At 67.9% G+C, this 55,206-nt stretch carries 53 protein-coding genes and 1 pseudogene; 30 read left to right on the top strand and 24 right to left on the bottom strand.

All coding sequences use genetic code 11. From position 1 onward, the window contains the following. Positions 1–181: 181 nt before the first annotated feature. Entirely contained in the window at positions 182–1,426 is a 1,245-nt protein-coding gene (locus BN948_RS10410; protein WP_009519378.1) for a HAMP domain-containing sensor histidine kinase, read from the bottom strand. Beyond that, complete coding sequence (locus BN948_RS10405; protein WP_009519379.1) at positions 1,423–2,142, bottom strand: response regulator transcription factor; 720 nt, start codon at positions 2,140–2,142, stop codon at positions 1,423–1,425. Before BN948_RS10405 ends, BN948_RS10410 begins: the two co-directional genes overlap by 4 nt. A 136-nt stretch (positions 2,143–2,278) precedes the next feature. Here BN948_RS10405 and BN948_RS10400 point away from each other — a divergent pair, with 136 nt between their 5' ends. Beyond that, the gene (locus tag BN948_RS10400) at positions 2,279–3,808 is read left to right on the top strand and encodes a class I adenylate-forming enzyme family protein (protein WP_009519380.1); all 1,530 of its coding nucleotides are present in this window, start codon (positions 2,279–2,281) and stop codon (positions 3,806–3,808) included. Here BN948_RS10400 and BN948_RS10395 read toward each other — a convergent pair. Next, positions 3,768–5,159 (bottom strand): AmpG family muropeptide MFS transporter, encoded by a 1,392-nt coding sequence (locus BN948_RS10395; protein ID WP_009519381.1) that lies wholly within the window; start codon positions 5,157–5,159, stop codon positions 3,768–3,770. The two genes, BN948_RS10400 and BN948_RS10395, sit on opposite strands and share 41 nt — an antisense overlap. Before the next feature lie 58 nt (positions 5,160–5,217). Here BN948_RS10395 and BN948_RS10390 point away from each other — a divergent pair, with 58 nt between their 5' ends. Further along, positions 5,218–6,075 carry a M48 family metallopeptidase gene (locus BN948_RS10390; protein WP_009519382.1) on the top strand — a complete coding sequence of 286 codons (858 nt, stop codon included), beginning with the start codon at positions 5,218–5,220 and terminating at the stop codon, positions 6,073–6,075. 3 nt (positions 6,076–6,078) lie between these two features. On the opposite strand, the gene BN948_RS10385 is transcribed toward BN948_RS10390, so the two are convergent. After that, positions 6,079–6,720, bottom strand: coding sequence for an MBL fold metallo-hydrolase (locus tag BN948_RS10385; RefSeq protein WP_009519383.1), 642 nt, complete (start codon positions 6,718–6,720; stop codon positions 6,079–6,081). A 4-nt stretch (positions 6,721–6,724) separates the two neighbouring features. Next, entirely contained in the window at positions 6,725–7,519 is a 795-nt protein-coding gene (locus BN948_RS10380) for an exodeoxyribonuclease III (RefSeq protein ID WP_009519385.1), read from the bottom strand. 13 nt (positions 7,520–7,532) lie between these two features. Between BN948_RS10380 and pyrE the strand changes: the two genes are divergently transcribed. Both pyrE and BN948_RS10370 read left to right on the top strand, forming a co-directional pair. Further along, on the top strand, positions 7,533–8,231 hold the full coding sequence (gene pyrE, locus BN948_RS10375; RefSeq protein WP_009519386.1) for an orotate phosphoribosyltransferase: 699 nt from the start codon (positions 7,533–7,535) through the stop codon (positions 8,229–8,231). A gap of 26 nt (positions 8,232–8,257) precedes the next feature. Beyond that, complete coding sequence (locus BN948_RS10370) at positions 8,258–8,947, top strand: DUF4124 domain-containing protein (RefSeq protein WP_009519387.1); 690 nt, start codon at positions 8,258–8,260, stop codon at positions 8,945–8,947. Between the two features lie 12 nt (positions 8,948–8,959). Here the strand turns inward: BN948_RS10370 and gatB are convergent, their stop codons facing one another. From gatB to gatC, 3 genes are read right to left on the bottom strand one after another with little or no spacing between them, the layout of a single operon-like run. Further along, entirely contained in the window at positions 8,960–10,444 is a 1,485-nt protein-coding gene (gatB, locus tag BN948_RS10365; RefSeq protein ID WP_009519389.1) for an Asp-tRNA(Asn)/Glu-tRNA(Gln) amidotransferase subunit GatB, read from the bottom strand. A gap of 1 nt (position 10,445) precedes the next feature. Next, positions 10,446–11,960, bottom strand: coding sequence for an Asp-tRNA(Asn)/Glu-tRNA(Gln) amidotransferase subunit GatA (gene gatA, locus BN948_RS10360; protein WP_009519390.1), 1,515 nt, complete (start codon positions 11,958–11,960; stop codon positions 10,446–10,448). Then, a complete protein-coding gene (gatC, locus tag BN948_RS10355; protein WP_009519391.1) occupies positions 11,957–12,256 on the bottom strand; it encodes an Asp-tRNA(Asn)/Glu-tRNA(Gln) amidotransferase subunit GatC in 300 nt (99 codons plus the stop codon). The genes gatA and gatC overlap by 4 nt, the downstream gene beginning before the upstream one ends. A 269-nt stretch (positions 12,257–12,525) precedes the next feature. Between gatC and BN948_RS10350 the strand changes: the two genes are divergently transcribed. From BN948_RS10350 to mrdA, 4 genes are all read left to right on the top strand, one after another. After that, on the top strand, positions 12,526–13,569 hold the full coding sequence (locus tag BN948_RS10350) for a rod shape-determining protein (protein ID WP_009519392.1): 1,044 nt from the start codon (positions 12,526–12,528) through the stop codon (positions 13,567–13,569). 27 nt (positions 13,570–13,596) lie between these two features. Continuing rightward, the gene (mreC, locus tag BN948_RS10345) at positions 13,597–14,532 is read left to right on the top strand and encodes a rod shape-determining protein MreC (protein WP_009519393.1); all 936 of its coding nucleotides are present in this window, start codon (positions 13,597–13,599) and stop codon (positions 14,530–14,532) included. After that, positions 14,529–15,059, top strand: a complete 531-nt coding sequence (mreD, locus tag BN948_RS10340) for a rod shape-determining protein MreD (RefSeq protein ID WP_009519394.1) — start codon at positions 14,529–14,531, stop codon at positions 15,057–15,059. The genes mreC and mreD overlap by 4 nt, the downstream gene beginning before the upstream one ends. 107 nt (positions 15,060–15,166) lie before the next feature. Then, positions 15,167–17,134 carry a penicillin-binding protein 2 gene (gene mrdA / locus BN948_RS10335; RefSeq protein ID WP_009519395.1) on the top strand — a complete coding sequence of 656 codons (1,968 nt, stop codon included), beginning with the start codon at positions 15,167–15,169 and terminating at the stop codon, positions 17,132–17,134. Positions 17,135–17,222: 88 nt separating this feature from the next. Here mrdA and BN948_RS10330 read toward each other — a convergent pair whose 3' ends face one another. Continuing rightward, the gene (locus BN948_RS10330) at positions 17,223–17,981 is read right to left on the bottom strand and encodes a sulfite exporter TauE/SafE family protein (protein WP_009519396.1); all 759 of its coding nucleotides are present in this window, start codon (positions 17,979–17,981) and stop codon (positions 17,223–17,225) included. A gap of 269 nt (positions 17,982–18,250) precedes the next feature. Here BN948_RS10330 and BN948_RS10325 point away from each other — a divergent pair, with 269 nt between their 5' ends. Further along, a complete protein-coding gene (locus BN948_RS10325) occupies positions 18,251–19,513 on the top strand; it encodes an ammonium transporter (protein WP_009519397.1) in 1,263 nt (420 codons plus the stop codon). Positions 19,514–19,535: 22 nt separating this feature from the next. Beyond that, positions 19,536–19,868 carry a hypothetical protein gene (locus tag BN948_RS10320; RefSeq protein WP_009519398.1) on the top strand — a complete coding sequence of 111 codons (333 nt, stop codon included), beginning with the start codon at positions 19,536–19,538 and terminating at the stop codon, positions 19,866–19,868. Positions 19,869–19,883: 15 nt separating this feature from the next. Here BN948_RS10320 and BN948_RS10315 read toward each other — a convergent pair whose 3' ends face one another. Both BN948_RS10315 and BN948_RS10310 read right to left on the bottom strand, forming a co-directional pair. After that, positions 19,884–21,542: a GMC family oxidoreductase gene (locus BN948_RS10315; protein WP_009519399.1), complete on the bottom strand. Its 1,659-nt coding sequence runs from the start codon at positions 21,540–21,542 to the stop codon at positions 19,884–19,886. 126 nt (positions 21,543–21,668) lie between these two features. Then, the gene (locus BN948_RS10310) at positions 21,669–23,186 is read right to left on the bottom strand and encodes a CoA-acylating methylmalonate-semialdehyde dehydrogenase (RefSeq protein WP_009519400.1); all 1,518 of its coding nucleotides are present in this window, start codon (positions 23,184–23,186) and stop codon (positions 21,669–21,671) included. A gap of 120 nt (positions 23,187–23,306) precedes the next feature. On the opposite strand from BN948_RS10310, the gene BN948_RS10305 reads away from it, so the two are divergent. The 11 genes from BN948_RS10305 (at position 23,307) to BN948_RS10255 (ending at position 33,856) form a co-directional block, all read left to right on the top strand. Continuing rightward, complete coding sequence (locus tag BN948_RS10305) at positions 23,307–24,257, top strand: LysR family transcriptional regulator (RefSeq protein WP_035621575.1); 951 nt, start codon at positions 23,307–23,309, stop codon at positions 24,255–24,257. A 167-nt stretch (positions 24,258–24,424) separates the two neighbouring features. Further along, positions 24,425–25,441 (top strand): sulfate ABC transporter substrate-binding protein, encoded by a 1,017-nt coding sequence (locus tag BN948_RS10300; protein WP_009519402.1) that lies wholly within the window; start codon positions 24,425–24,427, stop codon positions 25,439–25,441. A 68-nt stretch (positions 25,442–25,509) separates the two neighbouring features. After that, positions 25,510–25,803, top strand: coding sequence for a DUF1330 domain-containing protein (locus tag BN948_RS10295; RefSeq protein WP_009519403.1), 294 nt, complete (start codon positions 25,510–25,512; stop codon positions 25,801–25,803). Positions 25,804–25,937: 134 nt separating this feature from the next. Next, positions 25,938–26,933 (top strand): sulfate ABC transporter substrate-binding protein, encoded by a 996-nt coding sequence (locus BN948_RS10290; protein ID WP_009519404.1) that lies wholly within the window; start codon positions 25,938–25,940, stop codon positions 26,931–26,933. Between the two features lie 3 nt (positions 26,934–26,936). After that, positions 26,937–27,812, top strand: coding sequence for a sulfate ABC transporter permease subunit CysT (cysT, locus tag BN948_RS10285; protein WP_009519405.1), 876 nt, complete (start codon positions 26,937–26,939; stop codon positions 27,810–27,812). Next, entirely contained in the window at positions 27,809–28,699 is an 891-nt protein-coding gene (gene cysW, locus BN948_RS10280; protein WP_009519406.1) for a sulfate ABC transporter permease subunit CysW, read from the top strand. The genes cysT and cysW overlap by 4 nt, the downstream gene beginning before the upstream one ends. Next, positions 28,696–29,700, top strand: coding sequence for a sulfate/molybdate ABC transporter ATP-binding protein (locus tag BN948_RS10275; RefSeq protein ID WP_009519407.1), 1,005 nt, complete (start codon positions 28,696–28,698; stop codon positions 29,698–29,700). Before cysW ends, BN948_RS10275 begins: the two co-directional genes overlap by 4 nt. 81 nt (positions 29,701–29,781) lie before the next feature. Continuing rightward, positions 29,782–30,441 carry an exopolysaccharide biosynthesis protein gene (locus tag BN948_RS10270; protein ID WP_009519408.1) on the top strand — a complete coding sequence of 220 codons (660 nt, stop codon included), beginning with the start codon at positions 29,782–29,784 and terminating at the stop codon, positions 30,439–30,441. 51 nt (positions 30,442–30,492) lie between these two features. Further along, positions 30,493–31,959 carry a UbiA family prenyltransferase gene (locus BN948_RS10265; protein ID WP_009519409.1) on the top strand — a complete coding sequence of 489 codons (1,467 nt, stop codon included), beginning with the start codon at positions 30,493–30,495 and terminating at the stop codon, positions 31,957–31,959. Then, positions 31,956–32,318 (top strand): DMT family transporter, encoded by a 363-nt coding sequence (locus BN948_RS10260; RefSeq protein ID WP_009519410.1) that lies wholly within the window; start codon positions 31,956–31,958, stop codon positions 32,316–32,318. Before BN948_RS10265 ends, BN948_RS10260 begins: the two co-directional genes overlap by 4 nt. Beyond that, positions 32,315–33,856: an ArnT family glycosyltransferase gene (locus tag BN948_RS10255; protein WP_009519411.1), complete on the top strand. Its 1,542-nt coding sequence runs from the start codon at positions 32,315–32,317 to the stop codon at positions 33,854–33,856. Before BN948_RS10260 ends, BN948_RS10255 begins: the two co-directional genes overlap by 4 nt. On the opposite strand, the gene BN948_RS10250 is transcribed toward BN948_RS10255, so the two are convergent. The 4 genes from BN948_RS10250 to alr all read right to left on the bottom strand — a co-directional run bounded on the left by BN948_RS10250 (position 33,831) and on the right by alr (position 37,035). Beyond that, a complete protein-coding gene (locus tag BN948_RS10250; protein ID WP_009519412.1) occupies positions 33,831–34,463 on the bottom strand; it encodes a DJ-1/PfpI family protein in 633 nt (210 codons plus the stop codon). The genes BN948_RS10255 and BN948_RS10250 overlap by 26 nt on opposite strands. A gap of 92 nt (positions 34,464–34,555) precedes the next feature. Further along, entirely contained in the window at positions 34,556–34,993 is a 438-nt protein-coding gene (locus BN948_RS10245; RefSeq protein ID WP_009519420.1) for a VOC family protein, read from the bottom strand. Positions 34,994–35,076: 83 nt separating this feature from the next. Beyond that, a complete protein-coding gene (locus BN948_RS10240; RefSeq protein WP_009519421.1) occupies positions 35,077–35,898 on the bottom strand; it encodes an AraC family transcriptional regulator in 822 nt (273 codons plus the stop codon). 24 nt (positions 35,899–35,922) lie between these two features. After that, positions 35,923–37,035 (bottom strand): alanine racemase, encoded by a 1,113-nt coding sequence (alr, locus tag BN948_RS10235; protein WP_009519422.1) that lies wholly within the window; start codon positions 37,033–37,035, stop codon positions 35,923–35,925. 189 nt (positions 37,036–37,224) lie between these two features. Here alr and lplT point away from each other — a divergent pair, with 189 nt between their 5' ends. Continuing rightward, positions 37,225–38,496, top strand: a complete 1,272-nt coding sequence (gene lplT / locus BN948_RS10230; RefSeq protein ID WP_009519423.1) for a lysophospholipid transporter LplT — start codon at positions 37,225–37,227, stop codon at positions 38,494–38,496. 9 nt (positions 38,497–38,505) lie between these two features. On the opposite strand, the gene BN948_RS10225 is transcribed toward lplT, so the two are convergent. Then, a complete protein-coding gene (locus BN948_RS10225; RefSeq protein ID WP_009519424.1) occupies positions 38,506–39,786 on the bottom strand; it encodes a PleD family two-component system response regulator in 1,281 nt (426 codons plus the stop codon). A gap of 173 nt (positions 39,787–39,959) precedes the next feature. Here BN948_RS10225 and BN948_RS10220 point away from each other — a divergent pair, with 173 nt between their 5' ends. Continuing rightward, positions 39,960–40,445 (top strand): glutathione peroxidase, encoded by a 486-nt coding sequence (locus tag BN948_RS10220; protein WP_009519425.1) that lies wholly within the window; start codon positions 39,960–39,962, stop codon positions 40,443–40,445. 59 nt (positions 40,446–40,504) lie between these two features. On the opposite strand, the gene BN948_RS10215 is transcribed toward BN948_RS10220, so the two are convergent. After that, a complete protein-coding gene (locus tag BN948_RS10215; RefSeq protein ID WP_009519426.1) occupies positions 40,505–41,287 on the bottom strand; it encodes a hypothetical protein in 783 nt (260 codons plus the stop codon). Between the two features lie 239 nt (positions 41,288–41,526). Here BN948_RS10215 and BN948_RS10210 point away from each other — a divergent pair, with 239 nt between their 5' ends. Then, positions 41,527–41,949 (top strand): CesT family type III secretion system chaperone, encoded by a 423-nt coding sequence (locus BN948_RS10210; RefSeq protein ID WP_009519427.1) that lies wholly within the window; start codon positions 41,527–41,529, stop codon positions 41,947–41,949. Positions 41,950–41,965: 16 nt separating this feature from the next. Here the strand turns inward: BN948_RS10210 and BN948_RS10205 are convergent, their stop codons facing one another. The 7 genes from BN948_RS10205 to BN948_RS10175 form a co-directional block, all read right to left on the bottom strand. After that, entirely contained in the window at positions 41,966–42,706 is a 741-nt protein-coding gene (locus BN948_RS10205; RefSeq protein WP_009519428.1) for an LrgB family protein, read from the bottom strand. After that, complete coding sequence (locus BN948_RS10200) at positions 42,703–43,065, bottom strand: CidA/LrgA family protein (RefSeq protein ID WP_009519429.1); 363 nt, start codon at positions 43,063–43,065, stop codon at positions 42,703–42,705. Before BN948_RS10200 ends, BN948_RS10205 begins: the two co-directional genes overlap by 4 nt. Before the next feature lie 6 nt (positions 43,066–43,071). After that, on the bottom strand, positions 43,072–44,304 hold the full coding sequence (glcF, locus tag BN948_RS10195; RefSeq protein WP_009519430.1) for a glycolate oxidase subunit GlcF: 1,233 nt from the start codon (positions 44,302–44,304) through the stop codon (positions 43,072–43,074). Position 44,305: 1 nt separating this feature from the next. Further along, positions 44,306–45,463, bottom strand: a complete 1,158-nt coding sequence (glcE, locus tag BN948_RS10190; RefSeq protein ID WP_009519431.1) for a glycolate oxidase subunit GlcE — start codon at positions 45,461–45,463, stop codon at positions 44,306–44,308. Between the two features lie 81 nt (positions 45,464–45,544). Further along, positions 45,545–45,787, bottom strand: a complete 243-nt coding sequence (locus BN948_RS10185; protein WP_009519432.1) for a hypothetical protein — start codon at positions 45,785–45,787, stop codon at positions 45,545–45,547. A 161-nt stretch (positions 45,788–45,948) separates the two neighbouring features. Beyond that, positions 45,949–47,358, bottom strand: a complete 1,410-nt coding sequence (locus BN948_RS10180) for an ammonium transporter (protein WP_009519433.1) — start codon at positions 47,356–47,358, stop codon at positions 45,949–45,951. A gap of 36 nt (positions 47,359–47,394) precedes the next feature. Continuing rightward, on the bottom strand, positions 47,395–47,733 hold the full coding sequence (locus BN948_RS10175) for a P-II family nitrogen regulator (RefSeq protein ID WP_035621567.1): 339 nt from the start codon (positions 47,731–47,733) through the stop codon (positions 47,395–47,397). 277 nt (positions 47,734–48,010) lie between these two features. Here BN948_RS10175 and BN948_RS10170 point away from each other — a divergent pair. From BN948_RS10170 to BN948_RS25635, 6 genes and pseudogenes are all read left to right on the top strand, one after another. Continuing rightward, a pseudogene (locus BN948_RS10170) lies at positions 48,011–48,262 on the top strand (magnesium chelatase domain-containing protein); the annotation flags it as partial. Between the two features lie 386 nt (positions 48,263–48,648). Further along, complete coding sequence (locus BN948_RS10160) at positions 48,649–49,809, top strand: tyrosine-type recombinase/integrase (protein WP_035621560.1); 1,161 nt, start codon at positions 48,649–48,651, stop codon at positions 49,807–49,809. Next, the gene (locus tag BN948_RS10155; protein ID WP_035621558.1) at positions 49,809–51,491 is read left to right on the top strand and encodes a phage integrase SAM-like domain-containing protein; all 1,683 of its coding nucleotides are present in this window, start codon (positions 49,809–49,811) and stop codon (positions 51,489–51,491) included. Before BN948_RS10160 ends, BN948_RS10155 begins: the two co-directional genes overlap by 1 nt. Positions 51,492–52,153: 662 nt before the next feature. Next, on the top strand, positions 52,154–53,398 hold the full coding sequence (locus BN948_RS26140; protein WP_202901763.1) for a site-specific integrase: 1,245 nt from the start codon (positions 52,154–52,156) through the stop codon (positions 53,396–53,398). Beyond that, positions 53,395–53,793 (top strand): hypothetical protein, encoded by a 399-nt coding sequence (locus BN948_RS10145; protein WP_009519436.1) that lies wholly within the window; start codon positions 53,395–53,397, stop codon positions 53,791–53,793. Before BN948_RS26140 ends, BN948_RS10145 begins: the two co-directional genes overlap by 4 nt. Positions 53,794–54,369: 576 nt before the next feature. Then, on the top strand, positions 54,370–55,167 hold the full coding sequence (locus BN948_RS25635; protein WP_051756091.1) for an HAD domain-containing protein: 798 nt from the start codon (positions 54,370–54,372) through the stop codon (positions 55,165–55,167). Positions 55,168–55,206 lie beyond the last annotated feature (39 nt).

Below are 55,206 nucleotides of genomic sequence, written 5' to 3'. Positions count from 1 at the left end.
GTCCTCGAGAGGACGTCGTTGGGAGACCTGATCAATTCGGGTGTCTCGGGCCTGGTTCAGCTATGCACCATGTGCATATGGTTGGCTCTGAAACGGTGTCGTGACAGCAACCCGGTGATTGTGTCGGGCCTCGCTGCCGGCCGACATCCCCAATCTGGGGGAAGTTCGGCCGCCTTGGCCCTCAGCCCGGCAGCGTGACCACGAACCGCGCACCCCCACCTGGACGATCTTCGCAGCGCACCGTGCCCTGGTGGCGCTCCACGATCGTGCGCACCAGCGACAGGCCCAGCCCGACGCCGCCCTCGCGCTCGCTGGCGCCCGGCAACCGGTAGAACGGCTCGAAGATGCGCTCGCGCAGTTCGGCTGGCACACCCGGGCCGTGGTCGTCCACCGACACCACGACCCGGCGTGCGTGACCGCTGCCCTGCACGGACAGGCTCAGCCGCACCTCGGCGTCGGCCTTGCCCGTCCCGCGCCCATAGCGGCGCGCGTTCTCCAGCAGGTTGCGCAGCACCCGGCGCAGCAGCCTGGCGTGACCGTGCACCACCACCGCGCCGGCTTGCGGCGCCACCTCCAGTTCGGCCTCGGCGCGCGCGCACTCCTCGGCGGCCAGGCCCAGCAGGTCCACTTCTTCCTCCGGGCCCAGCGCGGCCGGGTCGGACGGGTCGCTCAGGTCGAGCCGGCTGGCCAGCAGGATCTCGTCGATGAGCTGGTCGAGTTCGTCGATATTGCGCGCAATCTCGGTGCGTTGCGCCTGGTGCGCCGGGTCGTTGCCCACCAAGGCCAGCCCCATGCGGATGCGCGCCAGAGGCGAGCGCAACTCATGCGAGGCATTGGCCAGCAGCCGCTTGTGCGACTGCAGCAACGTCTGCACCCGCTCGGCCGCGACGTTGAAGCGCTCGGCCAGGAAGGCCACCTCGTCCTGCCCGTGCACCGACAGGCGGGTCGACAGATCGCCGGCGCCCCAGCGCTCCACGCCCTTCTGCAACGTCTCCAGTCGCTTGGTGAGGCGGCGCACGATGGGGTAGGCCCCCAGTGCCACCGCCAGCGCCACCAGGCCCAGCAACCACGCGAAACCGGCGGGCGTGAGCAGCCAGGCCGGCGCACGGCTGCCCGGGTTGGTGGGCGCCCCACGGTTGGAGAACGGCAGCATCACGTAGAGCTTGCTGCTGTCCTTCATGATCACCTCGAAGCGCCAGCCTTCGCCGGGAATGCGCTCGGCCCGCGCGGGCGCGTCGCCCAGCACGTCGCCGGCCGTGTTCTCCACGATGATGGTGCGCATCACGCGCGCTTCGCGTTCCTCGCGGTCCCGCTCCAGGGCCTGCTGCCACAACCAGCCCACCACCAGGGTGAGCACGGTCACGGCGGCCACCACCGCGAGCCAGATGCGCAGGTACAGGCGCTGACCAAAAAGTGACAGACTCATTCCTGCTGTTTCGCGAACACGTAGCCCACGCCGCGCACCGTGAGGATGCGCTTGGGATTCTTGCTGTCCGCCTCGATGGCGCCGCGAATGCGCCCGATGTGCACGTCGATCGAGCGGTCGAAGGCCTCCAGCTCGCGGCCGCGCACGGCCTCCATGATCTGGTCGCGCGTGAGCACGCGGCCCGCGCGCTCGGCCATGGCCACGAGCAGGTCGAACTGGTACGAGGTGAGTTCGGCCGGGTGGTCGGCCACGGTGACGGTGCGCGCGTCGCGGTCGATCTCCAGCGAGCCGAAGCGCATGACCGGCGTGGCGCGGCTGCCGCCATTGCCACCACCCTCGGCCCGGCGGCGCAGCACGGCGCGCACGCGGGCCAGCAGCTCGCGCGGCTCGAAGGGTTTGGGCAGGTAATCGTCGGCGCCGAGTTCCAGGCCGATGATGCGGTCCATCGGGTCTCCCTTGGCGGTGAGCATGAGCACCGGCACGCGGGCCTGCGACGTGCTGAGCGAGCGAATGCGGCGGCACACCTCGAGGCCGTCGATGCCCGGCAGCATCAGGTCCAGGATGACCAGTTCGGGCTGCACCAGCGGCAGTTGTTCCAGACCGCTTTCGCCGTCGCCGGCATGGGTCACCTCGAAGCCCGACTGCCCCAGATACTCCTGCACCATCTGGGCCAGGCGAGCGTCGTCCTCGATCATCAGCAGGTGGGCGGTCGTCATGCGATTCAGTGTAGCGGCGGGGCCGAGGCGGCCGATGCTGCACCCCAGGGATGAACCGGTCTTGCGCCCCACGTAAAGTAAGGTAAATGATGGTGCCCTTCATGTCCGCTGCCCGCTGACCTTCGCCGACTCCGCCATGCCCCTGTCCATGCCGACGCCCGCCGCTGACACCCTGGGCGCACTGCTTGCCCAGCACGCCCAGGTCCACCCCCGCCACACCGCCCTGCGCTGGGACGGCGAGGACCCACGCTGGCGGTCACTGGACTACGCCACGCTGGCTCTGCGCGCCCGGGCCCTGGCGCAGACCCTGCCTGTGGAGCGCGGGCTGCGCGTGGCCTGGCTGGGCTTCAACCACCCCGCGCAGATCGCACTGTTGTTCGCGCTGGCGCACCGTGGCGCCATGCTGGTGCCCTTGAACCACCGACTGGCCCCCGCCGAGTGGGCCAGCGTGCTCAACGACAGCGCGCCGGTGCTGTTGGTGCACGACGAGGCCTTCGCCGAGCCGGCGCGCGCGTTGGCTGCCGCGCACGGGATCGCGGCCCTGCCCGTGGACGCGCTGGACACTGGCGACGAGCTGCCCACCGAGCCTCCGGAAGGTTTCGCAGACAACTCGGGCGGCCCTGACGACCCGGTGCTGCTGGTCTATACCTCAGGCACCACCGGCCAGCCCAAGGGCGCCGTGCACACCCAGGCCAACCTGCTGGCCAACATGGCCATCGCCGCGCAGGTGCAGGAGATCACCGAGCAGGACACGGTGCTCACGGTGTTGCCGCTGTTCCATGTGGGTGGGCTGTGCATCCAGACCCTGCCGGCGCTCTCGCGCGGCGCCACGGTGTTGTTGCACCGCCGTTTCGACCCGGCCGCTGTGTTCGACGCCCTGGCCGAGTCGCGCCCCACGCTCACGCTGCAGGTGCCCGCTACCCTGCAGGCCCTGCTGCAGCACCCGCGCTGGGCGCGGGCCGACCTGAGCTGCCTGCGCGCGATCTGGGCCGGCTCCAGCCTGCTGCCGGCCGATCTGCTACGTGCCTGCCATGCGCGCGGCATCCCGGTGTGCAACGTTTATGGCAGCACGGAAACCGGGCCGTTCTCCATTGCCCTGGGCCCGGCCGAGGCCATGGAGCACGTGGGCTCTTGCGGCTGGCCCGCGCCGGGCGTCGAGGTTCGCCTCGCCGGCCCCGACGGCGAGCCTGTGGCGCGTGGCCGCGTGGGCGAGATCTGCGTGCGCGGCCCCAACGTGGTGGGCCTGTACTGGCCGGACATCGCCGCGCTCGACGCCGAGGGCTTCTTCCACAGCGGCGACCTGGCGCGTCAGGACAGCGACGGCAGCCACGTGGTGGTGGGCCGCGCCAAGGACATGATCATCTCCGGCGGCGAGAACATTTACCCAGCCGAGATCGAGCAACTGCTGGCCGAGCACCCCTGGGTGGCCGAGTGCGCGGTGGTGGGTCGCCCCGACGAGCGCTGGGGCGAGGCCTGCGTGGCCGTGGTGGTGCTGCGCGACAACGCTCCCGAGGACTGGCAGGGAGGCGTGTCCGCCGCCCTGGAGGGCCGCCTGGCGCGCTACAAGTGGCCGCGCCACTGGCACCGCGTGGACGCCCTGCCGCGCACCGCGCTGGGCAAGGTGGTCAAGCCGGCGATCCGGGCCTGGCTGGTGAGCCAGCGCTAGTGGCTGGCACGGCGGAGGACGGCACGGGCAGCCAGCGCGTGGCCAGCCAGATCAGCAACAACACCGGCACGCCCAGCAGGGCGGTGCCGACGAAGAACGGCGTGTAGCCGTAGCTGTCGACGAAGGCGCCCGAATAGCCCGCTACCCACTTGGGCGCCAGCAGCATCATCGAGCTGAACAGCGCGTACTGCGTGGCCGAGTAGCTCACGTTCGTGAGCCCGGAGAGAAAGGCGATAAACGCCGCCGACGCCACGCCCGCGCTCAGGTTGTCGGCCGAGATGACCATCATCAGCGCCGGCAGGCTGGCCGTGTGGCCCGCCAGCCAGGCGAACAGCAGGTTGCTGCCGGCCGAGAGCACCGCGCCCAGCATCAGCACGCGCATCACGCCCAGGCGCATGGACAGCGCGCCGCCGATGAAGGCGCCGAGCAGCGTCATGATCACGCCGTAGACCTTGCTGACCGCGGCCACCTGGTCCTTGGTGTAGCCCATGTCCACGTAGAACGGATTGGCCATGATGCCCATCACCACGTCGCTGATGCGGTAGACGCCGATGAGCGCCAGCACCAGCACCGCGTGCTTGCCGTAGCGGCGCAGGAAATCGGCGAAAGGCTCCACCAGCGCGGTGCGCAGCCATTCCTGGAAGTTGCGGGCGGGCGGCAGTTCCACGCGCGCGGGCTCGCGCGAGAACAGCACCGTGAGCACGCCCACCGCCATGCTCGCGGCCATTGCGAGGTAGGCCGTGCTCCAGGCGGCCTGCTGGTAGCCACCGCCCACCACCTCGGCGCGCGCGGCCAGCCACAGCACGCCCGCACCGGCCCAGATCATGGCCAGGCGATAGCCCGTCTGGTAGGTGGCGGCCAGCGCACCCTGGCGCTGCGTATCGGCCGATTCGATGCGGAAGGCGTCCAGCGCGATGTCCTGCGTGGCCGAGGCGAAAGCCACCACCAGGGCGCACCAGACCACCGCGTCCAGCCCGGCGCGCGGATCGACCAGCGCCATGCCCACCAGCCCGGCCACGATGCCCAGCTGCGACAGCAGCAGCCAACTGCGCCGGCGGCCCATGGCGCGCGTGAGCAGCGGAATCGGCAACCGGTCCACCAGCGGCGCCCAGCACCACTTGAAGCCGTAGGCCAGGCCCACCCAACTGAGGTAGCCGATGGTGGTGCGGTCGATGCCGGCTTCGCGCAGGCGAAAGCTCAGCGTGCCCAGCACCAGCAACAGCGGCAGGCCGGCCGAGAAACCCAGCGCGAACATGCGCAGGCTGGCCGGCTCGAGGTAGACGCGCAGCGTCTGCGCCCACGACAGGCGTTGATCGGCGGCGGGCGTGGGCTTGGTGGCGTCGGGCGGCATGCGATGGAAGGTGGAACGCCGTCACGCAAGGGCGCGCGGCTTTGCCTATTATTCGTCCATGTGCTTCCTCTGCGACCTCAAAACCCGTGACCCCGCCCCGACACGCCCCGAGCACGTGTGGTCGGCGCGCCGTGCTTTCGTGCTCGCTGCGGGAGCAGCAGCCGCCGTTCCCGCGCTCGCGCAAGTCGACGTGGGGTCGGGATCGGCGCTGCGCAACCTCGTGCCGGCCGAAGAGCTGGAAAAGGCGGCCAACCAGCAATACGACCAGATGATGGCCGAGGCCAAGGCCAAGGGTGCGTTGGTGGCCAGCGGCGACCCGCAGGTCCAGCGCCTGCGCAACATGGCGCGCCGCCTGATCCCGCACGCCACGCCCTGGAACAAGCGCGCCACGGGCTGGCAGTGGGAGGTCAACCTCATCCGCAGCGAGCAGATCAACGCCTTCTGCATGCCGGGCGGCAAGATCGCCTTCTACACCGGCATCCTCGAGAAGCTCAAGCTCAGCGACGACGAGGCCGCGATGATCATGGGCCACGAGATGGCACACGCCCTGCGCGAACACGCGCGTGCCCGCGTGGCCAAGACCAACGCCACGAGCATGGGCCTGTCGATCGCGGCGCAGCTCCTGGGCCTGGGCCAGCTGGGCGACGTGGCGGCCAACCTGGGCACGCAACTCCTGAGCCTGAAGTACAGCCGCGACGACGAGACCGAGGCCGACCTGGTGGGCCTGGAACTCGCGGCGCGTTCGGCCTACCAGCCGCGCGCGGCGGTCACGCTGTGGCAGAAGATGGCCGCGGCCGGCGGCGGCGCGGCGCCGGGGTTTCTGTCCACCCACCCGACGGGGCCGGATCGCATTCGGCAGTTGGAGGCCAATGTGCCGAAGGTACAGGGGTTGTACGAGCAGGCGCGCAAGGGTTGAGGCTCAGGCCCGCTCGCCCACGAACGGATTCGTCCGCCGCTCCAGTCCAATACTTCCCTCGGGTCCGTGCCCGGGGATGAACACCGTCTCGTCCCCCATCGGCCACAGCCGCTCGCGAATGCTCGCCAGCAATTCGGCGTGGTTACCGCCCGGAAAATCCGTGCGGCCGATGCTGCCCACGAACAACACATCGCCCACGAAGGCCCTCTGCGCCTCCTTCGAATGAAACACGACGTGCCCCGGCGTGTGGCCTGGGCAGTGGCGCACCGCGAGCTCGCAATGGCCGATGCGCACCGTGTCGCCGTCGTGCAGCCAGCGAGTCGGCGTGAAGGTCTCGGCGGGTGGGAAGCCGAACATCGCGCCTTGCTGGGGCAGGGCGTCGATCCAGAACTTGTCGCCTTCATGCGGGCCGGTGATAGGCAGCGACAGCCGCCGCGCGAGTTCGGCCGTGGCGCCGGCGTGGTCGATGTGCGCATGCGTGAGCCAGATGGCCTTGAGGCTCACCCCCAATGCCTTCACCTCGCCAAGCAGGCGCTCCAGGTCGCCACCCGGGTCGATGACCGCGGCCTCCATCGTCTCGTCGCACCAGACGATGGAGCAGTTCTGGGCGAAAGCGGTGACAGGAACGGTGCGGTAGCGCAGCATCGTCTCAGAGCTTGAAGTCATAGCCGATCGTGATCGGCGCGTGATCGGAGAAGCGCTGCTCCTTGAAGATCGATTCGGTGCGCGCCAGCGCGGCGATGGCCGGCGTGGCCAGGTGGTAGTCGAGCCGCCACCCCACGTTGTTCGCGTACGCCTGACCCCGGTTGCTCCACCACGTGTAGCAGGCGTCGGTGGTGTCGGGCTGGAGCTTGCGGTAGACGTCGATCAACCCGACGTCCTCGCCGAACAGGCGGGTCATCCACGCGCGCTCCTCGGGCAGGAAGCCGCTGTTCTTCTGGTTGCTGCGCCAGTTCTTCAGGTCGTTCTGGGTGTGCGCGATGTTCACGTCGCCGCAGAGGATGAATTCGCGCTGGGACTTGAGCGTCAGCAGGTGCGGGAAGAAGACCTCCAGGAACCGGTACTTGGACTCCTGCCGCTCCGGCCCCGACGAGCCACTGGGGAAGTACACGCTGATGATGGACAGCTTGCGCTTGGGCGTGTCGAAGCGCAGCTCTGTGTAGCGGCCCTCGTCGTCGAACTCGTGCGTGCCGAAGCCCGTGACGACCGCGCTGGGCTCGTGGCGCGAGAACACGGCTGTACCCGCGTAGCCCTTTTTTTGCGCGAAATGGAAGTGCCCGCGCATCCCGGCCAGTTCTTCGAAGCGACCGGCCACGTCGGCCGCCTGGGCCTTCACTTCCTGCATGCAAATACAATCCGGCGCACTTTTCGCCAGCCAGGCCTCGAGGCCTTTGGTGGTCGCCGAGCGGATGCCGTTGAGGTTGAGGCTGGTCAGATTGAACACGAGGAAATCCCCTATGGTGATGGCAGGCGCGGCGAGCGAGCCGCTGGCCCAGGCATTCGTGAAGTTCTGCGTCGAGGCCGGCGCGCTGAAGTTCGGCGAGTTCAAGACCAAGGCCGGTCGCCTCTCCCCCTACTTCTTCAACGCGGGCCTGTTCGATGACGGCACCAAGCTCGGCCGGCTGGCGGAATTCTATGCACGCGCGCTGCTCGAGAGCGGCACCGCCTTCGACATGATCTTCGGCCCGGCCTACAAGGGCATTCCGCTGGGCGCGGCCGTGGCCATCGAACTCGCCCGACTGGGCCGCAACGTGCCCTTCGCCTACAACCGCAAGGAAGCCAAGGACCACGGCGAGGGCGGCACCTTGGTGGGGGCGCCGCTCAAGGGGCGGGTGCTGATCGTCGACGACGTGATGAGCGCAGGCACCGCCGCGCGCGAGTCAATCGCGCTGATCCGCGCAGCCGGTGCCACGCCAAGCGCCGTGGCCATTGCGCTGGACCGGCAGGAAAAGGCCACCGAAGTCGGCCCGGACGGCACGATCCGCGACGTGGATCACAGTGCGGTGCAGTACGTGCAGCAGCAGCTGGGTCTGCAGGTCTGCTCGATTGCGAGGCTCGATGATTTGCTGCAGTATCTGTCCGCCCAGGCCGGCAACGACGTCGCGGCGCACCGCGAGCGCGTGCTGGCCTACCGCTCGCGCTACGGCGTGAACTGAGCCGCACGAAATCCGTCCCATCCGCCATGAAGCATCCACCACCGCCGATCCACACGCCTCGCCACCTCGGGCTGGCCTGCGCTGCGGTGCTGATGCTGGCACCGGCGCTGAACGCCCAGGCACAGGCCCAGAAAGGTGGCGGCAACGCCCAGTCCATCTACACCTGCACCGACAGCAAGGGCCGACGCATCACCTCCGACCGCCCCATCGTCGACTGCCTCGACCGCGAGCAGCAGCGCCTGGGCCGCACCGGCACCGTGCGGGAGGTGATTCCGCCCAGCTACACCCGCGAAGAGCGCGAGAAGGTGGAGGCCAAGCGGCGCGCCGAGCAGGAAGAGCAGGCCCGAATCCAGGAAGAACGCCGGCGCGAGCGCGCGCTGCTGATCCGCTACCCGAACCAGGCGGTGCACGACAAGGAGCGCCAGGACGCGCTGGCGCAGATCGACGACGTGATTGCGGCGGTGCACAAACGCGAGGCGGCGCTGGTCGAGCAGCGCAAAGGCATCGCGCAGGAACTGGAGTTCTATCAGGGCGACCTCACCAAGGCCCCGCTGTGGTTGCGCCGCAAGGTCGAGGACAACGACAAGCAGATGGACGTGCAGAAGCGCTTTCTGGCCGACCAGACCCAGGAGAAGCAGCGCGTGAACGCGCGCTTCGACGAAGAACTGGCCAAGCTCAAGCAGCTCTGGGCCAACACGGCCGCCCAGAGTCGCTGAGCCACCCCGGGCTCAACCCAGTTTCTTGCGCAGCAGGTCGTTCACCTGTTGCGGGTTGGCCTTGCCCTTGCTGGCCTTCATGGCCTGGCCCACCAGGGCGTTGAAGGCCTTGTCCTTACCGGCGCGGAACTGGGCCACCATGTCGGCGTTGGCGGCCATCACCTCGTCGATGATTTTCTCGATGGCGCCGCTGTCGCTGACCTGCTTCAGGCCCTTGGCCTCGATGACGGTGTCGACCTGGACGCGCGCATCCATCACCTGCCCGTCCAGGCCTTCGCCGCTCCACAGTGCGTCCATCACCTGCCTGGCGGCGTTGTTGGACACCGTGCCATCGGCGATGCGCGTGAGCAGCGCGGCCAGTTGCCCCGCATTCACCGGCACTTCGGCAACGTCGCGCTCCTCGTTGTTGAGCCGGCGCGAGACCTCGCCCATCACCCAGTTGCTGGCCATCTTGGCCTGGCCACTGGCCTGGGCTGTGGCCTCGAAGTAAGCCGCCATGGCCGGGCTCTGCGTGAGCGTGGTGGCGTCGTACTCGGGAAGGCTGTACTGCTGCACGAAGCGCTCGGCCATGGCGCGCGGCAGCTCGGGCATGGCCGCCTTCACCTCTTCCACCCACTCACGCGCCACCACCAGCGGCGGCAGGTCCGGGTCGGGGAAGTAGCGGTAGTCGGCCGCGTCTTCCTTGGTGCGCATGGCACGCGTCTCGCCGGTGTCGGGGTCGAACAGCACCGTGGCCTGCTGGATGGCGTGACCATCCTCGATCTGCTCGATCTGCCAGCGCACCTCGTAGTCGATGGCCTGCTGCATGAACTTGAAGGAGTTCAGGTTCTTGATCTCGCGCCGCGTGCCGAGCGGCGCGCCCGGCTTGCGCACCGAGACGTTGGCGTCGCAGCGGAAGGAGCCTTCCTGCATGTTTCCGTCGCAGATGCCGATCCAGGTGACGATCTTGTGCAGCTCCTTGGCGTAGGCCACGGCCTCGGCGCTGGAGCGGATGTCGGGTTCGGTCACGATCTCCAGCAACGGCGTGCCCGCGCGGTTGAGGTCGATGCCGCTCTGGCCGATGAAGTCCTCGTGCAGGCTCTTGCCCGCGTCTTCTTCGAGGTGCGCGCGCACGAGGCGCACGGTCTTCTTTTCGTCGCCAAGGAAGAAACTCACCGAGCCGCCCTGCACCACCGGGATCTCGTACTGGCTGATCTGGTAGCCCTTGGGCAGGTCGGGGTAGAAGTAGTTCTTGCGCGCGAAGACGCTCTTCTCGGCGATGTGCGCGCCCACGGCCAGGCCCAGGCGGATGGCGCAGGCCACGGCCTCGCGGTTCATCACGGGCAGGGTGCCGGGCAGCGCGAGGTCCACCGCGCAAGCCTGGGTGTTGGGCTCGGCACCAAAAGCGGTGGCCGCGCGGCTGAAGATCTTGGATTGGGTAGCGAGCTGGGTGTGCGTCTCGAAGCCGATGACGACTTCGTAGCCTTGCACCAGCAGAGAGGCGGTTGGCTTGCTCATGTCAGAACCCCGCGGGAGCACGGGTGTGCCAGTCGGTGGCCTGCTGGAAGGCGTGCGCGGCCTGCAGCAGTTCGGCTTCTTTCAGGTAGTTGCCCATCAGCTGCAGGCCCACGGGCAGGCCCTGGCCCGCGCCAGACCCGCCAAAGCCGGCCGGCACGCTCATGCCGGGCAGACCGGCCAGGCTGCCCGGCAGCGTGAAGATGTCGGCCAGGTAGTTGGCGACCGGGTCGTCGGCCTTCTCGCCAATGGCCCAGGCCACCGTGGGCGCGGCCGGACCGGCGATCAGGTCGCACTGCGCGAAGGCCTGCTGGAAGTCCTGCGCGATCAGGCGACGGATCTGCTGGGCCTTGAGGTAGTAGGCGTCGTAGTAGCCGTGGCTCAGCACGTAGGTCCCGATCATGATGCGCCGCTGCACCTCTGGGCCGAAGGCCTCGCTGCGCGACTTTTTGTACATATCCAGCAGATCGTCGTATTTGGCGGCACGATGACCGAATTTCACGCCATCGAAGCGACTCAGGTTCGAACTCGCCTCGGCCGGGGCAATGATGTAGTAGACGGGGATGGCGAGTTCCGTGCGCGGCAGCGACACCTCCACCAGCGTGGCGCCCAGCTTCTCGTATTCCGTCAGCGCGGCGCGCACGGGCGCCAGCACGTCGGCGGCCACGCCCTCGCCGAAGAACTCCTTCGGCAGGCCGATGCGCAGGCCCTTGAGCGGCTGCGCGGCGGTGGCGCCCTCGCGGCCCTCACCCCAGGTCTTGCCCAGCAGCCGCCCGTAGTCCTCGGCCGGGTGGTCCAGGCTGGTGGAGTCGCGGTCGATGTCCGGCCCGGCCATGGCGGTGAGCAAGGTGGCGCAGTCGGCCGCGCTGCGGGCCATGGCGCCGGCCTGGTCCAGGCTGGAGGCGAAGGCGACCATGCCATAGCGCGAGCATCGGCCGTAGGTGGGTTTGATGCCGGTGACACCGCAGAAGCTCGCGGGCTGGCGGATGGAGCCGCCGGTGTCGGTGCCGGTGGCGGCGGGCAGCAGGCGCGCGGCCACGGCCACGGCCGTGCCGCCCGATGACCCGCCGGGCACGCGCGTGGTGTCCCAGGGGTTGTGGGCCGGCCCGTAGGCCGAGTTCTGGTTGCTGCCGCCCATGGCGAACTCGTCGCAGTTGAGCTTGCCCAGGCTCACGGCACCGGCCTGCGCCAGCTTCGTCACCACGGTGGCGTCGAACGGGCTCTGATAGCCTTCGAGCATCTTCGAACCCGCAGTGCTGGGGAAATCGCGCGTGACGAAGATGTCCTTGTGCGCGATGGGCACGCCCAGCAGCGGTGTGCGCTCGCCAGCGGCGAGACGCTCATCGGCCGCGCGGGCCTGGGCCAGCGAGGCTTCCTCGTTGAACGACAGATAAGCCCCCAGCGCCTGGTGCTGCTTCGCACGCGCCAGCAGGTGCTGCGTGGCCTCGGCGCTGCTGGTCTTCTTGTCGGCGATGGCCTGCGCGAGCTCGGCCACACCCATCTCGTGGAGCGCCTTCATTCGATCACCTTCGGCACGAGGAACAAACCGCGCTCCACGGCCGGGGCGCTCTTCTGGTTGGCCTCGCGGGCGTTCGGCTCGCTCACCACGTCGGGGCGCAGGCGCAGGGCAACGTCCTCCATCACGGCCGTGGGGTGGGCCAGTGGCTCCACGCCGGTGGTGTCCACCGCGTTCATGCGCTCGACGATGTCGAAGAAACCATTGAGCTGCGCGAGCATCCGCTCGCTGTGCTCGGCGTCGAGTTCGAGGCGCGCCAGGTTGGCGATGCGCCCGATGTCTTGAAGGGTCAGGGACATGGTGCTGGGGTGAAAGGGCTCGCGCCACGGGTGCGGCGCGGGCCTGCAACCGGATGCAAAACGGCGCGTTTGCGGGGCAAACCGCCCTGTTTTCGTGCGGTTGTACACAGGGGTTCGGGTATTATCCAGCGTTCGGCGAAAGCGCCCTTTTGGCCCGGTTTTCGTCACCGAATCAATCACTTAGCCCCCGATGCCCGGCCCGATCTTCGGCCCCACCCCCGGCTGCACGCGCTCGCGTGAGCGCACGCATTCCACAGGATTCACCCACCATGTTTGAAGCGTTCCGTCGGAGTTTCTCGACCGACCTGGCCATCGACCTCGGCACCGCCAACACCCTCATCTACGTCCGCAACAAGGGCATCGTGCTCGACGAGCCCTCGGTCGTGTCCATCCGCCACGAAGGCGGTCCGCAGGGCAAGAAGACCATCCAGGCCGTGGGCCGCGAAGCCAAGGCCATGCTCGGCAAGGTGCCCGGCAACATCGAGGCCATCCGCCCGATGAAGGATGGCGTGATCGCCGACTTCACCGTCACCGAGCAGATGCTCAAGCAGTTCATCAAGATGGTGCACCCGCGCTCGATGTTCAAGCCGAGCCCGCGCATCATCATCTGCGTGCCCTGCGGCTCCACCCAGGTGGAGCGCCGCGCCATCCGCGAATCGGCCCTGGGCGCCGGCGCCAGCGAGGTCTACCTGATCGAGGAACCCATGGCCGCGGCCATCGGCGCCGGCCTGCCGGTGTCGGATGCGTCGGGCTCCATGGTGGTCGACATCGGCGGCGGCACCACCGAGGTGGGCGTCATCAGCCTGGGCGGCATGGTCTACAAGGGCAGCGTGCGCGTCGGCGGCGACAAGTTCGACGACGCCATCATTGCCTACATCCGCCGCAACTACGGCATGCTGATCGGCGAGCCCACGGCCGAGGCGATCAAGAAGGAAATCGGCTCCGCCTTCCCGGGTTCGGAAGTGCGCGAGATGGAGGTCAAGGGCCGCAACCTTTCCGAGGGCGTGCCGCGCAGCTTCACCATCAGCTCCAACGAGGTGCTGGAAGCGCTCACCGAGCCGCTCAACCAGATCGTCAGCGCGGTGAAGAACGCGCTGGAGCAGACCCCGCCCGAACTGGGCGCCGACATCGCCGAGCGCGGCATGATGCTCACCGGTGGCGGCGCGCTGCTGCGCGACCTCGACCGCCTGCTGGCCGAAGAAACCGGCCTGCCCGTGCTGGTGGCCGAAGAGCCCCTCACCTGCGTGGTGCGCGGCTGCGGCATGGCCCTGGAGCGCATGGAGCGCCTGGGCACGATCTTCACCAGCGAATAAGGGCCGCGTTCCGCGCGGCGAGCCACCATGCCACTGGGCACGCTGGACCGCACCCCACCGCCGTTCTTCAAGCAGGGCCCCTCGGCCCTGTCCAAGCTCGTGGTGTTCAGCGCCATCGCGCTGTTCCTCATGGTGGCCGACCTGCGCTTTCGGGTGACGCAACCCGTGCGCGCAGCGCTGGCCACGGTGCTGTACCCGGTGCAATGGGCCGTGCTGCAACCGGTGTTGCTGGTGGGCGCCGCCGGCGGTTACGTCAGCTCGCTGCACACCGCACAACAGAACGAAGCCGACGCCGCGCGGCGCCTGGCCGACCAGGCGGTGCGCAGCCTGCAGGTGGAGCAACTGCTCGACGAGAACCAGCGCCTGCGCCAGCTGCTGTCGATGCGCGAGCGCACCACCTCGCAGGCCATCGGCGCCCAGGTCGTCTACGACGCCGCCGACCCGTACTCCCGTCGCGTGGTCATCGACCGCGGCCAGACACACGGTGTGCAGGCCGGCGCGCCGGTGATCGACGAATCGGGCGTACTGGGCCAGGTCACGCGCGTGTACCCGCTGATCGCCGAGGTCAGCCTGCTGGTGGACCGCGACCAGGCCATTCCCGTGCTTGACGTGCGCTCCGGCGTGCGCAGCGTGGCCTATGGCGAACCCGCCAGCGACGGCGACGGCCTGGCGCTGCGCTACACCCTGGCCGAGACCGACATCCGCGAAGGCGACCTGCTCACCACCAGCGGCGTGGACGCGGTCTATCCGCCGGGCCTGCCGGTGGCGCGGGTGACGGTGGTGGAACGCCAGAGCGGCTCGTCCTTCATGCGCATTCGCGCCGAACCCCTGGCCCGCATGGACGGCGCGCTGCACGTGCTGGTGCTGGAGCCCGCAGGCGCCCCGCCGCCCGAACCACCCACCGCCGCACCTGCGCCCGCGCCCGCAGCGGGCAAGGTCGGAGGCAAGGGGAGAACGCCATGATCATGCGCCCCGGCCAGCAGCTGCTGCTGCCCGCCAACACCGTCTTCATCTGGTTCAGCCTGCTTGTCGCGCTGGCGCTGAACATGCTGATGAACATGGGCCTGTTCGGCCGCGCCGCCTGGGTGCCCGACCTGCTCGCCCTCACGCTGGTGTTCTGGTGCGTGCATCAGCCGCTGCGCATCGGTGTGGGCACGGCCTTCTTCTTCGGCCTGGCCATGGACGTGCACCAGGGCTCCCTGCTCGGCCAGCACGCGCTGGCCTACACCGTCATGGCCTTCGGCGCCGTGGCCATGCACCGGCGCCTGCTGTGGTTCCCGGTGCTGCAGCAGTCGCTTCAGGTGCTGCCGTTGTTCGTGGTGGCGCATCTGCTGGGCATGGTGGTGCGCCTGCTCGGCGGCGGCAGCTTCCCGGGCTGGCCCTACTTCCTTTCGCCATTGATCGAGGCCATGCTGTGGCCCGTGGTGACGGTGATGCTGCTGGCCCCGCAGCGCCGCGCCCCCGATCCGGACGACAACCGACCGATATAGATGGACACCCCCGCCGCGCTCTGCGCGACCCCCTCAAGGGGGCGGCACCCACGGCCCGGCAAAGCCGGTTCCGTGGTGCCCCTGGGTTTGACCCGTGGAATCGAGCCATGACTGAGTTGCGAAACGTCGACGCGGACATCTGGCAGTTTCGCAAGCGCGTCATCGTGATGGCGCTGGCGGTGCTGTTCGCCTTCGGGCTCATCGTCTCACGCATGGTCTGGCTGCAGGTGCACAAGCACGAGGAGTACATGGCCCAGGCCGAGAGCAACCGCACGGCGGTGCTGCCGGTGGTGCCCAACCGCGGCCAGATCGTCGACCGCGACGGCCGCGTGCTGGCCAGCAACTACTCGGCCTACACACTGGAACTCACGCCCTCGCTGATCGAGGACCTGGACGACACCATCAGCGGCCTGCGCGAGCTGGTCGACATCGGCCCACGCGACGAACGCCGCTTTCGCAAACTGCTCGAGGAGTCGCACCGCTTCGACTCGCTGCCCATCCGCACCCGCCTGAGCGACGAGGAGGTGGCCCGCTTCACCGCTCAGCGCTTCCGCTTTCCCGGCGTCGAGGTGCGCGCGCGCCTGCTGCGCCACTACCCCAACGGCGAAACGGCCAGCCACGTGATCGGCTACATCGGCCGCATCAATCAGCGCGAAAAGGAGCTCATCGCCGACTGGCCCGAGGAAGAGCAGGCCAATTACCGCGGCACCGAGTACATCGGCAAGCTGGGGGCCGAGCAGCAGCATGAGCAGTTGCTGCACGGCGCCACCGGCTTCGAGCGCGTGGAAACCTCGGCCGGCGGACGCGCGGTGCGCTCGCTCGCGGCCACGCCGCCCACGCCGGGCGACACCGTCGTGCTCACCATCGACGTCAAGCTGCAGCACCTGGTGGAGGCGCTGTATGGCGATCGGCGCGGCGCGCTGGTGGCCATCGACCCGCGCAACGGCGAGGTGCTGGCCTTCGTCTCCAAGCCCACCTTCGACCCCAACCTCTTCGTCGAGGGCATTGACGTGGAGAACTGGCGCGCCCTCAACGAGTCGCTCGACAAGCCGCTGCTCAACCGCGCCCTGCGCGGCACCTACCCACCGGGATCCACCTACAAGCCCTTCATGGCCATGGCCGCGCTGGAAACCGGCGCGCGCAAGGCCGAAACGGTCATCAACGACCCCGGCTACTGGATGCTGGGCAACCACCGCTTCCGCAGCCACGGCGACGGCGGGCTGGGCGCGGTGGACCTGCGCCGCAGCATCATCAAGTCGAGCAACGTCTACTACTACTCGCTGGCCAACGAGATGGGCGTGGACGCCATTCACGACTTCATGAAGCCCCTGGGCATCGGCCAGATCACCGGCATCGACCTCAAGGGCGAGGTGCGTGGCGTGCTGCCCAGCCAGGAGTGGAAGCGCAACACCTACAAGCGGCCCGACCAGCAGCGCTGGTACGCCGGCGAAACCATCTCGCTGGGCATCGGCCAGGGCTACAACAACTTCACCATGCTGCAGATGGCCAACGCCATGGCCACGCTGGCCAATGGCGGCGTCAAGCACGCGCCGCACCTGTCGCTGGCGCGGCGCAACCCGCTCACGGGGCAGGTCGACCCCCTGCCCGCGCCCCCCACCGAGAACCTGAACTTCAAGCCCGAGCACGTGCGCGCCGTGCTCAGCGCCATGCAGGCCGTCACCACCGAGGGCACCTCGGCGCGCGTGTTCTCGGGCGCCGGCTACACCAGCGGCGGCAAGACGGGCACGGCGCAGGCCGTCACCATCGGCCAGCGCGAGCGCTACGACGCCCGCAAGCTGGAAGAGCACCAGCGCGACCACTCGCTCTACCTGGCCTTCGCCCCGGCCGACGCGCCGCGCGTGGCCCTGGCGGTGATCGTGGAAAACGCCGGTTTTGGCGCCGCCGCGGCCGCCCCCATCGCGCGCCGGGTGTTCGACTACCTCCTGCTGGGCCAGTACCCCAGTGAGCAGGACATCGCGTCCGTGCAGTCGGGCGGCGGCGGCCCGCCGCAGGGCACGCCGCGCCAGGTCAGCGAAGTGCCGTGGCCACCCGCGCCCCTGGTGGCACCGCAGTAAGCCGGCCCGATCCGCCGCCGGGCCGCCCCAAGGCGGATCAGCCCCCTCGGGGGGGCAGCGACCCGCGCAGCGGCGGAGCGTGGGGGCTTCATTTCAGCCAGGCGTCGTACGTGGTCTTCAGTATGAGGGCCCCGACCACCACGATGAACACCCAGCGCACGAAGCCGCTGCCGTGCTTGAGCGCCAGACGCGTGCCGGCCAGGCTGCCCACCACGTTGGCCAGCGCCATCACCAGCGCATAGTGCCACCACACGTGGCCCTTGAGCGCGAACAGCAGCAGCGCCGCCAGGTTGGAGGCCGTATTCAGCAGCTTGGCGCTGGCGCTGGCGTGCAGGAAGTCGAAGCCCAGCCAGCGCACGAACAGGAAGACGAAGAAGCTGCCCGTGCCCGGGCCGAAGAAGCCGTCATAGAAGCCGATGACCGCACCCATCAGGCTGGCCGCCGCCGTCAGCCGCCGACCGGCGAAGGCCGGGTCGTGCGCGTGGCCCAGGTCCTTGCGCATCAACGTATAGGCCAGCACGGCGCCCAGCACGAAGGGCAACGCGCGGCGCAGGAAGTCGGGCGAGATCACCGTGACCGTCCAGGCCCCCGCCATCGCCCCGATGAAGGCCGCGCCCGCCGCCGGCAGCAACGAACGCCAGGGCATGTCCACCCGCCGCGCGTACTGCACCGTGGCCGCCGCCGTGCCCAGCACGGCCGCCCCCTTGTTGATGCCGAACAGCGTGGCCGGGTGGGTATTGGGGAAGACCGCGAACATCGCGGGCACGAGGATCAGCCCGCCCCCGCCCACGATCGAGTCCACGAAACCGGCCAGCAGCGAGGCCAGCGAGACAAGCAGCAAGTCCATAACGGCCGCGATTGTCGCCGCGCCCCAAAAAAGAAAGAGCCGACCTTTTGGGTCGGCTCTGTCGGGGGTGCCGGTGCGGCGTGTCCGGCGATGCCGGTACGGGATTGTCTCCTCGGTCTCCAACGTCCTGAATACCCTACCGAGCACCAGGCAATACAGGGACTGTAGCGGCTTGCACCGCCTGGGTGCATCCGGGGTTTCCCTTGCACCGGGCCGGTCCTGGCACAGGAAATGCACCACGCCGCGCACAACCACGTTGGGGGATTCGTATGCCAGACATCAGCGGCCCCGCCCTGGCGGCGCTGGACAGCCTTTCCGCCGCCGACACCGCCTGGGTGATGGTGAGCACCGCCCTGGTGCTGCTCATGACCCTGCCGGGCATTGGCCTGTTCTACGGCGGCATGGTGCGCCGCTTCAACGTCATCAACACCATGGCCAGCGTGATGGGCATCGCCGCCCTGGTCAGCGTCCTCTGGTTTGCGATCGCTTACTCACTGGCCTTCACACCTGGAGGCTCGTTCGGGGGATTCATCGGGGGGCTCTCGCGTGCCGGCTTCGCGGGGCTCGACCACCTGGGCCAAAGCGGTCAGGTGGCCGTGAGCCACATCGCGCCGCACTTGCCCGAGTCGGTGTTCGCCATGTTCCAGCTCAGTTTTGCGGTCATCACCTGCGCCCTGGTGGTGGGCGCCCTGGTGGAGCGCATGAAGTTCGGCGCCCTGCTCGCCTTCGCCGGCCTGTGGCTGCTGCTGGTCTACGCGCCCATTGCGCACTGGGTGTGGGAGCCCGGCGGCTGGCTGGCGCAACTCGGTGCGCTCGATTTCGCGGGCGGCGCGGTGGTGCACATCAACGCCGGCGCCGCCGCCCTGGTCTGCGCCTACGCGCTGGGCCCACGCCAGGGGTACGGGCGCGAGCCCTTCCTGCCCTTCAACCTGGGCCTCACCATGGCCGGCACCGGCCTGCTGTGGGTGGGCTGGTTCGGCTTCAACGGCGGCTCCGCCCTGGCGGCCGATGGCCGCGCGGGGCTGGCCATCGCGGTCACGCACATCGCCGCCGCCGCCGGCGCGCTGGCCTGGATGGCGGCCGAGTGGTGGGCCCGCAAGCGCGCGACGCTGCTGGGGCTGTGCTCGGGCGTGGTGGCGGGCCTGGTGGCCATCACTCCGGCCGCCGGCTTCGTGGGCCCGCGCTCGGCCCTGCTCATCGGTGTGGTGGCTGGCTTCGCCTGCTACTGGGGTGCCACCGGCCTCAAACGCCTGCTGCGCGCCGACGACTCGCTCGATGTCTTCGGCGTGCACGGCGTGGGCGGCCTGGTGGGCGCTTTGCTCACCGGCGTGCTGGCCGACCCGGCGATCTCGGGGCTGGAGGGCAGCCTGCTCACCCAGCTGATTGCCTGTGTGGCAGTCCTGGCCTACAGCCTGGTGATGACCACGGTGGTGCTCTTCATCGTCTCGCGCTTCGCGGGCTTGCGGGTGCGCGCGGACGACGAGCGCCAGGGGCTGGACGCGTCCCTGCACAACGAGCGCCTGGGCGGCTGAGCGGCTGGGAGCGGGCAGGAGCATGAGCAACACCAGTGAGCTGTTCGCCATCGCGGCGCACCTGCACGTGCTGCTGCGGCGCAGGACCGGGCGCGTCACCGACACCGAGTGGCTCGCGACCAACGTGGAGTACGCGCGCGCCATCGTGCGCTTCACGCGCGAAAAGGCCGCCGCCGACGGGCACGTGGACCTGCTGCCCTGGGCAGACAAGCTGGAAGCGGCCATCGTCAACATGGGGGCCGCGCCGCGCAAGACCATGCTGGACGTGGCGGCCGAGGCGCTGCGTGCGGCAGCGCCTCCCGCGTCGGCACCGCCCCCGAGCGAGGAACACAAGTACGTCGGCGGTCTGCGCTGAGGCTGGACGAGGGCCTCAGGCGTGCGCGCGGATCCAGCGCGCCGCCTTCTCCGCGATCATCAACGTGGGGCTGTTGGTGTTGCCACTGGTGATGGTGGGCATGACGCCCGCGTCCACCACGCGCAGGCCTTTCACGCCGATCACGCGCAGGTGGCTGTCCACCACGGCCATGTCGTCGTCCGCGCGACCCATCTTCGTGGTGCCCACGGGGTGGAAGATGGTGCTGGCGATGTCACCGGCCAGGCGGGCAAGCTCCTCGTCGCTCTGGTACTGCGGGCCGGGCTTGAACTCCTCGGGCTTGAAGGGCGCCAGCGCAGGCTGCGCCACGATGCGACGCGTCACGCGCAGGCTGTCGGCGGCCACGCGGCGGTCTTCATCGGTGGCCAGGTACAGCGGCGCGATGGCGGGCGCGGCCTCGGGGTCGGCGCCGGTGATGCGCACGTGGCCGCGGCTGGTGGGGTTGAGGTTGCACACGCTCGCGGTGAAGGCGGGGAAGGCGTGCAAGGGTTCGCCGAAGGCGTCCAGGCTCAGCGGTTGCACGTGGTACTCCAGGTTCGCGTGCGGCTGGTCGGGCGAGCTGCGCGTGAAGGCGCCGAGCTGGCTGGGCGACATGCTCATGGGCCCGCTGCGCGACAGCGCGTACTCCAGGCCGATGCGGGCCTTGCCCCACAAGGAACTGGCCAGCACGTTGAGCGTGGGCGCACCCTGCACCTTGTAGACGGCGCGGATCTGCAGGTGGTCCTGCAGGTTCTCGCCCACACCCTTCAGTTCGTGTTGCACGTCGATGCCGTGTTGGCGCAGCAGCCCGGCGGGGCCCACGCCCGAGCGCTGCAGAATCGCGGGCGAGCCGATGCTGCCCGCACTGAGCACCACCTCCCCCGTGGCGTTCACGGTGAGGCGCTCACCGCCGCGGCGCAGCTCGGCGCCGGTGCAGCGCGGCGCGCCGCTGGCATCGCGTTCGAACCGCAGGCGCTCGGTCAGCGTCTCGGTCCACACCGTGAGGTTGGGTCGTCGCTGCACCGGGCGCAGAAAGGCCTTGGACGCGTTCCAGCGCCAGCCCGCCTTCTGGTTCACCTCGAAATAGCCCACGCCCTCGTTGTCGCCGGTGTTGAAGTCGGGCGTGGCAGGTACACCGGCCTGCTGCGCAGCGGCCGCGAAAGCATCGAGGATGTCCCAGCGCAGGCGCTGCTTCTCCACGCGCCATTCGCCGGTGCTGCCACGGCGGCCGTTGCCGTGCAGCGCGGCGAACGCCGGGTCGTGCGCGGCGTCCAGGCGGTAGTGGTCCTCGTGCGCGGTGAAGTCGGGCAGGCAGGCGTCCCAACGCCAGGCGTCGTCGCCGGTGGCCTCGGCCCAGTGCTCGTAGTCGCGCCGCTGGCCGCGCATGTAGATCATGCCGTTGATGCTGGAGCAGCCGCCCAGGGTCTTGCCGCGCGGGTAGCGCAGGCGCCTGCCATTGAGGCCGGGGTCGGGCTCGGTCTGGTAGAGCCAGTCGGTGCGCGGGTTGCCGATGCAGTAGAGGTAGCCCACCGGGATGTGGATCCAGTGGTAGTCGTCCTTGCGGCCGGCCTCCACCAGCAGCACGCGCTTCGTCGGGTCGGCGCTCAGGCGGTTGGCCAGCAGGCAACCGGCCGTGCCGGCACCGATGACGATGAAGTCGAAGGTGGTGTCGCTCATGCCTTGTCTCGCGATCCTTGTTGTGCTACCGGAGAGGACGCCGAGGCGGCCGAGGATCCGGCTTTGCCGGTCCTCAGGCTGCGTCCCCCCTCCGGGGGGAAGCGCCGAAGGCGCGCAGGGGGGAGCCTATTTCGCCGTCGGCATGACGAACTCCGCTCCCTTGCCGATGCTTTCGGGCCAGCGCTGCATGATGCTCTTCTGCTTCGTGTAGAAGCGCACGCCCTCCTCGCCATACGCGTGCATGTCGCCGAACAGGCTTTTCTTCCAGCCGCCGAAGCCCTGCCAGGCCATGGGCACGGGAATGGGCACGTTGATGCCCACCATGCCCACCTGGATGCGCCGCGCGAACTCGCGCGCCACGTTGCCGTCGCGCGTGAAGCAGGAGACGCCGTTGCCGAACTCGTGGTCGTTGATGATCTGCACCGCCTGCGCGAAGTCGGGCACGCGCACGCAGCTCAGCACGGGGCCGAAGATCTCTTCCTTGTAGATCTTCATGTCGGTGCTGACGTGGTCGAACAGGGTGCCGCCCATCCAGAAGCCCTTGTCGCAGCCCTTGCCGGTCGATGCGCCATCGAAGCCGCGGCCGTCCACCAGCAGCTTCGCGCCTTCCTTCGCGCCCGCGTCGATGTAGCCGCTGATGCGCTGGTGCGCGGCGGCCGTGACGATGGGGCCCATCTCGGCCGCGAGGTTCATGCCGTCCAGCACCTTGAGCGTCTTCGTGCGTTCGATCAGCTTGGGCATGATCTTCTCGGCCACGTCGCCCACCAGCACGGCCACGCTGATGGCCATGCAACGCTCGCCCGCGCTGCCGTAGGCGCTGCCGATGAGCGCGTCCACCGCCTGGTCGAGGTCGGCGTCGGGCATCACCACCATGTGGTTCTTGGCGCCGCCCAGGGCCTGCACGCGCTTGCCGTGGTGCGCACCGGTTTCGTAGATGTAGTTGGCGATGGGCGTGGAGCCGACGAAGCTGATGGCCTTCACGTCGGGGTGCACCAGCAGCGCATCCACTGCCTCCTTGTCGCCCTGCACCACGTTGAACACGCCATCGGGCAGGCCGGCCCGCTTGAGGAGCTCGCCCATGAACAGCGAGGCCGAGGGGTCGATGGGGCTGGGCTTGAGCACGAAGCAGTTGCCCGCGGCGATGGCCACCGGGAACATCCACATGGGCACCATCACCGGGAAGTTGAAGGGCGTGATGCCCGCCACCACACCCAGCGGCTGGCGCAGGGTCCAGTTATCCATGCCGGTGGACACCTGGTCGGTGAAGTCGCCCTTGAGCAACTGCGGAATGCCGCAAGCGAACTCGATGATGTCGATGCCGCGCGCGACCTCGCCCTGCGCGTCGGTGAACACCTTGCCGTGCTCGCTGGTGATCAGCTTCGCCAGATCGTCCTTGTGCTGGTTCACGAGTTCGAGGAACTTGAACATCACCCGCGCGCGGCGGATCGGCGGCGTGTCGGCCCACGCAGGGAAAGCGGCTTGCGCGGCGGCCACGGCGGCGTCCACGTCGGCCGCGTTGGCCAGCGCCACGCGGCCGGTGACGCCGCCGGTGGCGGGGTTGGTCACGTCCTGCACACGCGCGGACGAGCCGGCCGCGACGCGGCCGCCGATGAAGTGGGCGATGGAAGTGGGGTTCGTGGTCATGGCGGCGGTCCCTGCGGTCAAAAGCCAATCGAGAGGCGGTCCGCCACTCTAGGCAGTGGGCCCCGTTCTGCCTAGGCTACAGACTTGAACGCATTGTTTGCCATGGTGAACAATGTAGCCATGAGTCTGGAAAAAGTCGAACATCTCTGGTCGCACCTGCATTGGCTCACCGTGCTGGCGCAGCACGGCAGCTACACGGCGGCGGCGCAGCGCCTGGGCGTGAGCAAGGCCGCCATGAGCCAGCACATCAGCGAACTTGAACGCGCGGCCGGCGTGCCTTTGGTGCAGCGCACCACGCGCAGCGTGCGCCTGACCGAGGCCGGCCAGCGCCTGGTCGATGGCCTGCGCGAGCCCTTCGAGCGCATCGCGCAAGGCTTCGCCAGCGTGCGCGATCTGGCCGAGGTGCCCGCGGGCCTGGTACGTGTGACGGCACCCGTGGCCTTCGCACGGCAGCAACTCGTGCCGCGCATCGCCGAGTTCCTGCGCGAGCACCCCGGCATCCGCATCGAGCTCGACCTGTCCGACCGCCTGAGCTCGCTGGCCACCGAAGGCTTCGACCTCGCCATCCGCCACACCGCCGCGCCGCCCGACACGCACGTGGCCTGGACGCTGTGCCGCACGCGCTCGGTGCTGGTGGCCAGCCGCGCCTACTTGCGCCGCTGGGGCACCCCAGCCGCGCCGCAGGACCTGACGGGCCACGACTGCCTGCACTACCCGCGCGCGCAGGACACGCCGGCCTGGCACTTCCTGCCCGCCGAAGGGCGCCGCAAGACCAGCGCCCCACGCATCACTGTGGCGGTGGCCGGGCCGTTCGGCGCCAACAACAGCGAGGCCCTGCGCGAGGCGGCCCTCGCCGGCCTGGGCATTGCGCTGTTGCCGGACTTCAGTGCGCAGGCCGCGCTGCGCGCCGGCAAGCTGGTGGAGGTGCTGCCGGACTGGCAAGCGGTTGGCACCTTCAGCGACCACCTCTACGCCATCCGGCCGTACGCCAGCCATGTGCCGCGCGCGGTGTCGGTGTTCGTGGCGTGGTTGCGCGAGGCGCTGGCGGAGGGTTTTCCGCTGCGGCCATGAGTTTTCATATAGCAACCGAGGCGGCGTCCATAGATGTTTTCGTCATAAACAACCAAAAACGTATTCGTTCCTTGTTCGCCGGCTTCTCGTGAACATCGCGGCCTTGTCGCTGACCCTTGTCGCTGACACCAGCGCCGCCCTTCACCCGACCGCACAAGGAACCAACCATGAACACCCGCCGCCACCTGCTGACCTCCCTGGGCGCCGCCGCCCTCACCCTCACGCTGGGCGCCGCCCAGGCCCAGGCGCCCGCGCCCGTGACCCTGCTCAACGTCAGCTACGACCCCACGCGCGAGCTCTACGTCGAGTACAACGCCGCCTTTGCCAAACACTGGAAGGCCAAGACCGGTCAGGACGTGACCATCAAGCAGTCGCACGGCGGCTCGGGCCGCCAGGCGCGTTCCATCATCGACGGCCTGGACGCCGACGTGGCCACCCTGGCCCTGGCCGGCGACACCGACGCCCTGCACACCAACGGCCAGTGGGTGCCCAAGGACTGGCAGAAGCGCCTGCCGCAGAACAGCTCGCCCTACACCTCCACCATCGTGCTGGTGGTTCGCGCCGGGAACCCCAGGAACATCAAGGACTGGGACGACCTGATCCGCCCCGACGTCAAGGTCATCACGCCCAACCCCAAGACCTCGGGCGGCGCGCGCTGGAACTACCTGGCCGCCTGGGAGTTCGCCAAGCGCAAGTACGGCGGCGACGAGAAAGCCAAGGAATTCGTGGCCAAGCTTTACGCCAACGTGCCCGTGCTGGACACCGGCGCGCGCGGCTCATCCGTCACCTTCGCGCAGCGCAACCAGGGCGACGTGTTCATCAGCTGGGAAAACGAGGCCTACCTGCTGGAGAAGGAGTTCGGCAACAAGGTGGACTTCGTCTACCCCTCCCTGTCCATCCTGGCCGAGCCGGCCGTGACCGTGGTCGACAAGAACGTGGACAAGAAAGGCACGCGCGCCGTGGCCCAGGCCTACCTGGAGTTCCTCTACACCGAGGAGGCGCAGGACATCATCGGCAAGCACTTCTATCGTCCTCGCTCCGAGAAGGCCCAGGCCAAGTACGCCAAGCAGTTGCCCAAGCTCAACCTGTTCACCATCGACGCCGCGTTCGGCGGCTGGGACCAGGCGGCCAAGGTGCACTTCGCCGACGGCGGCAGCTTCGACCAGATCTACACCCGCAAGTAGGTCTTCGCAGGGGAGCGACAATCCTCGCGCCGTTGAAGGCCCACATCAACCAACGAGGAGATCCCCCCATGCCCAAGGCTTACTGGATGGCCACCTACCGATCGATCAGCGACCCTGCCGCTCTGGCGGCCTATGCCCAACTGGCGGGGCCGGCCCTGCAGGCGTTTGGCGCGCGCTTTCTGGCGCGCGGCATGCCCGCGCAGGTGTACGAGGCGGCCGTGCAGCAGCGCGCCGTGCTGATCGAGTTCGACAGCGTGGACCAAGCCATTGCGGCACACGACAGCCCCGCCTATCAGGAGGCGCTGCAGGCCCTGGGCGACGGCGCCGAGCGCGACATCCGCATCATCGAAGCCATCGCCTGAGCGTCGACCGGCGGCCGGTGGCCGCCGTTTCTTATGCCGTCCCGGCATGAAGAAACAAGAAAACTGTCGTTTGCTTTTGTGAAGGGCACTTCCAGAATGCCCGTCCTGCCCCTGGACACCAAGAGTTTTCGACCATGAACACCGCACTGCGCACCACCGTCGCCGCCCTCGGGCTGGCCCTCAGCACCCTGGCCTCGGCCCAGAGCACCACACTGCTCAACGTCTCGTATGACGTGGCGCGCGAGTTCTACAAGGACATCAACACCGCCTTCGTGGAGCAGCAGAAGAAGGCCGGCAAGACCGTGGTGGTGAACCAGTCGCACGCGGGCTCCAGCGCCCAGGCGCGCGCCGTGGCCGACGGCCTGGAGGCCGACGTGGTCACCATGAACACCACCACCGACGTCGACTTCCTCGCCGACAAGGGCGTGGTCGCCAAGGACTGGCGCCAGAAATTCCCGAACAATGCCGCGCCCACCACGTCCACCATGCTGTTCCTGGTGCGCAACGGCAACCCCAAGAACATCAAGGACTGGGACGACCTGATCAAGCCCGGCGTGCAGGTGGTGGTGGTCAACCCCAAGACCGGCGGCAACGGCCGCTACGCCTACCTGGCGGCCTGGGGCCAGGTGCGCGCCAAGGGCGGCACCGACGCACAGGCCGCCGAGTTCGTGAAGAAGCTCTACGCCAACGTGCCGGTGCTGGCGCGCGGCGGGCGTGACGCCACCGGCACTTTCCTGCAGCGCAACGTGGGCGACGTGCTGATCACCTTCGAATCCGAGGTGGTGTCGGTGGACCGCGAGTTCGGCACCGGCAAGGTCGACGCCATCCACCCGAGCGCGAGCATCGTGGCCGAGAACCCGGTGGCCATCGTCGAGCGCACGGTGAACAAGAAGGGCACGGCCGCCGACGCCAAGGCCTACCTCGATTTCCTCTACACCGAACAGGGCCAGGAGATCGCGGCGAAGCACAACATCCGCCCGCGTTCCGAGGCGGTGCTCAAGAAGCACGCCGACGTGTTCAAACCCGTCAAGCTGTTCACCGTCGAGCAGTACTTCGGCTCCTTCGCCGAGGCGCAGAAGACCCACTTCAACGACGGCGGCAAGTTCGACCAGCTCTACACGGTCCGCTGAGCCATGACCGCCGCCTCGCTGCCCCTCGCGGCAGCACCCGGCGCGCGGCGCCCCGCGCGCCGGGTGCTGCCGGGCTTCAACATCACCCTGGGCTACACGTTGCTCTACCTGAGCCTGATCGTGCTGATCCCGTTGTCGGCACTGGTCTTCAAGACGCTGTCGCTGACCTGGCCGCAGTTCTGGGAGGCCGTGGCCTCGCCGCGTGTGCTGGCCTCTTACCGCCTGACCTTTGGCGCCTCGCTGATCGCGGCGCTGGTGAACGTGGTGTTCGGCTTGCTGGTGGCCTGGGTGCTGGTGCGCTACAGCTTTCCGGGCAAGAAGATCGTCGATGCGTTGGTGGACCTGCCCTTCGCGCTGCCAACGGCCGTGGCCGGCATCTCGCTCACCGCGCTTCTGGCCGACAACGGCTGGGTCGGCCAGTACTTCGCGCCGCTGGGCATCCAGCTCGCCTTCAACCCCAACGGCGTGGTCATCGCGCTCATCTTCATTGGCCTGCCCTTCGTGGTGCGCACGGTGCAGCCGGTGCTGGAAGACACCGAGAAGGAACTGGAAGAAGCCGCCAGCAGCCTGGGTGCCACGCGCTGGCAGATCTTCTGGCGCGTGATCTTCCCGAGCATCGCGCCGGCGCTGCTCACGGGTTTCGCCATGGCCTTCGCTCGCGCCGTGGGTGAGTACGGCTCGGTGATCTTCATCGCCGGCAATATGCCCATGGTGTCGGAGATCACGCCGCTGATCATCATCTCCAAGCTGGAGCAGTACGACTACGCGGGCGCCACCGCCGTGGCCACCGTCATGCTGCTCATCTCCTTCATCCTGCTGCTGGTCATCAACGGCCTGCAGGCCTGGCAGCGCCAGCGCAGCGGCGGAGCCATGGCATGAGCGTTGTACGAACCGAGGCGCCCTGGGTGCGCCGCACGCTCATCGCCATCGCCCTGGTCTTCATGGCGCTGTTCCTGGTGTTGCCGCTGGCCGCGGTGTTCACCGAGGCGCTGCGCAAGGGCTGGGAAGCCTACTGGGAGGCGCTGAAGGAGCCCGATGCCTGGGCCGCCATCCGCCTGACGCTGATCACCGCCGCCGTGGCCGTGCCGCTGAACCTGGTGTTCGGCGTGGCCGCGGCCTGGGCGGTGGCCAAGTTCGAATTCCGTGGCAAGGCCTTCCTCACCACGCTGATCGACCTGCCGTTCTCGGTGTCACCGGTGGTGGCGGGCCTGATCTACGTGCTGGTGTTCGGCGCGCAGGGCTGGCTGGGCCCCTGGCTGGCCGAGCACGACATCAAGATCGTCTTCGCCGTGCCCGGCATCATCCTGGCCACCGTCTTCGTCACCTTCCCTTTCATCGCGCGTGAACTCATTCCGCTGATGCAGGCGCAGGGCAACGAGGAGGAGCAGGCCGCGCAGGTGCTGGGCGCGACCGGCTGGCAGACCTTCTGGCACGTGACGCTGCCCAACATCAAGTGGGGCCTGATCTACGGCGTGATCCTGTGCAACGCGCGCGCCATGGGCGAGTTCGGCGCGGTCTCGGTGGTCTCGGGCCACATCCGCGGCCAGACCAACACCATGCCGCTGCACGTGGAGGTCCTCTACAACGAGTACCAGTCGGTCGCGGCCTTCGCCGTGGCTTCGCTGCTGGCGCTGCTGGCACTCGTCACCCTCGTCATCAAGACGGTCGCCGAATGGCGCATGGAGCGCGAACTCAAGGCCCTGGCCGAACTGCCGCCCGAGCGGCCGCGCCATGACACCGCCGTCGCCGCAGGAGCAAAAGCATGAGCATCAACGTCCAGAACATCTCCAAGCACTTCGGCACCTTCCACGCGCTGGACAACATCCAGCTCGACATCGAAAGCGGCGAACTGCTGGCCCTGCTGGGCCCCTCGGGCTGCGGCAAGACCACGCTGCTGCGCATCATCGCGGGCCTGGAAACGGCCGACGCCGGCCAGATCGTGATCAGCGGCGAGGACAGCACGCACGTGCACGTGCGCGAGCGCAACGTGGGCTTCGTGTTCCAGCACTACGCGCTGTTCCGCCACATGACGGTGGCCGACAACGTGGCCTTCGGCCTGCGCGTGAAGCCGCGCGGCGAACGTCCGAGCGAGAAGCAGATCCAGGCCAAGGTGCACGAGCTGCTCAAGCTGGTGCAGCTCGACTGGCTGGCCGAGCGCTACCCCGCGCAACTCTCGGGCGGCCAGCGCCAGCGCATTGCCCTGGCGCGCGCGCTGGCGGTGGAGCCCAAGGTGCTGCTGCTCGACGAGCCCTTCGGCGCGCTCGACGCGCAGGTGCGCAAGGAGTTGCGCCGCTGGCTGCGCCGCCTGCACGACGAGCTGCACGTCACCAGCATCTTCGTCACGCACGACCAGGAAGAGGCCCTGGAAGTGGCCGACCGCGTGGTGCTGATGAACCACGGCAAGATCGAACAGGTGGGTTCGCCGCGCGAGGTGTGGGAACACCCGGCCACACCCTTCGTGGCGCGCTTCCTGGGCGGTGTGCCACTCGTGGGCGACGGCACGCGCCCGCTGCGCCCCCACGAGCTGGAGGTGCAGCGCCTGCTGCCCGGCGCCGACACCACGGGCGCCGTGGTGGCCACGCTGCGCCGCGCGCTGGTGCTCGACCCGGTGGTGCGGCTCGAACTGGAGTGCACCTCGGGCGGACACGACCTGATCGAGGCCCGCCTGGGCACGGCGCAGTTCCAGTCCCTGGGACTGCGCGAGGGGGACACGGTGCTGGTCTCGCCGCGTGCCACCCTGGTCGCCGCGGACCCGGCCCTGGCCTGAGTCCGTACGCCCGGCTGGCGCGGCGCGGGAACCCCGCTGTCGTCAAACGGTCATCCAGGGGCACCAGCATCACCGCGCCCCATGGACCACAGCCTCGCCCGACGTCTGCGCCGCGCCGCCATCCGCCAGGAACGGCTGTGGCGCGCGCACGGCCTGGGCGGCTCGCACGATCCGGATGAAACCGCGCCGCTGCGGCTCACCCTGACCGAGTTGTTGAACCTTCACGGCGAGGCCTCGCTGCCGGTGCTGGTGATGGTGCTTTCGCTGTTTACCCTCATCCCGGTGGGCGGGGCGGGCTGGTTCGTCAGCTTCTTCATCGTGGCGCTCGGCTGGTACTGGGCACGCGGCCACGAGCGCGTGGCCCTGCCCGGTGCCCTGGGCGGCTTCACCCTGAACGAACTCTGGTCGCGCCGCAGCCTGCATGGCCTGGCCTGGCTCTACGCCCTGGCCGACCGCTGGCTGAGCCCGCGCTGGCAGGCCTGGCGGCACGATCGCACGCGCGGCTGGTGGGGCCTGTGGATTGCGGTGATGGCCTTCATCATCTTCCTGCCCCTGCCCTTCGGCAACGTGTTGCCCAGCGCCAGCCTGGTGCTGCTGGGCCTGGGTTGGTTGTTCCGCGACGGCCTGGCCCTGGCCGTGTCCACCGTGACGGGCGCCGCCGCGATCGCCTACACCGTGGCCTTCGGCCAGCTCGCGATCGACCTGGTGCAGCGCGGCTGGGCCTGGCTGTTCTCCACCTGATGCTGTCACGGGCGGCCCCTAGAATCGCCCGAGACCCGCAGCACAGGCCCGATGAACAACCCGCCCCTGGACGACTGTCCGCTCTACGTGGACCTCGACGGCTCGCTCACGCCGAGCGACACCCTGCACGAGTCCGTCGTGCTATTCGCGCGCCGCCACCCCATGAACCTGCTGCGCATGGTGGGCTGGCTGCCGCGCGGCAAGGCCGGCTTCAAGCGCGCGCTGGCCGACGCCGTGCTGCCGGAGCCCGAGCAGTTGCCCTGGCGCGCCGACTTCATCGGCTTCCTGCGCAGCGAACACGCCCGCGGCCGCACGCTGGTGCTGGCCACCGCAGCCGACGCGCGCATCGCGCGGCGCGTGGCCGACCACCTGGGCGTGTTCAGCGCCGTGCTGGCCACCGAGGACGGTGGCCCCAACCTGAGCCGCGCCAACAAGCGCGAGGCCATCGCCGCGCACGCGCGCGCCCTCGGCCACGAGCGCTGGGCCTACGCCGGCAACAGCGCGGACGACCTGGACGTGTGGGCCGGCAGCGCACAGGCTGTGGCGGTGAACGCACCAGCCGGCGTGCTGCGGCGCCTGCAGGCCACCCACGCGCCCGCGCAGGTGTTCGAGCACCAGCCACTGACCCTCAAGACCGTGCTGCGCGCGATTCGCCTCAAGCAGTGGTCCAAGAACGGCCTGCTGTTCGTTCCACTGCTGGCCGCGCACACCACCATCCCCTCGCTGTGGTTCACGCTGTTCGTGGCCTTCGTCGCCTTCGGGCTCTGCGCCTCGGCCACCTACCTCGTCAACGACCTGCTGGACCTGCCCAACGACCGCGCGCACCGCCTCAAGCGCCTGCGGCCGCTGGCGGCGGGCACCATGGGCATCGCGTCCGCCGTGGCCATCGGCATGGGCATGATCCTCACCGCCTTCGCGCTGGCCGTCTGGGTAGGCGGCGCATTCACTGCCGCGCTGCTGCTCTACACCGCGCTCACGCTGGGCTACTCGCTGCGCTGGAAGCGCATCCCGCTGTTCGACGTACTGCTGCTGGCCACGCTGTACACGCTGCGCATTGGTGCTGGCGCGTTGGCGGGGCACGTCGACCTGTCCAACTGGCTGCTGGCCATCTCCATCTTCCTGTTCCTGAGCCTGGCGCTGGTGAAGCGCTGCGCCGAGCTGGAAGAAGCGGTGGAAGCCCACCACGCGCCCGCGCCCGGCCGCGGTTACCAGCCGCGCGACCTGGCCACCCTGCGCACCATGGGCATGACCAGCGGCTTCATGTCGGTGCTGGTGCTCACGCTCTACATCGACTCGCCCAACAGCCGCGCGCTCTACGGCCAACCCGACTGGCTGTGGGCCGCCGCGCCGGTGCTGTTGCTGTGGGTGATGCGCATCTGGTTCAAGACCGGCCGGCGCGAGCTCTACGGCGAAGACCCACTGGCCTTCGCATTGAAGGACCCCTTCAGTTGGGCCACGCTGCTCATCATGGGCGGCATCGGCGTGGCCGCCACCATCGGCTGGCAACCCCATCTATGAAAACCCTTGCCCTGCTGCTCGCGCTGGTTTGCGTGCTCATGTCCTCGGCGGCCCAGCTCGCCATGAAGCGCGGCCTGGGCCCCGGCGGCGCCGATGTGGCCGGCACCTACGCGCACGCCTTCACCAGCCCCATGGTCTGGCTGGGCCTGATGCTCTACGGCGCCAGCGCGGTGCTGTGGCTGTGGGTGCTGTCGCGGCTGGACGTGTCCCTGGCCTACCCGCTGGTGAGCCTGGGCTTTGTCGTCACCATGCTGCTGGGCGTGCTGTGGTTGGGCGAGCCGTTCTCGTGGCTGCGCGTGGCGGGCTGCACCTTGATCGTGGTCGGCGTGAGCCTGCTGGCCCTGGAAACCCGCCTGTGAAAGCCGACAGCAACTCCCTCGCGGCCGCACGCCGCGTCTTCTGGCTGGCCTTTGGCCTGACGCTGCTGCTCAAGCTGTTCCTGGCCGCGGTGTTCCCCTTCACCGGCGACGAGGCCTTTTTCTACCAATGGGGCGCGCACCCGGCCTTGCACTACTCGGACCACCCGCCACTGGTGGGTTGGCTGATCGCGCTGCTGCGCACCATCGGCGGCGACGTGCCCCTGGTGCTGCGCAGCGTCACGCTGCTGGTGACCAGCGCCATCGCCCTGCTGGTGGTGGACCTGCTGCGCCGCCTGCTGCCCGAAGAACGCGAGGCCCAGGCCTGGCTCGCCGGGGCGGTGTACCTGGCGCTGCCGTGGAGCTGGCTGTTCGTGCTGGTGACCACCGACACGCCGCTGATCCTGTTCATGGCGCTGTCGTTCTGGGCCTATGTTCGAGCGGACACCAGCGAACGCGGCACGGGCTGGTACCTGTTCAGCGGCGCCTTGCTGGGCGCGGCCTTCTTCGGCAAATATTTCGCGGCGCTGCTGGGCTTCGCCTACGCGGCCCACGCCTGGGGCTGGCGACGCGAGCGATGGTGGGCGCCGCTGCTGGTCTTCGTGGCCGCCTTGCCGGCCATCGCCGCCAACCTCTACCTGAACGCCACGCACGGCTGGAGCCACGTGATGTTCAACGTCTTCAACCGCAACGAGGCATCGGAATGGTCCATCGAGACCTTCCTCACCTACGTGGGCATGGCGCTGTACCTGGTGACGCCGTGGTGGCTGTGGCGCGCCGCGCGCTCGCGGGTGCCCGAAGGCGTGCGCGCGACCACGCGCACCACGCTCGCGGTGCTGTTGATTTTCCCCTTCGTGGTGTTCGCGCTGCTGGCCACGCGCCGCACCATCGGCCTGCACTGGGTGCTGGGCTTCGTGCCGGTGTTCGCCGTGTGGGCCGGCCTGCGCTGCGACGTGCGCCCCCTGCGCCGGCTGCTGGGCTACACGGTCGCGCTGTCGCTGCCGCACCTGGTGGTGGTGCTGGCGGTGGTGCTGAGCCCCGTGTCGTGGTGGGCCACAACCAAGTGGGCCGACCGCATCGTGTTCCTGCGCGACAACCCCGGCGTGGTGGCCGCGTTGCGCCAGGGCCTGCCCGCCAACGGCACGCTCATGGCGCACGCCTACAACCCGGCGGCCATGCTGGCCTTCCGCCACGGGCAGTACGTGCCGGTGTTCGGCCCCGGCCGCCACCACGCGCGGCAGGACGACCAGATCGTCGACTTCCGCCGCTACGACGGCCAGCCGGTCCGCGTGTTCCAGTACGACGAGCCGGACCTCTCTGTGTACGCACCCTACTTCGAGCGCGTGAGCAAGCAGGCCTTCGTGGTGGATGGCGCGCAGTTCTGGTTCGTCGATGGCGAGGGCTTCCGCTTCGCGCCCTACCGCGAAAACGTGCTCGCGGCCGTGGCGCGCGATTTCCACGACATCCCGCGCTGGCTGCCCGTGCTGGGCAACCCGTTCTGCGAGCGCTACGGCTTCAAGGAATGCTCGCCGGGGCGGTGAGCGCAGTTTCACCGAGGAACGGCGCGATGTTGGCCATTGCGCGTTCCACGTACGGCTCTTTCTCGCCCACCGGCGCCACGTAGTGCAGGGCGCCGCGCGCGGCCTCCTCGTCCACCAGGCGTGCGATGAGCCAGGCCGCGAGGTACTGGGAGGCCAGGCAGCCACCCGCCGTGGCCACGTTGCCGTGCGCCACGAAAGGCTGTTCCAGCACGCGCACGCCAGCCTCCTCGACCCAGGGTTTCGTCGTGAGGTCGGTGCAGGCGGGCACGTCGCCCAGCAGGCCCAGCTTCGCCAGCACCAGGGTGCCCGAGCATTGCGCCCCCAGCAACTGGCGCGACGGGTCGAGTTGCAGTTGCGCCATCAGTTCGGCATCGGCCACCACCTCGCGGGTCTTGATGCCGCTGCCGACGATCACCGCGTCGGCAGCGCTGACCGCCCGCAGGTCCGCCTGGGCCTCCATCACCACGCCGTTCATGGAGCGCACGCGCGGCGCCGGGCAGGCGATGGAGACGCGCCAATCGGGCCGCTTGATGCGATTGAGGATGCCGAGCGCGATCAGGGAGTCGAGTTCGTTGAAGCCGTCGAAGGTGAGGATGGCGATGTGCATGGCGGCGATGTCCGTGGGGGGCAGGCCATGCTAGGGCGCCACGGCGCGCGCGAAGGGGCCGCTGGCGGCGCCGCGCCAGGGGCCACGCGCACTCAGTCGAACAGCGCCGTGTAGCGCCGCTGCATCTCCTCGGGCGTCACGTCCTCTATGGAGTGCCCGAGCAGCCAGCGGTGGCCGAAGGGGCAACGCACCACACCACTGCGCTCGCCGTAGAAGGCGTCGCTGGCCTCTCGCTCCAGCGTGGCGCCGGCGGCCACGGCCTGGGCGAGCATGGCGTCGGCATCGTCCACGTGCAGGTGGATGGTGACCGGCGTGGCCCCCAGGCTGCTGGCACTGCGGATGCCGACCTCGGGGAATTCGTCGCACAGCATCACGGTGTGGGGTCCGAAGGCGAGTTCGGCGTGGCCGATGCGGCCGGAGGGTTCGACCAGGCGAAATTTCTCGGTGGCGCCGAAGGCTTTGCCGTAGAAGTCGATGGCGGCGTTGGTGTCGTGCACGCAGAGGTAGGCGTAGGCTTCGTCGATGCGCATGGGGCAACTCCCGGTGAAACGATGAGGCGCACTGTGCCGGCTGCGGCGCGTGGCGTATAGAAGAAATTGTTCGCGCCACCGGCTCAGCCCCGGCTGGGCGGTACCAGCGGCAGGTGATTGGGCTCGTCGGGCGCGAGCGCGCGAAAGCGCCCGGGCGTGAGGCCGGCCATGGCGCGGAACTCACGGATGAAGTGCGACTGGTCGCTGTAGCCCAGCGTGTTCGCCAGCTCGGCGGGTGGGAGGGCTTCGCGGGCCGCGAGCGCCTTCACCGCCGCCTGGAAGCGGCGCACGCGCAGCCAGGCCTTCGGGTTGAGTCCGGAGGCCTGACGGAATTGCAGTTCGAAGCGGCGGTGGCTCAAGCCGCTGGCGCGCACGGCCGCACCCACCGAGGGCGATTGCCCCAGCAGCCGCGCCAGCGCACTGGCCTGCCCCGGCACCGGCGGGCGACGCGCGAGCAGCCAGGCCTCGAACAGAGCGAGTCGCGCGTCCACGGTCGCGGCCTCCACCAGCCGCGCTCGCAGATGCCGGGCCTCGGCCCCCAGCAGGGCCTCCAGCGGCACGTGGCGGCCGGCGATGGCGTCCGCGTCCAGCCCGAACAGCCACTGCGCAGCGCCCGGCAACAGCGTGGCCCCCACGCTGGCCGAGCGCGCGTGCAGGCGCTTGAGGTAGGGCGCGGTGCGCGCGCCCGCGAGCACGGCGTTCGCCAGGGCATCGCCCTGCGCGTCGTCGGGTGAGCGCAGCAGGCGCACGGGCGACTCGTCGAGCCGCAGCACCAGGTGCATGAAGCCGCTGGGCAGCAGGCGCTCGATGCGCGCCTGCGACTCGCCCACGGGTTCGGCCGCGCAACTCCAGACCTCGCGCACGAAGGGGCGCAGCAACGGGTGGGGTGCGCGGCGCCGGTTCATGCGAACTTCAGTCGTTGGGCGCCGTCATTCACCCACCTCGAAGCGCACGCGCGGCGCCACCGCGCACAGCGATTCGTAGGCGATGGTGCCGGCCGCGTGAGCGACCTCGTCCACCGGCAACTGGGCGCCGTTGCCAGCGCGGCCCCACAGCACCACCTCGCTGCCGATGCCGGCGCTGGGCACCGGCGTGAGGTCCACGGTGATCATGTCCATGCTTACGCGGCCCAGGGTGCGCGTGCGCACGCCATCCACCAGCACCGGCGTGCCGCTGGGGGCGTGGCGCGGGTAGCCGTCGGCGTAGCCGCAGGCGATGACGCCGATGCGCATCGCCTCGCTGGCGGTGAACGTGGAGCCATAGCCCACGGTGTCGCCAGTCTGCAGTTGCTGCACACCGATCACGCGCGTGGACAGCGTCATGGTGGGTAGCAGGCCCCAGTGTGCGGCGCTGTGTTCGGGGAAATCGGGCGCGCTGCCATAGAGCGCGATGCCCTCGCGCACCCAGTCGGCCGCGAGCGAGCCCGCCCCGCGCAGGGCCCCGCGCGCGTGGCGCAGGATGGCCGCGCTGTTGGCCAGCGTGCGCTCACCGGGCAGATCGTCGGTGGCTTGCTCGAACAGCGCCACCTGGTGCGCGATACCGCGCGGGCCATCGGCGTCGCTGAAATGCGTCATGTGGCCGATCTCCTCGACCTGCGGCAGCGCATTGAGCCGCGCCCAGGCCGCACGGTAGGCCGTGGGCGTGAAGCCCAGGCGGTTCATGCCGCTGTTGAGCTTGAGAAACACCTTGTGGGGCTGCTGCGTCTTGTGCGCAGCCAGCCAGTCGATCTGCTCGGTGCAGTGCACCGTGTGCCACAGGTTCAGGCGCGAGCACAACTCCAGGTCGCGCGCCTCGAAGGCGCCTTCCAGCAGCAGGATGGGGCCGCGCCAGTCGAGCGCGCGCAGGCGCTCGGCCTCGTCGAAGTCGAGCAGCGCGAAGCCGTCAGCGCCGCGCAGGCCCTCGTATGCGCGCTCGATGCCGTGACCATAGGCATTGGCCTTGACGACGGCCCACACGCGGGCGTCAGGCGCGCGCTCACGCGCGATGTCGAGGTTGTGGCGCAGGGCGCCGGTGTGCACGGTGGCCAGGATGGGGCGGGGCATGGCGTGAGAATTGTCAAGCGGCGCTGCCCGGACCGAGCAACGGGGTGGCGTACCGGTGGCGCTGCCGCACGCGCGTGCTATAACCCGCGCCACCTCACTGGAGACAAGCCCCGAACTGTCGCACAAACGAGTGAGGCTTCCGTCCGTGGGGCGCTTCATCCTGGCAGCCAAGCACACCGATTCATCGCCATGAAGCGCGGCTTCTACACCATCATGACGGCGCAGTTCTTCAGCTCGCTGGCTGACAACGCGCTGTTCGTCGCCGCCATCGAACTGCTGCGCCAGCGCAACGCGCACGAATGGCAAAGCGCGGCGCTGGTGCCCATGTTCGCGCTGTTCTACGTGCTGCTGGCGCCCTTCGTGGGCGCTTTTGCCGACGCGCGTCCCAAGGGCCAGGTCATGTTCATCAGCAACGCCATCAAGGTGGTGGGCTGCCTGCTGATGTTGGTGGGCGTGCACCCACTGCTGGCCTACACCCTGGTGGGCCTGGGCGCGGCGTCGTACTCGCCGGCCAAGTACGGCATCCTCACCGAGCTGCTGCCGCCCTCGCAACTGGTCAAGGCCAATGGCTGGATCGAGGGCCTCACCATCGCCTCCATCATCCTGGGCGTGCTGCTGGGCGGCCAGCTCGTGGGGCCCACGATGTCGGCCTGGCTCGTCGAGCTGCGCATTCCCGGCATCCACCACGGCCCCGACGCCGCCATCGCCATGCTGGTAGGCCTCTACGTGATCGCCGCGGTGTTCAACCTGCGCATCCCGCTCACCGGCGTGACGCCGCGCCCCATGCCACGCAACCCGCTGGTGCTGCTGCCCGACTTCTGGACCTGCAACATGCGCCTCTGGCGCGACCACCTGGGCCAGATCTCGCTGTCCACCACCACGCTGTTCTGGGGTGTCAGTGGCAACCTGCGCTACATCGTGCTGGCCTGGGCCGCGGTGGCGCTGGGTTACAGCACCTCTAAGGCGTCGGCGCTGGTGGGCGTGGTGGCGCTGGGCACGGCCGAGGGGGCGGTCGTGGCTTCCATGCGCATGCGGCTCGACCAGGCCACCAAGGTCATCCCCCTGGGCGTCGCCATGGGCCTGCTGGTGGTGCTGATGAACTTCATCGACAACGTCTGGCTGGCCGCGCCCTTCCTGGTGCTGCTGGGCGGCCTGGGCGGCTTCCTGGTGGTGCCCATGAACGCGCTGCTGCAGCACCGGGGCCACAACCTCATGGGCGCGGGCCGCTCCATCGCGGTGCAGAACTTCAATGAGCAGGCCTGCATCCTGGGCCTGGGCGCGCTCTACACGGCGTCCACCGGCGCGGGGCTGTCGGCCTTCGCGGCCATCACGGCCTTCGGCCTGCTGGTGGCCGGCACCATGGCCCTCATCGGCTGGTGGCACAAGCGCAACCAGCGCGTGCACGGGCACGAGATCGAACGCTTGCTCGAGATCGCCCGCCGCGACGACTTGCACGGCTGAGCGCCGCGCTCAGAAACTGCCGACGTTGGTCGGCGCGAAGCCGTTGAGGCTCACCAGCCGGTGCTGCGCGAGCACCTTGTACAGGTCGGCCTCGCTCACCGAGCGCGAGAGATAGGCGTCAGCGCCGGCCAGGCCGGCCTTCATGCGCTCCATGCTGCCCGCGCTGGGCGCGAACAGGATCACCGTGGCCGCACCCTTGGGGCCCTTGGCCTGCTTGGCCCAGCGGCACACCTGGAAAGCGTCGGGCTCGCCACTCAGGCGGTCGATGACGACCAGGCGGTACGGGTGCGCCTTGAGCATGGCCTGCACCTGCGCGGGCTCGCGGCACCAGTCCATCGACAACTCGTACTTGCGGAAGCGCTTGAGCAGGATGCGGCCCTCCACCAGGCTCTGCCCGACCAGCAAGGCGTCGCCACGCGCCACCTCGGGCACGGACGCGTCGCCCTGGCGCAGGCGGGAGGGCAGGCGGGAGTTGCGCGCGCGCGGCGCCGGCGGCGCGACGTTGAGCAGGTCCTCGAGGTCGGCGAAGTCGGTGGCGCCGCGCAGGGGGATGCTGACCGTACCGGCGCGGGCCGTGGCGGGGGCTGCCTGGGCTGGCGCGGGCGCTTCGGGCGGCCGGGCCGGAGCCGGCGCGGCGGATGGCAGGGGCGCGGGCCAGTTGCCGACGGCCCCCGCCGCCGCGGACAGGGCAACGCCCTGCCCCGCGTCTGCCGGCGCGCCCGACTCGACCGCCATGCCCGCCGCGCGCGCGATCATGGCCAGCGCCTCTTCGCGCGTCATGGGCCGCGTGGGCGGGAACTCGGTTTCGGGAGAACGGCGCCGCGCGCGGGCCGAGGGCGGCAGGGGCGCGATCGGCTGCGGCTTGCCGCTGGCCAGGCGCATGCTGGCCTGCAGGCCGTGCAGTTGAGAGGCCTTGAAGGGCTCGGTGTCCGCAACACCCGGCGACAGCGGTGCCGCCATGGCCGCCGCCGCGCGCGCCGTGCGCAGGCCCACGAGGGCGTCCAGCGAACCCAGCAAGGAGACCAGGCGCACCGGCTTGCGCTCCACCGGCCAGCCGGTGTCGGCGTCGTGCGCGCCGATCAACAGCACCCGCCCGGGCAAGGTGGCGTTGCGCACCAAGGCCACGGCCTGCGCGTTATCGGCGTTGACGAGCAACAACTGCGCGTCGAGCACCTCCTCTTGCACCCGATAGGCCGGTGGCCGCCGCGCGGCGAGCCGGAAGAACGATTCGAAGGTGGCGCTTTCGCTCTGGGAGAACCCCACGAGCGCCACGGTGTAGGCAGCCTCCATTACCCGCTCCACGCCCCACGACACGTTTTGAAACCCTTTGGGGGCCGGCGCAGTATGGCGTGCCACCGGGGTTTTGGGTGGGGAATGCGGCGCCGCTCGTGCCGCCATGTGAAGATTCTGTCGCGCGCCAGACACTGCGCGCCCACCCAGGAACCCGTTCAGGAGCCCACGTCATGTCCAGCGTCTACGACTTCGAAGCCCAGACCATCAACGGTCAGCCCGCGCCCCTGAGCCACTACAGGGGCCAGGTGATGCTCATCGTCAACACCGCCAGCGCCTGCGGCTTCACGCCCCAGTTCGCGGGGCTGGAAGAGCTGCACAAGACCTATGGCCCGCGCGGCCTCGCGGTGCTGGGTTTCCCCTGCAACCAGTTCGGATCGCAGGACCCGGGCAGCAACGAGGAGATTGCCGGTTTCTGCCAGCTCAATTACGGCGTGAGCTTCCCGATGATGGCCAAGATCGACGTCAACGGCGCCGAGGCCCACCCGCTGTACCGCTGGCTCACGGCCGAAGCCCCGGGCCTGCTGGGCAGCAAAGCCATCAAGTGGAACTTCACCAAGTTCCTGGTCGGCAAGGACGGGCAGGTGATCAAGCGCTACGCGCCGCAGGACGCGCCGGCGAAGCTGGCGGGGGACATCGAGGCGGCGCTGGCGGGGTGAGTCACCTGCGCCGTGCGGCTGCGGGGCCGGCATGCACTGCCCCCGCACACGGTCCGCGGTCAGATCTCCACACCACTGGATGAGCGGGTGCTTGAACTCTCGAATTGCTCTTGGCCAGCATCCGGAAAAAGATACGCGCCCCGCTCATCCTTCGGGTAGTTGGCGTCATCGAGCATCTTTTCGGTGACTAGATGACTGGCGATGCACTGCCTCGCAACGGCCGCCTTGCATACGTCGAGCTTGTCCCGGTTGTCGGTCTCGTAGTAGCCCGGCAGATGCATCTCCCCCTGCTGCCGCCTACCCCCCACTGCAGGGAAGATGCCAGGTTGACCGTTCACCTGGACTGCGTTGAATTCGTCCTGTGTGATGGTGCCGGCATCCAGCAGCTCCTGCAGACCGGCCATGGCGCACTGGTTCAGAACGGCGGAGGGCTGCGTTTCGCCGCTGCTCCATGCCGAAGCGATGCGATCGAACACCCGAGCCTCCGCCTCAACCCTTTTTTGTTTGAGAGGTTTCCTGCTCTCCTCGATTTGCCGGTCCGCGTAAGCCGCCTCTCTCTTCTCCTGTGCCACCTGATCCGCGTAGTGGCGCTCCATCGCCAAGTGGGGAATCTTCTTGCGTGCGTCCATTCGTTGGCGATGCAAGGGCCTGATCCACTTCATGTGGTCGCCGTCGAGGTGAAAGGTGTCATGCACCAGTCTCGCCGGCGCCACCACCAACGCATTGCCGAGGCCCACGCACACGACGTTGTGCGCGACATCCCCCGCGTCGCGCAGCGCCCCTTTGATCCACGATTCTTTTCTGAGGGCTTTGGTGTACCGGGTGTCGATGTTCTTGATCACGGCGGGGATTCCTTTCGTCCAATGGGGTGTGAGGGGAAGTGCCTGGAAGGCGCCACGGCAACTCGATGAACACGAGCGGAGGGCGGCGGCAAGCTGTGCTGAGTCACCGGCCCCCACTCACCGTTCCCGGGCATCCCGAAGGTCGAGGTGGCGCAGTGCCTGGGCTGAGAACCAAGACCATCACCGCGTTACCCACGCCGTACCGCGTAGCCCACGCGGTATCCAACGGATACCCTCCCATGACCCCAGGCCAATTCCGCGAGCTGTGTCGAGGCGCCTCACGCCTGCTTGACTACAAGGACATCGACGCACTCTTTGAATCGAGGGACACACGCATCGACGGTGTGAAGCTCGGCGTTTTTCACAACGACGACGAGGACCCGGAAGGCATCTACTGCTACGTCGACCTCGGCGCGATGGGTTCCGCCGCGAACCCCCAGGCGTTAATGGAAGAAGTACTGGCCATCAACCTGAGTCTGGACGCCAGCCTGGGCGAGGTGATCGGCCTGGAGCGCGATAGTCGGCACCTGGTGCTGCGCGTGCGCCTGAACGAGCGGCATGAGCCCTTCCATGAAGGCGAACTGGCCGCGCAGTTGCAGCACTACGCGGGCATCGCCAACGAGCTGTACCGCAGGGTTTTGACGGGCGTGGAACGCCCTTGATGCAGCAACTGAAGCCTTACAGCCAGCCCAGCATCGCCCCCGCCAGCGAGGGCAGCACCAAGGCATTGAGCAAGGCGCTCAACCCCATCGCCAGTCCCGCGAAGGCCCCCGCTTCTTCACTCTCCTGAAACGCCCGCGCGGTGCCGATGCCGTGCGCGATGGTGCCCAGCGCGAAGCCGCGCACCGCGGGCTCGTGGATGCGCAGCGCGTCGAACAGGAAGCGCCCGCCCACCGCGCCGAGCACGCCCGTGGCCATGACGAGCACGGCCGTGAGCGAGGGCAGGCCACCGATCTTTTCGCTGATGCCCATGGCCACCGGCATGGTGACAGACTTGGGCGCGAGCGAGGCCATGGTGGCGGCGGAGGCCCCCAGCGCCCAGGCCACCACGATGGCGGTGGCTGCGGCCGCCAAGGCGCCGGCCACCAGCGCGGCGAGCAGTGGCAGCGCCAGGCGGCGCAGGCGGTGCAACTGTTCGAACAGCGGCACCGCCAGTGCCACGGTGACGGGGCCCAGCAGGAAGTGCACGAACTGCGCGCCCTCGAAGTAGGTGGCATAAGGCGTGCCGGTGGCCCACAGCAGCGTGGCCAGCAACAGCACGGTGGGCGGCACCGGGTTGGCCAGCGGGTGAAAACCGCTGCGCCGGTACAGCACGAAGGCCGCGTGGTAGACGATCAGCGTGAGCGTGAGGCCCAGCAGCGGCGTGGCCGCGAGGTAGACCCAGATGTCGATCAGGCGGCGCGGTGTCTCGGCGTTCATGGCGACCCGCCTTCGCGGCGCGCCTGACGACGCATCAACCAGACCATCGTCCAGGCCGACACCGCCAGGCCCACGAGCGTGCTCACCACCAGCGCCACGCCGATGGCCAGGGCCTCGTCGCCCAGGCGCTGCAGGTGCTGCATGACGCCCACGCCGGCTGGCACGAACAGCAGCGAGAGGTGCTGCAGCAGGCCCTGCGCGGTGGGCTTGATGGCGTCGAGCCAGGCCGGGCGCAGCGCCAGCGTGGCCAGCAGCAGGGCCAGGCCCACCACCGGCCCGGGCACCGGCGCGTCCGTGGCGAGCACGATCACCTCGCCCAGCAACTGGAACACGAGCAGGGTGGCCAGCGCGGGGATCATGCGGGCTCAGGTGCGCAGCGCGTCGTCGAGCAGTTCGACCCAGTGCCGCACGGGCGTGCCGGTGCCGCTCTGCAGGTGCGTGATGCAACCGATGTTGGCGCTGGCAATGACGGCGGGCTTGAGTTCGCCGAGATAGCCGAGCTTGCGGTCGCGCAGCTCGTAGGCAATCTCGGGCTCGAGCACCGAGTAGGTGCCGGCCGAGCCGCAGCACAGGTGCGCCTCGTTGCGTGCCAGTTGCACGGTGAAGCCGAGCTCGCCCAACCCGCGCTCCACGCCGCCGCGCAGTTGTTGGCCGTGCTGCTGCGTGCAGGGCGGGTGGTAGGCCACCACGCGCTGCGCGTCGGGCAGGTGCGCGAGTTTCGGTTTCAGCGCGGGCACCAACTCGGGCAGCAGTTCCGACAGGTCGCGCGTGAGCGCGGCGATGCGCGCGGCCTTGTCGGCGTAATCGGAGTCGTCGCGCAGCGCGTGGCCGTAGTCTTTCACCATCACGCCGCAGCCCGAGGCGTTCATCACGATGGCCTCGGCGCCCTGTTCCACGAAGGGCCACCAGGCGTCGATGTTGGCGCGCATTTGCGCGAGGCCGCCACCGTGGTCGTTGAGGTGGAACTTCACCGCGCCGCAGCAGCCGGCCTCGGGGGCCACGATCGCCTGGATGCCGGCCACGTCGAGCACGCGCGCGGTGGCTGTGTTGATGTTGGGCGCCATGGCCGGCTGCACGCAGCCCGCGAGCATGAGCACCTTGCGCGGGTGCGAGCGCGTGGGCCATTCGCCCGCCGACTGCGGCGCAGGCACTTTGGCCTTGAGGGCCGCGGGCAGCAGGCCGCGCACCGCCTGGCCGAGCTTCATGGCGGGGCCGAACAGCGGCGAGGTGAGACCTTCCTTGAGCAGCCAGCGCACGGCGCGCTCGCCCGTGGGGCGCGGCACCTTCTCTTCGACAACGGCGCGGCCGATGTCGACGAGGTGTCCGTACTGCACGCCGCTGGGACAGGTGCTCTCGCAGTTGCGGCAGGTGAGGCAGCGGTCCAGGTGCTGTTGCGTCTTGCGCGTGGGCGTGGCGCCTTCCAGCACCTGCTTGATGAGGTAGATGCGTCCGCGCGGGCCGTCGAGCTCATCGCCCAGCAACTGGTAGGTGGGGCAGGTGGCGGTGCAGAAGCCGCAGTGCACGCACTTGCGCAGGATGGCCTCGGCCTCGCGGCCGTGCGCGGTGCCCTGGAACTCGGGGGCGAGCTGGGTCTGCATGTCAGAACAGGGCCGGGGCCTGGAAAACGCCGTGCGGGTCGAAGGCCTCGCGCAGGCGGCGCATCACGGCGCGCAGCGCGGGGCTGGGCACGTCCGCGCGCGGCTCGCCCGCATCGCCCGAGGCCGGTGCGCGAAAGAGTTGCGCGTGACCGCCAGCGCCACGCGCAGCGGTGCGGATCGCCTCGACCGCCACCACGGGCGCCCACAGCCAGCGCTGGGCGCCCTGCCATTCGATGAGCTGCGGCCACTCGGCCAGCAGCGGTGCGGCGGTCTGCGGCACGGACACGCGCCACAGGCCGTGGTCCGGCGAAGGCGCGTCGGTGAAGAAGGGCAGGCGCTGGTCGCGGCAGGCGGTCCAGTCGGTGGCGGCCTGGGCGTCGTTCAGTCGCGCGCCCGATGCCTCGGCGAGCAGGCGCTCGCACGCGGCCTCCACCGCCGCGGCGGCGCCGCGCAGGCGCAGAAACAGGCGCTCCTTGCCCGCACCGGTGTCGCGCAGCCAGCGACTCGCGTTGATGGGCAAGGGCTGCCCACCCCAGCGGTGCAGGCGCTCCAGCGCGTTGAACTGATCGACCTCGAACACCAGCGTGGCCTCGGCTGGCGCCACGGGCAGCACCTTGAGGCTGAGTTCGGTGATGAGGCCCAAGGCACCCCAACTGCCCGCGAGCGCGCGGCTCACGTCGTAGCCGGCGACGTTCTTCATGACCTGTCCGCCGAAAGTGAGAAGCTCGCCGCGCCCGTTGACAAGGCGCGCGCCGAGCACGTAGTCGCGCGCGCCGCCCACGCTGGCGCGCGCAGGCCCGGCCAGGCCACTGGCCACGGCGCCACCCACCGTGCCACCCGCGCCGAAACGCGGCGGCTCGAAGGGCAGGCACTGGCCATGTTCCGCCAAGGCGGCCTCCAACTCGGCCAGCGGCGTGCCGGCTCGAACGGTGACCACGAGTTCGCTGGGCTCGTGGTTCAGGATGCCGCTGTGGGCGCGCAGGTCGAGCGGCGCGCCCGCCACGGGCGCGTGCACGAACGCCTTGGTGCCGCCACCCACCAGGCGCAGCGGCGTGCGCGCGGCCGCGGCGGCGCGCACCCGGTCGATGAGTTCAGCGGGGTGGTCACTGGCCGGAACGAAAGCCGGCTCTGCGGACGACGCAACGTGGGGCGCGGGCATGGCGGCGATAGTAGCGGCCGCTCACCGCGCGGGCCTTGAATTTTTTGCACGCGCGGCTGCAAAGCCGCCAGCGCCCCCGGCTCAGCGCGTGGCGAACCCCAGGCAGGCTCCGGCATCGGGCCGGCCCTTGCATTCGCGTTTGAGCCGCTGCGCGCGTTCGGCCCGGCTCTCTTCGGACGGCGACTTGTGGAAGGTCACCTTGCTGGGCAAACGCCGCCCCGAGGGGGGCGACCCCTCGGCCTTGGCCGCCTTGGCGGCCAAGGCAGCGTTTGCGTTCAGCAAGACCACCGCCACGACAAGGCCACGAACGATGTTCAACCCCATGCTCCCTCTCCTGTTGCTGGTTCGGGCGGCGATGCTAGGACCCGCGCGCCCGCCCTGCCCCCGGGAGTAAACGCACACAAAAAAGCCCGCGGCGCGCGAAGCGCCGCGGGCGGTGCACTCACCGGCTGGCGAAGGCGGTCGCCAGCCGGTGGGAACGGGGATCAGCGGTGGTACGCCGTCTCGCCGTGCGAGGTGATGTCCAGGCCTTCGCGCTCGGCTTCTTCGCTCACGCGCAGGCCCATGACCATGTCCACGATCTTGTAGCAGATGAAGGCCACGACGGCGGACCAGACGACCGTGATGAGCACGCCCTCGGCCTGGATCACCAGCTGGCTGCCGATGGAGTAGTCGTCGCCCTTGACACCGCCGAGCGTGCCGGCAGAGAACACACCGGTCAGCAGCGCGCCGACGATGCCGCCCACGCCGTGCACGCCGAACACGTCGAGCGAGTCGTCCGCACCCAGCATCTTCTTGAGGCCGTTGACGCCCCACAGGCAGAGGAAGCCGGCGACCAGGCCAATGATGATGGAGCCCATGGGGCCCACCGTGCCGCAGGCCGGGGTAATGGCCACCAGGCCGGCCACAGCGCCCGAGGCGGCGCCCAGCATGGAGGCCTTGCCCTTGCTCAGTGCTTCACCGATGCACCAGGCCAGCACGGCGGCGGCGGTGGCGAACAGGGTGTTGATGAAGGCCAGGCCCGCACCACCGTTGGCTTCCAGGTTGGAACCGGCATTGAAGCCGAACCAGCCCACCCACAGCAGCGAGGCACCCACCATCGTCAGCGTCAGGCTGTGCGGGGTCAGGGCTTCCTTGCCATAGCCGATGCGCTTGCCCAGCACGTAAGCGCCCACCAGACCGGCCATGCCGGCGTTGATGTGCACCACGGTGCCACCGGCGAAGTCCAGCGCGCCCTTGTCGAACAGGTAGCCGCCCGCGCCCCAGACCATGTGGGCGATCGGCAGGTAGCTGAAGGTGAACCACAGGGCGCAGAACAGCAGCACCGAGCCGAACTTGATGCGCTCGGCGAAGGAGCCCACGATCAGCGCGCAGGTGATGCCCGCGAAGGTGCACTGGAAGGCGATGAAGATGTACTCGGGGATCATCACGCCGGGCGTGAAGGTGGCGGCCAGCGAATCGGCCGTCACGCCCATCAGGAACAGCTTGTCGAGGTTGCCGATGATCAGGCCCTCACCGCCGAAGGCCAGGCTGTAGCCGTAGATGGCCCACAGCACGCCGATCAGGGAGAACACCACCATCACCTGCATCAGCACGGACAGCATGTTCTTGCTGCGCACCAAGCCGCCGTAGAACAGCGCCAGGCCGGGCACGACCATCAGCAGCACGAGGATGGTGGACACCATCATCCAGGCGACGTCGCCCTTGTCGACGGTTTCCTTCGGCGCTTCTTCAGCGGCAGCCGGCGCAGCGGCGGCAGGCGCGTCAGCCGCTGGCATGGCGGCGGCGGGCGCGGTGGCGGCCGGGGGCGTTTCGGTGGTCGTCTGTGCGATGGCTGCGCCACCGCCGATCGCCAGGCCGAGGCCCAGCAACAGGGAAGCCAGGAATTTCTTCATTTGGATTGCTCGGTTGGGGTTCTGGGGATGGCCGGGTCAGATCGCCTCGTTGCCGGTCTCGCCGGTGCGGATGCGGACCACTTGCTCGAGGGGGGAGACGAAGATCTTTCCGTCGCCGATCTTTCCGGTGCGCGCGGCACCTTCGATCGCCTCGATGACGCGCTCGACCAGCTCGTCCGCGACGGCCGCTTCGATCTTGACCTTGGGCAGGAAGTCGACCACGTACTCCGCACCGCGGTAGAGCTCGGTGTGCCCCTTCTGCCGACCGAAGCCTTTGACCTCGGTGACGGTGATGCCTTGCACGCCCACACCGGACAGTGCCTCGCGCACTTCGTCCAGCTTGAACGGCTTGATGACGGCTGAAACCATTTTCACGACGATCCCCTCCAGGGTTGGTTGATCCGGTCTCAGCAGTAGCAGCTTGTGTGCCAACCGGGCGCGCCGTTCAGGCGTCAGGTGGCACCACGATGAGGCCACGCGCGGCCGCAGGCACCTGCGTCGGGCCATTCAGCACCAAACAGGTGCAATATGCGCCACATCGGGGCCATCCGGGGCGCCGACACCCCCACCGGTGTCGAACTCGGCGCCACCGCAGAATCGCCGGCCCCATGGCCGCCGCCGGCGGCCATGCACCGAATCAGGGAGAAACCGCATGGCGCTGGCCCACGTGCACAGTCGCGCGCTGCAGGGGCTGGCCGCCCGGCCCGTGAGCGTGGAAGTTCACCTGGCCAACGGCCTGCCCAGCTTCACGCTGGTGGGCCTGGCCGACACCGAGGTGAAGGAGGCGCGCGAGCGCGTGCGCGCGGCCATCGTCAACAGCGGGCTGGAGTTTCCCCACAGCCAGCGCATCACCGTGAACCTGGCGCCGGCCGACCTGCCCAAGGACTCCGGCCGATTCGTTTTACGGTCTAAGAACTGTTAGATTCTTTCCGTTTTCCAGGAGTCTCGTAGAGACGAGTAGCGGGAGGGGTCAGGGAGGGAACCTGTGGGTCGGAGGTCTGTGGATAACATTGAACTGGAGAGGTGGCGAGCTCTCCCAAGCGTCGACGTGCTGGCGTCCCTCGCGAACTATGCGAAGCAGGACGCCTCTTTCGTGCCCCGATCGGGTCAAGTGTCAATCAGGTGGCACATCAACGCCGGGTCGCGAGAGTTCGAGCTACTCTGTACGGGTTCGAAGTTTTGGGACACCAGAGCCAACCGAGGCGGCGGTGGTGCACTCGACCTCGCGATGCACCTCCATGGCGTCGGCTTCAAGCAAGCAGCCCAGCTTTTACGCAGCAAAGGGCTCTGATGCACCTGATCTATGCGACGGAAGACTTCAAGCTGGCAGGTCGGCCGAGACCAGGCTTCCCAATCTTGCTCTGGGAGGACATGGGCAGTTGCTGGGAGGCCAATGAATTCCTGCGCTACTACCTGTCCAGGGGAAGCATAGGCTCGCAGAAGTCCTGGCCGTCCACCGGACGGGCCCTGTACGACTATTTCTCGTTCCTGGAGGCTCACGAGCTTCGCTGGAACGACGTCGACCGCGGTGAGGACAAGACATTGGTCGCCGCCTACCGTGACTATTGCTTCGAAGTCGCGAAGCTCTCGCGCAACACGGTCCGGCAGCGCCTTATGTACATCTGCGAGTTCTATGAGTTCGCGCAGCGGGAGAGCTGGATCAGCACGCTTCCGTTTCGAATAGAGGAACGGCGAGGCATCCGTCGGCCCGGTGGATTCCTGCAGCACTTGAATGCGTCTGGAGGCACCAAGAGTGTGCGATCCGTGATGCCCCGAATGCATAAGACGCTGCCTAAGTTCCTGACCAAGGACCAGACCAAATCACTTCTGGCGGCGGCAAGCAACCCTCACCATCACATGATCATTCGCATGGCACTCCAGAGCGGCCTGCGCCGAGAAGAGCTTGCCACCTTTCCTCTCGCGTACGTCTTCGACCCACGCCGCAGGAGCACCAGTGAGCGAAACGTCAGAGTAGTTCTCGATCCGCAGGACGGATCCGGCATGAAGACCAAGGGGAGCGTCAAACGGACCATTATCGTCAGCCGACGGCTAATGGAAGCTCTCCACCACTATGCCGTCCATTGGCGAGGCGAGAGGGCTTCTCTTACCGGTGAAACGCAGGCGCCTTTGTTCTTGAACCAAGAGGGACTGACTTGGGCGGCTGATGGCCAGGGCATTGAGGCGATGGTGCGCAAGGTTGGAGAGCGGGCCAAGATCAAGACGCATCCTCACATGCTGCGCCACACGTATGCGACACATACCTTGGTGGCGATGCAGAGGCACCGCGGGGATAACCGGATCGAGCCCTTGGTCTTCCTACAAAAGCAACTCGGCCATGCATCGATCAACACAACCATGATCTATCTTCATCTGGTTAACGAACTGGCCGATGATGCCGTGCTGGCGTACGACGACGAACTCAACGACTGGGCGAACGGGACCCAACCCTGATGACCAAGCGCAAAGTTTTCATAAAGACGGACCTCAGCATCCCCCGTGTCGAGCACTTCCGGTCCCCGTCAGGGATCATCGTGGTGCCTTCAGGAGAGATCCCACCGGCCAACACAGTGGTGACGTTCTCCACAATCGGTATCGGCACTGATCGGTTTGATTTTCGCGAGTGGTATGGCACAAGAATCGATCAGGTTGTCTACGCATGCCACATGCAAATTGCGCGGTTCTTGGACGATCAGGACAGCGAGGTGACCGAGGCAACGGTACAGACCTACTGCGTCCGGGGTTTGAGGACGTTCTTCCGCTATCTCACGTTTCTCACGGTCGCCACGGACCGAGATCTGGCCCTGGCGGACATCAACCGCCAGGTCATTGATGGCTACTTGGAGTTCCTGCGTGACGCGGGCACTGAAACATCTACGCAGAAGAGCACCTATAACGCGCTCAAAGCCGTTCTCAGGGCCCTATGCAATCGCGGCTTGATACATGAGATTCACGCAGGCGACAACGCCACCTTTCCCCGCAATCCTTTTCCTGGCGTGCATAACAATCACAAGACGGCGCGCCCTCTGTCAAAGGCAGATCGAACCGCTTTCTCGAGGGCGGTAAAGGAGGCTGTGATGCCGATCTTCTCCAACGACATCGAGCCCACCTCTGAGTTGCTAGCCTACGCGCTACTAATCATCGCCCTCCACACCGGTCGGAACACGTGGCCCCTTTTGGAGATGAAGCCCGATTGCCTGCGCTCACATCCGAAGGCCGATACCCTATTCCTTGTGCTCTACAAACGCCGCGGGCATTCGACGAGTAAAGCGGCCATCAAGACGGAACATCAGGTAGTCGAATCCCTGCCGACCGTGCGCCCAACGGTAGCTGCGTTGGTCAGAAGAGTTATCGAACTCTCAGACCGGTTGAGGAACGAAGCTCCTGAGGGGTTTGAAGACCGCGTATGGCTCTATCGCATGCGAACAGGGTCGCGAGGGGTAGGCCATGCCGGCGCAGTAAGTGTCTTAACCGAGGAGACTTTGTCGCGTGCAGTACGCCTCCTTGTGAAGCGATTCAATCTGCTGGACGCAGATGGCAAGCCCATGCGTATCAACGTTAGTCGATTGCGCAAGACGTTTGTGAATCGGATCTATGAAATCTTGGACGGTGACGTCGCGTCTACGGCCATTGCTGCAGGCGACACCGTGAACGTCACGATGGCCAACTACCTGCAGCCCGGAGAAGATAGCCAAAGAAATTGGAAGTTCATGGGATCGGCCCTAGTACAGGAGCTCTTGACGAACACCCTTGGGGCAACCGAGCGAACGCCCGTCGGCCGGTGTTCCGACAACAAGCATGGTGATTACGCGCCGAAGAAGAACGGCAGCGTGTGCATGAGCTTTCTGAATTGCTTGCGCTGTCGCAACTACGTCGTCACTGGCGACGATCTGTATCGCCTCTTCAGCTTCTACTGGCGCGTGCTTCGCGAGCGCGCGCGCATTGCTCCTGAACGCTGGAGGCGACAGTTCGCGCATATCGTGCGGCTGATCGAACGAGATGTAGTCGCAATTGGACTTGCACGTGGGGTCTTCGTGGAGTCGATAGTCGACAGAGAGCGGGAGCGCGCGCGAGTCGACCCTCACCCCTTTTGGCGAGGCGACACGATCATCGCTGACCTTGCAGGAACGTCATGACAGCAGTTCAGATCTTGGATCATCGAGTGCAAATGCTCGGGCAACCGACGTCCGTCAAAGGGCTAAGCAACGAGAATCGTGATGCGCTGATAGTTTCGATGCGGGAGGTCGACGGAGTTTGGGTAGTCATCAGCAGGTATGGCGACGATGTTTGGTGGACTACGGGATCCCCAACGAATACGACCAAGAACCAAACGGCGATGGACTACGCAGCAATCCCAGAGCCATTCCGTGCGACGGTTAAGGCCGCGATGTATCGGCTCAAGCGCAGAGGTCGCCCGGGGCGCAAACCTCCCGCAGCGGCAACCGTGGTATCAGCTTTCAGGTACCTCGCACATTTCCTGCAACACGCCTTTGATTTGGGGGTCAGGAACTTGGCTGGGATCACCCCCCTAGTGTGCTCGTCGTACAAGCAAGCATGTTTGACTAAAAGCAAATCTAGGGGAGGAAGAGGCGGAAGGGGAAAAACGTCGAGCTCGACGTCCGGTGCCGGGTTGTCCCGGGCAACAATTCGCCACCGACTGGCCGCGGTCGAGCTGATCTATGAGCTCAGCCAGTTTACGGACGACCGCATGCTTCAACATCCTTGGCCCGATACTTCGGCGCATCAGATAGCGTGGGAAAAGAAGTCGCGCCGCAGTACCGGAAATACGACACCGCTCATGAGCGACGAGGTCTTTGAGGTTTTTTTTCAGAAGGCCTGGAGCATCGTCGAATCCGCTGGGCAACTTCTCGACATAAGGGACGAGATAGCTAAGCCGCAATATCGCGGACGCGGTGGAAGGGTTACGGACCGAACGAATCGAGTGCTTCGCAAGCTTGGTTGGTCAGAGGGGTTTGGCGCGCTGGAGACGGCCCTAATCGACGTTCGGACGGCCTGTTATGTCGTTGTGGCCGGCTTGAGCGGTTGCCGCAATCATGAGCTTGCCTTCCTTCGATCGAATGCGACATACAGCACGATCGATGATCACGGAGAGCGCTATTGGTGGATGCGATCAACTTCTACGAAGACTGACGTAGGAGCGACCGAATGGATGATCCCAGAGGTCGCAGTGACAGCGCTTCGGATCATGGATCGATGGGCCGCGCCCCTTCAAGCTCGGCTCGCGGCGCAGATCGAAGAGCTCCGAGCTGCCAACTCGGCCGATCCACGCATTGCAGAGGCGCAAGAGCATGTCGGCGCCATATTCGTCGGGGTCGCCTCAATCAAGAAGAACGAGGTTCGGACTCTTTCGATGACACAGACAAACGTGAACCTCAAGAGATTCGCGAAGGCATGCGGATCTACTTGGAGGCTTGCTTCACATCAGTTCCGACGCAAGTTCGCTAACTATGCGGCCCGCAGCCGCTTCGGAGACCTGCGTTATCTCAAGGAGCATTTCAAGCACTGGTCGCTCGATATGACACTTGGATATGGTCTTAACGAATCTCAGGAGCAGGCGCTCTACCTTGAGATCGAAGAGGAATACGATCTCATCAAGGAGCGGGTTGTAGCAGAATGGCTAAGCAAGACGGAGCCGCTAGCCGGTGGCTACGGCGCCAATCTCGTGGCCTGGCGCGATCGGGAAGAGAACATCACGCTATTCAAGGACCATGCGCATATGATCCGCTCCATCGCGTCGAGCACCGCGATCCGCAGCAATGGCCACGCGTGGTGCACTGCAGACGATAACCTTTGCGAGGGCAACGACATCGATCCGACCCGGTGCGGCGATGGCTGCAACAACGCTGTGATCAGCCGTCGCCATGCCCCGATCCATGTTGGCCTCTTCAAACAACTCAAGGCTCTTGAGGACTGTGTGGACATCGGCGAAGGAGGTCGTAAGCGCGTCGCGCGCGATCTTGAACGCTGCCGAAGCGTGCTCGCCACCTTGGGCCTCGACCCATTGGAGCCCATCCCAGCATGACCAGCACGCAGCGCAAGAGCGCCAAGACGCGCGAGAAGGAACTGACCCTGGCCATCTACCGTATCGAGCGTGGACGCTCGCATACCAAGGCGATGAAGCTGAGCGTTTCAGCGGTTGCCCGTGAGGCCGGCGTGACGCCGGCGCTGATTCACAATCACTACCCAGCCGTTGCGGAGGTGATCCGGACGAAGCTCGCGAAGTCAAGCCGCCAGCAGCGCGATCTCAAACAGAGCCAACTGAAGGAAGCCCTTGAGAGAAACCGGCAGCTCAGACAACATCTCAGCGATGCCGAGGAGCGCATCGCGAAGCTGGCAAGCATCAACGAGGTACTGCTACTGAAGAACAAGACTCTAAGGGCTACCGCAGCCGATCGAAGAGTAGTCCTCCTTCGATGATGCTCCTGCCGACGTCGGCGGTCGACATGCGAAGGGCTTGCTTGCGCACTACGTCTGGGGCAAGATTCCGCAGCCAAGATCCAGCCGCCGGCGCGGCTCCGGTGTCTGAGCTACCGGTCTGACAGCTCCGCCTGGATTCTGATGTTCGTGCCAACCGGGTAGTTGCGCGAGAGTGTCGTCGCTGCCGCCCACATCTTGAGCCACACTTCGTAGGTACCGGTGTTTCGATTCAGTCTTCGTGGCACATCTGTGTATGTTTGCCTCTGCGCTCAGTGCCTCCGACCGGCTTAACGCGCCAGATCTTGCTCATCTTGTCCGGAGTAAGCGTGCGGCCATCCCACCCTTGAAGCCCACGGCCTAAGCGGCGAATGGCGATGCAGAAGGCGAAGCCCATGGCCGGGCCAGATGCAGATTTCGGCAAGGAATGAATGAGTCTATTCCACGGGATCGGGTCAACTCCCATCGACTTTCCCAAAGACGGTCACCTTGCTTCGTCCCATAAATGGTCACCATTGTTTTTGTAGGCTCGATTCGATAGTCTGTGTCGCTCTGAACGCATCAACGACCGAGTCGCACGTGGGCAAGACATTGTCAGTTTCAATTTCGCCGAGGGGCGACGTCACGCTGTTCCTGGATGTTGATGGCGTGCTGCATCGCCGTGCCCCAGGCGCCGAGAAGTTCACGGCCTTGCCGCATTTGCAGAAGTCGATGCGACGCCACCCTCGACTGGAGGTGGTCATCTCGAGCTCTTGGCGCGAGGTCTTCGATTTCGAGGACCTCGTCGAGCTCTTCGATGAAGATCTGCGCGCTCGGATCGTCGGCAGCACACCGGTTCTAGAGCAGGACACGGAGTTTGTCCGCCAGCGCGAGTGCGAGCAATGGATGCGCACTCACTGCCCGCCAGGCCAAGAGTGGGTTGCCCTCGAAGACGAGCAAGCGTTGTTCGAACCTGGTTGCCCCCAGCTGCTGCCGGTCGACGGAAGCAAAGGGCTGCAGCTCGACGACCTGATGCGTCTGGATGAGCGTCTCTCCGAGGCCTTGGCGCGAGTGCCCGAGCTCAAGCTGGCGCGCGAACACGGGGCGCGGGCGCAGGAACATCTGCAATTGTGCTGTGTCGTCACGGCCAGTGGTGATGAACTGCTGGCTGAAATCACGTACGGCAACAAGCGAGAGACCTTGCGCCACACCGATGCGGCCGAACTTGGCCTGACGCTTCTGGCGCGCGGCATGAAGCCTGAGGATGTGAGTTCTCCGGACTGGAAAGAGGGATTCCATGGCATGAGCGCAGGGCAACGTGCCGCCCTCTTCGGGGCCATGCGCACGGGGCGCAAGCAGAGTGTTGATTTCCACGTAAATCTGACCCCTCTGAGCTGAGTTTTTTCATCCAACTTTGACCCCTTGAGTAAGGTCTTC

Origin of the sequence: Hydrogenophaga intermedia, from assembly GCF_000723405.1 — a bacterium.
GTDB lineage: Bacteria > Pseudomonadota > Gammaproteobacteria > Burkholderiales > Burkholderiaceae_C > Hydrogenophaga > Hydrogenophaga intermedia.
This window is presented reverse-complemented; position numbering and strand designations above follow the sequence as displayed.

What these genes read in the sequence shown, in the direction of transcription:
- BN948_RS10390 (WP_009519382.1), top strand. Translation starts at nt 5,218, where the DNA reads ATGTGCTTCCTCTGCGACCTCAAAACCCGTGACCCCGCCCCGACACGC.
- gatA (WP_009519390.1), bottom strand. Translation starts at nt 11,960, where the DNA reads ATGAAGGCGCTCCACGAGATGGGTGTGGCCGAGCTCGCGCAGGCCATC.
- BN948_RS10180 (WP_009519433.1), bottom strand. Translation starts at nt 47,358, where the DNA reads ATGAAGAAATTCCTGGCTTCCCTGTTGCTGGGCCTCGGCCTGGCGATC.
- BN948_RS10220 (WP_009519425.1), top strand. Translation starts at nt 39,960, where the DNA reads ATGTCCAGCGTCTACGACTTCGAAGCCCAGACCATCAACGGTCAGCCC.
- BN948_RS10320 (WP_009519398.1), top strand. Translation starts at nt 19,536, where the DNA reads ATGAGCAACACCAGTGAGCTGTTCGCCATCGCGGCGCACCTGCACGTG.
- BN948_RS10385 (WP_009519383.1), bottom strand. Translation starts at nt 6,720, where the DNA reads ATGCTGCGCTACCGCACCGTTCCTGTCACCGCTTTCGCCCAGAACTGC.
- BN948_RS10240 (WP_009519421.1), bottom strand. Translation starts at nt 35,898, where the DNA reads ATGAACCGGCGCCGCGCACCCCACCCGTTGCTGCGCCCCTTCGTGCGC.
- BN948_RS10325 (WP_009519397.1), top strand. Translation starts at nt 18,251, where the DNA reads ATGCCAGACATCAGCGGCCCCGCCCTGGCGGCGCTGGACAGCCTTTCC.
- BN948_RS10310 (WP_009519400.1), bottom strand. Translation starts at nt 23,186, where the DNA reads ATGACCACGAACCCCACTTCCATCGCCCACTTCATCGGCGGCCGCGTC.
- gatB (WP_009519389.1), bottom strand. Translation starts at nt 10,444, where the DNA reads ATGAGCAAGCCAACCGCCTCTCTGCTGGTGCAAGGCTACGAAGTCGTC.
- BN948_RS10270 (WP_009519408.1), top strand. Translation starts at nt 29,782, where the DNA reads ATGGACCACAGCCTCGCCCGACGTCTGCGCCGCGCCGCCATCCGCCAG.
- BN948_RS10155 (WP_035621558.1), top strand. Translation starts at nt 49,809, where the DNA reads ATGACCAAGCGCAAAGTTTTCATAAAGACGGACCTCAGCATCCCCCGT.
- BN948_RS10260 (WP_009519410.1), top strand. Translation starts at nt 31,956, where the DNA reads ATGAAAACCCTTGCCCTGCTGCTCGCGCTGGTTTGCGTGCTCATGTCC.
- BN948_RS10205 (WP_009519428.1), bottom strand. Translation starts at nt 42,706, where the DNA reads ATGAACGCCGAGACACCGCGCCGCCTGATCGACATCTGGGTCTACCTC.
- BN948_RS10210 (WP_009519427.1), top strand. Translation starts at nt 41,527, where the DNA reads ATGACCCCAGGCCAATTCCGCGAGCTGTGTCGAGGCGCCTCACGCCTG.
- BN948_RS10410 (WP_009519378.1), bottom strand. Translation starts at nt 1,426, where the DNA reads ATGAGTCTGTCACTTTTTGGTCAGCGCCTGTACCTGCGCATCTGGCTC.
- BN948_RS10245 (WP_009519420.1), bottom strand. Translation starts at nt 34,993, where the DNA reads ATGCGCATCGACGAAGCCTACGCCTACCTCTGCGTGCACGACACCAAC.
- BN948_RS10200 (WP_009519429.1), bottom strand. Translation starts at nt 43,065, where the DNA reads ATGATCCCCGCGCTGGCCACCCTGCTCGTGTTCCAGTTGCTGGGCGAG.
- BN948_RS10395 (WP_009519381.1), bottom strand. Translation starts at nt 5,159, where the DNA reads ATGCCGCCCGACGCCACCAAGCCCACGCCCGCCGCCGATCAACGCCTG.
- gatC (WP_009519391.1), bottom strand. Translation starts at nt 12,256, where the DNA reads ATGTCCCTGACCCTTCAAGACATCGGGCGCATCGCCAACCTGGCGCGC.
- BN948_RS10225 (WP_009519424.1), bottom strand. Translation starts at nt 39,786, where the DNA reads ATGGAGGCTGCCTACACCGTGGCGCTCGTGGGGTTCTCCCAGAGCGAA.
- BN948_RS10290 (WP_009519404.1), top strand. Translation starts at nt 25,938, where the DNA reads ATGAACACCGCACTGCGCACCACCGTCGCCGCCCTCGGGCTGGCCCTC.
- BN948_RS10300 (WP_009519402.1), top strand. Translation starts at nt 24,425, where the DNA reads ATGAACACCCGCCGCCACCTGCTGACCTCCCTGGGCGCCGCCGCCCTC.
- BN948_RS10400 (WP_009519380.1), top strand. Translation starts at nt 2,279, where the DNA reads ATGCCCCTGTCCATGCCGACGCCCGCCGCTGACACCCTGGGCGCACTG.
- BN948_RS10305 (WP_035621575.1), top strand. Translation starts at nt 23,307, where the DNA reads ATGAGTCTGGAAAAAGTCGAACATCTCTGGTCGCACCTGCATTGGCTC.
- pyrE (WP_009519386.1), top strand. Translation starts at nt 7,533, where the DNA reads ATGGTGATGGCAGGCGCGGCGAGCGAGCCGCTGGCCCAGGCATTCGTG.
- alr (WP_009519422.1), bottom strand. Translation starts at nt 37,035, where the DNA reads ATGCCCCGCCCCATCCTGGCCACCGTGCACACCGGCGCCCTGCGCCAC.
- BN948_RS10145 (WP_009519436.1), top strand. Translation starts at nt 53,395, where the DNA reads ATGACCAGCACGCAGCGCAAGAGCGCCAAGACGCGCGAGAAGGAACTG.
- BN948_RS10160 (WP_035621560.1), top strand. Translation starts at nt 48,649, where the DNA reads ATGCACCTGATCTATGCGACGGAAGACTTCAAGCTGGCAGGTCGGCCG.
- BN948_RS10370 (WP_009519387.1), top strand. Translation starts at nt 8,258, where the DNA reads ATGAAGCATCCACCACCGCCGATCCACACGCCTCGCCACCTCGGGCTG.
- BN948_RS10295 (WP_009519403.1), top strand. Translation starts at nt 25,510, where the DNA reads ATGCCCAAGGCTTACTGGATGGCCACCTACCGATCGATCAGCGACCCT.
- BN948_RS10405 (WP_009519379.1), bottom strand. Translation starts at nt 2,142, where the DNA reads ATGACGACCGCCCACCTGCTGATGATCGAGGACGACGCTCGCCTGGCC.
- lplT (WP_009519423.1), top strand. Translation starts at nt 37,225, where the DNA reads ATGAAGCGCGGCTTCTACACCATCATGACGGCGCAGTTCTTCAGCTCG.
- cysW (WP_009519406.1), top strand. Translation starts at nt 27,809, where the DNA reads ATGAGCGTTGTACGAACCGAGGCGCCCTGGGTGCGCCGCACGCTCATC.
- cysT (WP_009519405.1), top strand. Translation starts at nt 26,937, where the DNA reads ATGACCGCCGCCTCGCTGCCCCTCGCGGCAGCACCCGGCGCGCGGCGC.
- glcF (WP_009519430.1), bottom strand. Translation starts at nt 44,304, where the DNA reads ATGCAGACCCAGCTCGCCCCCGAGTTCCAGGGCACCGCGCACGGCCGC.
- mreC (WP_009519393.1), top strand. Translation starts at nt 13,597, where the DNA reads ATGCCACTGGGCACGCTGGACCGCACCCCACCGCCGTTCTTCAAGCAG.
- BN948_RS26140 (WP_202901763.1), top strand. Translation starts at nt 52,154, where the DNA reads ATGAGCGACGAGGTCTTTGAGGTTTTTTTTCAGAAGGCCTGGAGCATC.
- BN948_RS10275 (WP_009519407.1), top strand. Translation starts at nt 28,696, where the DNA reads ATGAGCATCAACGTCCAGAACATCTCCAAGCACTTCGGCACCTTCCAC.
- BN948_RS10250 (WP_009519412.1), bottom strand. Translation starts at nt 34,463, where the DNA reads ATGCACATCGCCATCCTCACCTTCGACGGCTTCAACGAACTCGACTCC.
- mrdA (WP_009519395.1), top strand. Translation starts at nt 15,167, where the DNA reads ATGACTGAGTTGCGAAACGTCGACGCGGACATCTGGCAGTTTCGCAAG.
- BN948_RS10330 (WP_009519396.1), bottom strand. Translation starts at nt 17,981, where the DNA reads ATGGACTTGCTGCTTGTCTCGCTGGCCTCGCTGCTGGCCGGTTTCGTG.
- BN948_RS10315 (WP_009519399.1), bottom strand. Translation starts at nt 21,542, where the DNA reads ATGAGCGACACCACCTTCGACTTCATCGTCATCGGTGCCGGCACGGCC.
- BN948_RS10265 (WP_009519409.1), top strand. Translation starts at nt 30,493, where the DNA reads ATGAACAACCCGCCCCTGGACGACTGTCCGCTCTACGTGGACCTCGAC.
- glcE (WP_009519431.1), bottom strand. Translation starts at nt 45,463, where the DNA reads ATGCCCGCGCCCCACGTTGCGTCGTCCGCAGAGCCGGCTTTCGTTCCG.
- BN948_RS10185 (WP_009519432.1), bottom strand. Translation starts at nt 45,787, where the DNA reads ATGGGGTTGAACATCGTTCGTGGCCTTGTCGTGGCGGTGGTCTTGCTG.
- mreD (WP_009519394.1), top strand. Translation starts at nt 14,529, where the DNA reads ATGATCATGCGCCCCGGCCAGCAGCTGCTGCTGCCCGCCAACACCGTC.
- BN948_RS10350 (WP_009519392.1), top strand. Translation starts at nt 12,526, where the DNA reads ATGTTTGAAGCGTTCCGTCGGAGTTTCTCGACCGACCTGGCCATCGAC.